The 57,671-nt window shown below is 43.1% G+C and carries 59 protein-coding genes, 2 tRNA genes and 2 rRNA genes (1 of these 63 only partly in view); 1 reads left to right on the top strand and 62 read right to left on the bottom strand.

Annotation, left to right across the window (positions count from 1 at the left end):
• The 49 genes from NYE22_RS00490 to metG all read right to left on the bottom strand — a co-directional run.
• Positions 1-838, bottom strand: a 23S ribosomal RNA gene (locus tag NYE22_RS00490) (it extends 2,090 nt beyond the left edge of the window).
• Positions 839-1,008: 170 nt separating this feature from the next.
• Positions 1,009-2,558, bottom strand: a 16S ribosomal RNA gene (locus NYE22_RS00485).
• The 16S and 23S rRNA genes sit together here, the layout of an rRNA operon.
• 374 nt (positions 2,559-2,932) lie before the next feature.
• Positions 2,933-4,432: a lysine--tRNA ligase gene (gene lysS / locus NYE22_RS00480; protein WP_003226674.1), complete on the bottom strand. Its 1,500-nt coding sequence runs from the start codon at positions 4,430-4,432 to the stop codon at positions 2,933-2,935.
• A 91-nt stretch (positions 4,433-4,523) separates the two neighbouring features.
• Positions 4,524-5,525: a tRNA dihydrouridine synthase DusB gene (gene dusB / locus NYE22_RS00475; protein WP_342412228.1), complete on the bottom strand. Its 1,002-nt coding sequence runs from the start codon at positions 5,523-5,525 to the stop codon at positions 4,524-4,526.
• 23 nt (positions 5,526-5,548) lie between these two features.
• A complete protein-coding gene (locus NYE22_RS00470; protein ID WP_003226678.1) occupies positions 5,549-5,758 on the bottom strand; it encodes a helix-turn-helix transcriptional regulator in 210 nt (69 codons plus the stop codon).
• Positions 5,710-6,213, bottom strand: coding sequence for a 2-amino-4-hydroxy-6-hydroxymethyldihydropteridine diphosphokinase (gene folK, locus NYE22_RS00465; RefSeq protein WP_003242690.1), 504 nt, complete (start codon positions 6,211-6,213; stop codon positions 5,710-5,712). Before folK ends, NYE22_RS00470 begins: the two co-directional genes overlap by 49 nt.
• Positions 6,210-6,572, bottom strand: a complete 363-nt coding sequence (gene folB, locus NYE22_RS00460) for a dihydroneopterin aldolase (protein ID WP_161619749.1) — start codon at positions 6,570-6,572, stop codon at positions 6,210-6,212. The genes folK and folB overlap by 4 nt, the downstream gene beginning before the upstream one ends.
• Entirely contained in the window at positions 6,565-7,422 is an 858-nt protein-coding gene (gene folP, locus NYE22_RS00455) for a dihydropteroate synthase (RefSeq protein ID WP_161621067.1), read from the bottom strand. Before folP ends, folB begins: the two co-directional genes overlap by 8 nt.
• Positions 7,404-8,285, bottom strand: coding sequence for an aminodeoxychorismate lyase (gene pabC, locus NYE22_RS00450; protein ID WP_342412761.1), 882 nt, complete (start codon positions 8,283-8,285; stop codon positions 7,404-7,406). Before pabC ends, folP begins: the two co-directional genes overlap by 19 nt.
• Positions 8,285-8,869 carry an aminodeoxychorismate/anthranilate synthase component II gene (pabA, locus tag NYE22_RS00445; RefSeq protein ID WP_014475585.1) on the bottom strand — a complete coding sequence of 195 codons (585 nt, stop codon included), beginning with the start codon at positions 8,867-8,869 and terminating at the stop codon, positions 8,285-8,287. Before pabA ends, pabC begins: the two co-directional genes overlap by 1 nt.
• 13 nt (positions 8,870-8,882) lie before the next feature.
• Positions 8,883-10,295 carry an anthranilate synthase component I family protein gene (locus tag NYE22_RS00440; RefSeq protein ID WP_064672095.1) on the bottom strand — a complete coding sequence of 471 codons (1,413 nt, stop codon included), beginning with the start codon at positions 10,293-10,295 and terminating at the stop codon, positions 8,883-8,885.
• A gap of 166 nt (positions 10,296-10,461) precedes the next feature.
• Positions 10,462-11,388, bottom strand: a complete 927-nt coding sequence (gene cysK / locus NYE22_RS00435; protein WP_342412227.1) for a cysteine synthase A — start codon at positions 11,386-11,388, stop codon at positions 10,462-10,464.
• A gap of 75 nt (positions 11,389-11,463) precedes the next feature.
• The gene (locus NYE22_RS00430; RefSeq protein WP_276354926.1) at positions 11,464-12,357 is read right to left on the bottom strand and encodes a peptidyl-prolyl cis-trans isomerase; all 894 of its coding nucleotides are present in this window, start codon (positions 12,355-12,357) and stop codon (positions 11,464-11,466) included.
• Positions 12,358-12,403: 46 nt separating this feature from the next.
• The gene (gene hslO / locus NYE22_RS00425) at positions 12,404-13,279 is read right to left on the bottom strand and encodes a redox-regulated molecular chaperone HslO (RefSeq protein WP_038827649.1); all 876 of its coding nucleotides are present in this window, start codon (positions 13,277-13,279) and stop codon (positions 12,404-12,406) included.
• 11 nt (positions 13,280-13,290) lie between these two features.
• Entirely contained in the window at positions 13,291-14,067 is a 777-nt protein-coding gene (locus NYE22_RS00420; protein ID WP_010886388.1) for a type III pantothenate kinase, read from the bottom strand.
• A 194-nt stretch (positions 14,068-14,261) separates the two neighbouring features.
• Positions 14,262-16,175 (bottom strand): ATP-dependent zinc metalloprotease FtsH, encoded by a 1,914-nt coding sequence (gene ftsH, locus NYE22_RS00415; protein ID WP_003243881.1) that lies wholly within the window; start codon positions 16,173-16,175, stop codon positions 14,262-14,264.
• Positions 16,176-16,272: 97 nt separating this feature from the next.
• Positions 16,273-16,815 carry a hypoxanthine phosphoribosyltransferase gene (gene hpt / locus NYE22_RS00410; RefSeq protein ID WP_003226700.1) on the bottom strand — a complete coding sequence of 181 codons (543 nt, stop codon included), beginning with the start codon at positions 16,813-16,815 and terminating at the stop codon, positions 16,273-16,275.
• Positions 16,812-18,230 carry a tRNA lysidine(34) synthetase TilS gene (tilS, locus tag NYE22_RS00405; RefSeq protein ID WP_041850250.1) on the bottom strand — a complete coding sequence of 473 codons (1,419 nt, stop codon included), beginning with the start codon at positions 18,228-18,230 and terminating at the stop codon, positions 16,812-16,814. The genes hpt and tilS overlap by 4 nt, the downstream gene beginning before the upstream one ends.
• Positions 18,231-18,333: 103 nt before the next feature.
• Complete coding sequence (prkT, locus tag NYE22_RS00400; RefSeq protein ID WP_041850251.1) at positions 18,334-19,350, bottom strand: serine/threonine protein kinase PrkT; 1,017 nt, start codon at positions 19,348-19,350, stop codon at positions 18,334-18,336.
• Complete coding sequence (locus NYE22_RS00395) at positions 19,316-20,053, bottom strand: VWA domain-containing protein (RefSeq protein ID WP_003243782.1); 738 nt, start codon at positions 20,051-20,053, stop codon at positions 19,316-19,318. The genes prkT and NYE22_RS00395 overlap by 35 nt, the downstream gene beginning before the upstream one ends.
• Positions 20,054-20,137: 84 nt before the next feature.
• The gene (gene spoIIE, locus NYE22_RS00390; protein WP_015253002.1) at positions 20,138-22,621 is read right to left on the bottom strand and encodes a stage II sporulation protein E; all 2,484 of its coding nucleotides are present in this window, start codon (positions 22,619-22,621) and stop codon (positions 20,138-20,140) included.
• 199 nt (positions 22,622-22,820) lie between these two features.
• Positions 22,821-22,892 (bottom strand) — tRNA-Glu (locus NYE22_RS00385).
• 9 nt (positions 22,893-22,901) lie between these two features.
• Positions 22,902-22,978, bottom strand: a tRNA-Met gene (locus NYE22_RS00380).
• 168 nt (positions 22,979-23,146) lie between these two features.
• Positions 23,147-23,533 carry a S1 domain-containing RNA-binding protein gene (locus tag NYE22_RS00375; RefSeq protein ID WP_003218379.1) on the bottom strand — a complete coding sequence of 129 codons (387 nt, stop codon included), beginning with the start codon at positions 23,531-23,533 and terminating at the stop codon, positions 23,147-23,149.
• 80 nt (positions 23,534-23,613) lie between these two features.
• On the bottom strand, positions 23,614-23,991 hold the full coding sequence (divIC, locus tag NYE22_RS00370; protein ID WP_003243211.1) for a cell division protein DivIC: 378 nt from the start codon (positions 23,989-23,991) through the stop codon (positions 23,614-23,616).
• Positions 23,992-24,008: 17 nt separating this feature from the next.
• Positions 24,009-24,644: a spore cortex biosynthesis protein YabQ gene (yabQ, locus tag NYE22_RS00365; RefSeq protein WP_285300234.1), complete on the bottom strand. Its 636-nt coding sequence runs from the start codon at positions 24,642-24,644 to the stop codon at positions 24,009-24,011.
• Positions 24,641-24,943 carry a sporulation protein YabP gene (gene yabP, locus NYE22_RS00360; RefSeq protein WP_003226714.1) on the bottom strand — a complete coding sequence of 101 codons (303 nt, stop codon included), beginning with the start codon at positions 24,941-24,943 and terminating at the stop codon, positions 24,641-24,643. The genes yabQ and yabP overlap by 4 nt, the downstream gene beginning before the upstream one ends.
• A gap of 78 nt (positions 24,944-25,021) precedes the next feature.
• Positions 25,022-25,282: a S4 domain-containing protein gene (locus NYE22_RS00355; RefSeq protein WP_003226716.1), complete on the bottom strand. Its 261-nt coding sequence runs from the start codon at positions 25,280-25,282 to the stop codon at positions 25,022-25,024.
• Positions 25,283-25,284: 2 nt separating this feature from the next.
• Positions 25,285-26,754: a nucleoside triphosphate pyrophosphohydrolase gene (mazG, locus tag NYE22_RS00350; protein WP_141950079.1), complete on the bottom strand. Its 1,470-nt coding sequence runs from the start codon at positions 26,752-26,754 to the stop codon at positions 25,285-25,287.
• A complete protein-coding gene (locus tag NYE22_RS00345) occupies positions 26,744-28,342 on the bottom strand; it encodes a polysaccharide biosynthesis protein (protein WP_172861400.1) in 1,599 nt (532 codons plus the stop codon). Before NYE22_RS00345 ends, mazG begins: the two co-directional genes overlap by 11 nt.
• Positions 28,343-28,523: 181 nt before the next feature.
• Complete coding sequence (spoVT, locus tag NYE22_RS00340; RefSeq protein ID WP_003218365.1) at positions 28,524-29,060, bottom strand: stage V sporulation protein T; 537 nt, start codon at positions 29,058-29,060, stop codon at positions 28,524-28,526.
• Positions 29,061-29,195: 135 nt separating this feature from the next.
• Positions 29,196-32,729: a transcription-repair coupling factor gene (mfd, locus tag NYE22_RS00335; protein ID WP_342412226.1), complete on the bottom strand. Its 3,534-nt coding sequence runs from the start codon at positions 32,727-32,729 to the stop codon at positions 29,196-29,198.
• 69 nt (positions 32,730-32,798) lie between these two features.
• On the bottom strand, positions 32,799-33,029 hold the full coding sequence (gene fin / locus NYE22_RS00330) for an anti-sigma-F factor Fin (RefSeq protein WP_003243417.1): 231 nt from the start codon (positions 33,027-33,029) through the stop codon (positions 32,799-32,801).
• A gap of 59 nt (positions 33,030-33,088) precedes the next feature.
• Complete coding sequence (gene pth / locus NYE22_RS00325; protein WP_003226727.1) at positions 33,089-33,655, bottom strand: aminoacyl-tRNA hydrolase; 567 nt, start codon at positions 33,653-33,655, stop codon at positions 33,089-33,091.
• 106 nt (positions 33,656-33,761) lie between these two features.
• Positions 33,762-34,376: a 50S ribosomal protein L25/general stress protein Ctc gene (locus NYE22_RS00320; protein ID WP_003243443.1), complete on the bottom strand. Its 615-nt coding sequence runs from the start codon at positions 34,374-34,376 to the stop codon at positions 33,762-33,764.
• Positions 34,377-34,460: 84 nt separating this feature from the next.
• Positions 34,461-35,414, bottom strand: a complete 954-nt coding sequence (locus NYE22_RS00315; RefSeq protein ID WP_003218353.1) for a ribose-phosphate diphosphokinase — start codon at positions 35,412-35,414, stop codon at positions 34,461-34,463.
• A gap of 22 nt (positions 35,415-35,436) precedes the next feature.
• Complete coding sequence (gene glmU / locus NYE22_RS00310) at positions 35,437-36,807, bottom strand: bifunctional UDP-N-acetylglucosamine diphosphorylase/glucosamine-1-phosphate N-acetyltransferase GlmU (RefSeq protein WP_032725231.1); 1,371 nt, start codon at positions 36,805-36,807, stop codon at positions 35,437-35,439.
• 192 nt (positions 36,808-36,999) lie between these two features.
• On the bottom strand, positions 37,000-37,293 hold the full coding sequence (gene spoVG, locus NYE22_RS00305; protein ID WP_003218346.1) for a septation regulator SpoVG: 294 nt from the start codon (positions 37,291-37,293) through the stop codon (positions 37,000-37,002).
• 194 nt (positions 37,294-37,487) lie between these two features.
• Positions 37,488-37,865: a 2-iminobutanoate/2-iminopropanoate deaminase gene (gene ridA, locus NYE22_RS00300; protein ID WP_003226738.1), complete on the bottom strand. Its 378-nt coding sequence runs from the start codon at positions 37,863-37,865 to the stop codon at positions 37,488-37,490.
• Positions 37,862-38,719 carry a pur operon repressor gene (gene purR / locus NYE22_RS00295; protein WP_003218342.1) on the bottom strand — a complete coding sequence of 286 codons (858 nt, stop codon included), beginning with the start codon at positions 38,717-38,719 and terminating at the stop codon, positions 37,862-37,864. Before purR ends, ridA begins: the two co-directional genes overlap by 4 nt.
• 55 nt (positions 38,720-38,774) lie before the next feature.
• Positions 38,775-39,644 (bottom strand): 4-(cytidine 5'-diphospho)-2-C-methyl-D-erythritol kinase, encoded by an 870-nt coding sequence (gene ispE / locus NYE22_RS00290; protein ID WP_003226742.1) that lies wholly within the window; start codon positions 39,642-39,644, stop codon positions 38,775-38,777.
• 147 nt (positions 39,645-39,791) lie between these two features.
• A complete protein-coding gene (locus tag NYE22_RS00285; RefSeq protein ID WP_003218333.1) occupies positions 39,792-39,977 on the bottom strand; it encodes a small, acid-soluble spore protein, alpha/beta type in 186 nt (61 codons plus the stop codon).
• 159 nt (positions 39,978-40,136) lie between these two features.
• Positions 40,137-40,397, bottom strand: a complete 261-nt coding sequence (locus NYE22_RS00280; protein WP_003218330.1) for a Veg family protein — start codon at positions 40,395-40,397, stop codon at positions 40,137-40,139.
• 210 nt (positions 40,398-40,607) lie between these two features.
• Positions 40,608-41,480: a sporulation-specific protease PrtG gene (gene prtG / locus NYE22_RS00275; RefSeq protein WP_014475574.1), complete on the bottom strand. Its 873-nt coding sequence runs from the start codon at positions 41,478-41,480 to the stop codon at positions 40,608-40,610.
• A 160-nt stretch (positions 41,481-41,640) separates the two neighbouring features.
• Complete coding sequence (rsmA, locus tag NYE22_RS00270; protein WP_015253009.1) at positions 41,641-42,519, bottom strand: 16S rRNA (adenine(1518)-N(6)/adenine(1519)-N(6))-dimethyltransferase RsmA; 879 nt, start codon at positions 42,517-42,519, stop codon at positions 41,641-41,643.
• Positions 42,512-43,072, bottom strand: a complete 561-nt coding sequence (gene rnmV / locus NYE22_RS00265) for a ribonuclease M5 (RefSeq protein ID WP_015253010.1) — start codon at positions 43,070-43,072, stop codon at positions 42,512-42,514. The genes rsmA and rnmV overlap by 8 nt, the downstream gene beginning before the upstream one ends.
• A gap of 144 nt (positions 43,073-43,216) precedes the next feature.
• A complete protein-coding gene (locus tag NYE22_RS00260) occupies positions 43,217-44,530 on the bottom strand; it encodes a ubiquitin-like domain-containing protein (RefSeq protein ID WP_021479729.1) in 1,314 nt (437 codons plus the stop codon).
• 155 nt (positions 44,531-44,685) lie between these two features.
• Positions 44,686-45,453, bottom strand: a complete 768-nt coding sequence (locus NYE22_RS00255) for a TatD family hydrolase (RefSeq protein ID WP_014478595.1) — start codon at positions 45,451-45,453, stop codon at positions 44,686-44,688.
• Between the two features lie 79 nt (positions 45,454-45,532).
• Positions 45,533-47,527, bottom strand: coding sequence for a methionine--tRNA ligase (gene metG, locus NYE22_RS00250; protein WP_015253011.1), 1,995 nt, complete (start codon positions 47,525-47,527; stop codon positions 45,533-45,535).
• Positions 47,528-48,021: 494 nt separating this feature from the next.
• On the opposite strand from metG, the gene abrB reads away from it, so the two are divergent.
• The gene (gene abrB, locus NYE22_RS00245) at positions 48,022-48,312 is read left to right on the top strand and encodes a transition state genes transcriptional regulator AbrB (protein WP_003226760.1); all 291 of its coding nucleotides are present in this window, start codon (positions 48,022-48,024) and stop codon (positions 48,310-48,312) included.
• A gap of 48 nt (positions 48,313-48,360) precedes the next feature.
• Here the strand turns inward: abrB and rsmI are convergent, their stop codons facing one another.
• The 13 genes from rsmI to csfB all read right to left on the bottom strand — a co-directional run bounded on the left by rsmI (position 48,361) and on the right by csfB (position 57,629).
• The gene (gene rsmI, locus NYE22_RS00240) at positions 48,361-49,239 is read right to left on the bottom strand and encodes a 16S rRNA (cytidine(1402)-2'-O)-methyltransferase (protein WP_019712967.1); all 879 of its coding nucleotides are present in this window, start codon (positions 49,237-49,239) and stop codon (positions 48,361-48,363) included.
• Positions 49,214-49,513: a GIY-YIG nuclease family protein gene (locus NYE22_RS00235; RefSeq protein WP_014475567.1), complete on the bottom strand. Its 300-nt coding sequence runs from the start codon at positions 49,511-49,513 to the stop codon at positions 49,214-49,216. The genes rsmI and NYE22_RS00235 overlap by 26 nt, the downstream gene beginning before the upstream one ends.
• Entirely contained in the window at positions 49,500-50,243 is a 744-nt protein-coding gene (locus NYE22_RS00230; RefSeq protein ID WP_342412225.1) for a tRNA1(Val) (adenine(37)-N6)-methyltransferase, read from the bottom strand. Before NYE22_RS00230 ends, NYE22_RS00235 begins: the two co-directional genes overlap by 14 nt.
• A gap of 58 nt (positions 50,244-50,301) precedes the next feature.
• A complete protein-coding gene (yabA, locus tag NYE22_RS00225; RefSeq protein ID WP_003218308.1) occupies positions 50,302-50,661 on the bottom strand; it encodes a replication initiation-control protein YabA in 360 nt (119 codons plus the stop codon).
• Positions 50,662-50,675: 14 nt separating this feature from the next.
• Positions 50,676-51,503 (bottom strand): competence/sporulation regulator complex protein RicT, encoded by an 828-nt coding sequence (gene ricT, locus NYE22_RS00220; protein WP_003226767.1) that lies wholly within the window; start codon positions 51,501-51,503, stop codon positions 50,676-50,678.
• A 2-nt stretch (positions 51,504-51,505) separates the two neighbouring features.
• Entirely contained in the window at positions 51,506-52,495 is a 990-nt protein-coding gene (holB, locus tag NYE22_RS00215; protein WP_003244417.1) for a DNA polymerase III subunit delta', read from the bottom strand.
• A gap of 11 nt (positions 52,496-52,506) precedes the next feature.
• Positions 52,507-52,947, bottom strand: a complete 441-nt coding sequence (locus NYE22_RS00210; protein WP_342412224.1) for a YaaR family protein — start codon at positions 52,945-52,947, stop codon at positions 52,507-52,509.
• Between the two features lie 12 nt (positions 52,948-52,959).
• The gene (gene darA / locus NYE22_RS00205; protein WP_003242755.1) at positions 52,960-53,289 is read right to left on the bottom strand and encodes a cyclic di-AMP receptor DarA; all 330 of its coding nucleotides are present in this window, start codon (positions 53,287-53,289) and stop codon (positions 52,960-52,962) included.
• A gap of 73 nt (positions 53,290-53,362) precedes the next feature.
• Positions 53,363-54,001, bottom strand: coding sequence for a dTMP kinase (gene tmk / locus NYE22_RS00200; RefSeq protein WP_161986766.1), 639 nt, complete (start codon positions 53,999-54,001; stop codon positions 53,363-53,365).
• Positions 53,998-55,440 carry an aminotransferase class I/II-fold pyridoxal phosphate-dependent enzyme gene (locus NYE22_RS00195; protein WP_342412223.1) on the bottom strand — a complete coding sequence of 481 codons (1,443 nt, stop codon included), beginning with the start codon at positions 55,438-55,440 and terminating at the stop codon, positions 53,998-54,000. The genes tmk and NYE22_RS00195 overlap by 4 nt, the downstream gene beginning before the upstream one ends.
• 81 nt (positions 55,441-55,521) lie before the next feature.
• Positions 55,522-56,682, bottom strand: coding sequence for a toxic anion resistance protein (locus NYE22_RS00190; protein ID WP_161986768.1), 1,161 nt, complete (start codon positions 56,680-56,682; stop codon positions 55,522-55,524).
• A gap of 18 nt (positions 56,683-56,700) precedes the next feature.
• Positions 56,701-57,315: a 5-bromo-4-chloroindolyl phosphate hydrolysis family protein gene (locus NYE22_RS00185; protein ID WP_015253019.1), complete on the bottom strand. Its 615-nt coding sequence runs from the start codon at positions 57,313-57,315 to the stop codon at positions 56,701-56,703.
• Positions 57,316-57,434: 119 nt separating this feature from the next.
• Positions 57,435-57,629, bottom strand: coding sequence for an anti-sigma-G factor (gene csfB / locus NYE22_RS00180; RefSeq protein WP_003243294.1), 195 nt, complete (start codon positions 57,627-57,629; stop codon positions 57,435-57,437).
• Between the last annotated feature and the right edge of the window lie 42 nt (positions 57,630-57,671).

Below are 57,671 nucleotides of genomic sequence, written 5' to 3'. Positions count from 1 at the left end.
GATTGGCATTTCACCCCTACCCACACCTCATCCCCGCACTTTTCAACGTGCGTGGGTTCGGGCCTCCATTCAGTGTTACCTGAACTTCACCCTGGACATGGGTAGATCACCTGGTTTCGGGTCTACGACCACGTACTCATGCGCCCTATTCAGACTCGCTTTCGCTGCGGCTCCGCATCTTCTGCTTAACCTTGCACGGGATCGTAACTCGCCGGTTCATTCTACAAAAGGCACGCCATCACCCGTTAACGGGCTCTGACTACTTGTAGGCACACGGTTTCAGGATCTCTTTCACTCCCCTTCCGGGGTGCTTTTCACCTTTCCCTCACGGTACTGGTTCACTATCGGTCACTAGGGAGTATTTAGCCTTGGGAGATGGTCCTCCCGGATTCCGACGGAATTTCACGTGTTCCGCCGTACTCAGGATCCACTCAGGAGAGAACGAAGTTTTGACTACAGGGCTGTTACCTCCTATGGCGGGCCTTTCCAGACCTCTTCATCTACCTCGTTCTTTTGTAACTCCGTACAGAGTGTCCTACAACCCCAAGAGGCAAGCCTCTTGGTTTGGGCTAATCCCGTTTCGCTCGCCGCTACTCAGGGAATCGCATTTGCTTTCTCTTCCTCCGGGTACTTAGATGTTTCAGTTCCCCGGGTCTGCCTTCTCATATCCTATGAATTCAGATATGGATACCACTCCATTACGAGTGGTGGGTTTCCCCATTCGGAAATCTCCGGATCAAAGCTTGCTTACAGCTCCCCGAAGCATATCGGTGTTCGTCCCGTCCTTCATCGGCTCCTAGTGCCAAGGCATCCACCGTGCGCCCTTTCTAACTTAACCGTTAAAAAGAATCACTATGTGATATCTTGTGTTACTAATTGAATGTGATGTCTACTGTTATCTAGTTTTCAAAGAACACGTTTCGAAGGAATGATCCTTCAAAACTAAACAAGACAGGGAACGTTCTGTTTATAAGACCCAAGGTCTTATATTCCGTATAATATCCTTAGAAAGGAGGTGATCCAGCCGCACCTTCCGATACGGCTACCTTGTTACGACTTCACCCCAATCATCTGTCCCACCTTCGGCGGCTGGCTCCTAAAAGGTTACCTCACCGACTTCGGGTGTTACAAACTCTCGTGGTGTGACGGGCGGTGTGTACAAGGCCCGGGAACGTATTCACCGCGGCATGCTGATCCGCGATTACTAGCGATTCCAGCTTCACGCAGTCGAGTTGCAGACTGCGATCCGAACTGAGAACAGATTTGTGGGATTGGCTTAACCTCGCGGTTTCGCTGCCCTTTGTTCTGTCCATTGTAGCACGTGTGTAGCCCAGGTCATAAGGGGCATGATGATTTGACGTCATCCCCACCTTCCTCCGGTTTGTCACCGGCAGTCACCTTAGAGTGCCCAACTGAATGCTGGCAACTAAGATCAAGGGTTGCGCTCGTTGCGGGACTTAACCCAACATCTCACGACACGAGCTGACGACAACCATGCACCACCTGTCACTCTGCCCCCGAAGGGGACGTCCTATCTCTAGGATTGTCAGAGGATGTCAAGACCTGGTAAGGTTCTTCGCGTTGCTTCGAATTAAACCACATGCTCCACCGCTTGTGCGGGCCCCCGTCAATTCCTTTGAGTTTCAGTCTTGCGACCGTACTCCCCAGGCGGAGTGCTTAATGCGTTAGCTGCAGCACTAAGGGGCGGAAACCCCCTAACACTTAGCACTCATCGTTTACGGCGTGGACTACCAGGGTATCTAATCCTGTTCGCTCCCCACGCTTTCGCTCCTCAGCGTCAGTTACAGACCAGAGAGTCGCCTTCGCCACTGGTGTTCCTCCACATCTCTACGCATTTCACCGCTACACGTGGAATTCCACTCTCCTCTTCTGCACTCAAGTTCCCCAGTTTCCAATGACCCTCCCCGGTTGAGCCGGGGGCTTTCACATCAGACTTAAGAAACCGCCTGCGAGCCCTTTACGCCCAATAATTCCGGACAACGCTTGCCACCTACGTATTACCGCGGCTGCTGGCACGTAGTTAGCCGTGGCTTTCTGGTTAGGTACCGTCAAGGTACCGCCCTATTCGAACGGTACTTGTTCTTCCCTAACAACAGAGCTTTACGATCCGAAAACCTTCATCACTCACGCGGCGTTGCTCCGTCAGACTTTCGTCCATTGCGGAAGATTCCCTACTGCTGCCTCCCGTAGGAGTCTGGGCCGTGTCTCAGTCCCAGTGTGGCCGATCACCCTCTCAGGTCGGCTACGCATCGTCGCCTTGGTGAGCCGTTACCTCACCAACTAGCTAATGCGCCGCGGGTCCATCTGTAAGTGGTAGCCGAAGCCACCTTTTATGTTTGAACCATGCGGTTCAAACAACCATCCGGTATTAGCCCCGGTTTCCCGGAGTTATCCCAGTCTTACAGGCAGGTTACCCACGTGTTACTCACCCGTCCGCCGCTAACATCAGGGAGCAAGCTCCCATCTGTCCGCTCGACTTGCATGTATTAGGCACGCCGCCAGCGTTCGTCCTGAGCCAGGATCAAACTCTCCGATAAATGGATCACAGGTTAAGTTCACCGCATCCTGCGGCGACACCTGTGTGACCTGCATCGTGCAGGCCCTAGTTTGACTGACTACGCACATCGCTGTGCGATTTTTAAAAACTGAATTAACAGGTACGTTTTGTCTTGTTTAGTTTTCAAAGATCATTTTGTTCACTTCGTTCAAGCGACTTTATTATTATAACTCGTTGACTCAGTGAAGTCAATAACTTTTTTTGAAGTTCTTTTTTTCGTTATCGCCTTGTTTAGCGGCAACGAATAATAATATACCACCTAGTAAATAATAGTGCAATAGTTTTTTTGAAGAAATACTAAGGAATTTAAAAAGAGCGGCATCCTTTCTCTATGGAGGATACCGCTCTTCTTTATTAGCGTTGTCTCATTTGCGGGAATAACAGCACATCGCGAATAGAAGGGGCATTCGTCAGCAGCATAACCAGACGGTCGATACCGATGCCTAAACCTCCTGTTGGCGGCATACCGTATTCCAGAGCTTCAACAAAGTCTTCATCCATTAGATGAGCTTCATCATTACCGGCTTCACGCTCTTTTAATTGCGCTTCAAAGCGTTCTCTTTGATCAATAGGATCATTCAGCTCTGTAAACGCGTTGGCATGTTCACGGCCAACGATAAACAGCTCAAAACGGTCTGTAAAACGCGGGTCCTCAGGGTTTTTCTTAGCAAGAGGAGAAATTTCTACAGGATGCCCGTAAATAAACGTTGGCTGAATAAGCGTTTCTTCAATTTTTTGTTCGAAGAATTCGTTGATGATATGGCCTACTGTCATAGAGTCTTTAATTTCTACTCCATGTTCTTTTGCATATTCACGCGCCTGTTCAACAGTAACCTCTTCCCAGAAATCAACGCCGGTCGCTTCTTTGACTGCGTCAACCATATGGATTCTTTTCCACTCCGGTTTAAGGTCGATTTGCTCTTCCCCGTATTGAATCGTAGTTGTGCCAAGCACTTCTTGGGCGATATGAGCGACAAGGTTTTCAGTTAAGCTCATGATATCTTTATAGTCCGCATATGCTTCATATAACTCAATCATTGTAAATTCAGGGTTATGTCGTGTAGAGACACCTTCGTTACGGAAAACACGGCCGATTTCATATACTTTTTCTAAACCGCCGACAATTAGACGTTTTAGGTGCAGTTCGATAGCAATACGCATATAGAGTGGAATGTCTAACGCGTTGTGGTGAGTGATAAACGGACGTGCAGAAGCTCCCCCAGGAATGCTGTGCATTGTAGGTGTTTCTACTTCTAAGTATCCATGATCATCAAGGTATCTTCTCATAGCTTGAATGATCTTGCTTCGTGTAATAAACGTATGTTTGCTGTCTGGGTTTACGATAAGATCCAGGTAGCGCTGACGGTAGCGCTGCTCAACGTCTTTTAAACCATGGTATTTGTCAGGAAGCGGACGAAGCGCTTTTGTCAGCAATTCAAAGGAAGTTGCTTTAACAGACAATTCGCCTACATTTGTTTTGAAGACTTTTCCGGTTACGCCGATAAGATCACCGAGGTCAGAAGACTTGAAGATTTCATATTGGTCGTCACCGACACTGTCTTTTCTTACGTAGATTTGGATTTGGCCTTCTAAATCCTGAAGATGGGCAAAGCCGGCTTTTCCTTTGCCGCGTTTTGTCATCATGCGGCCTGCGATTGTAACTTCAATCGCTTTTTCTTCCAACTCTTCTTTGGTTAGATCTTGATATGCCGAAATAACTTCTTGAGACTGATGAGTTCTTTCAAAACGTGCGCCGAATGGATCGATGCCGTTATCTCTCAGCTGATTCATTTTATCGCGTCTGACTTGCAGCTGATCATTCAATTCTTCATGGTTATGCTCTTCTTGACTCATTGTTATCACTCCATTACAGATATTGTTTCATGAAAAAAGCAGAAAAACTGCCAGCGTAAAACTAGCAGTGAGCAGCAAATAGAGGTGAGTATTATCCTACTTTTGCATTTTGAAGCTCTTTTGCCTCAACTTCAACCGTAAATGCATCTAAAAGCTGTACAAACTCTTCTCTCGTCTCGCAATGATTGATTTCATTACGAACGTTCGCATTGCCTTTCACGCCTTTCAGATACCATGCAGCATGCTTTCTCATTTCTCTTACCGCTACGGTTTCACCTTTTAAGTCAATCAGGCGGTCAAGATGCAGTTTGCATACGGCCATTTTTTCGCGTACTTGCGGCTCTTCTTTTAATTCACCTGTTTCAAGATACTGAACCGTACGGTAAATCATCCACGGGTTGCCCAATGCAGCGCGTCCGATCATGACCCCGTCTACTCCTGTCTCATCGAGCATACGCTTAGCATCCTGCGGTGTCTTAACATCGCCGTTTCCGATAACCGGAATCGATACTGATTGTTTTACTTCTTTGATGATATCCCAGTTTGCCGTTCCTTCGTACATCTGCACTCTCGTACGGCCGTGAAGCGCAACTGCTTTACCGCCCGCACGTTCTACAGCCTGTGCATTTTTCACTGCGAAAATGTGGTCTTCATCCCAGCCCATTCTCATTTTCACTGTAACTGGTTTATTAACAGCATCCACTACTGCAGAAACCATTTCGTAAATCTTATCAGGATCGAGAAGCCATTTGGCTCCCGCATCGCATTTTGTAATCTTCGGCACGGGACATCCCATGTTAATATCAATGATATCAGCAGTTGTGTTTTGGTCTACAAACTTCGCCGCTTCCACAAGGGTTTCCTTTTTTCCTCCGAAAATTTGAAGGCTCAGTGGTTTCTCACGTTCATCAATATAAAGCATACCCATTGTTCTTGCATTGTTGTAAAGGATCGCTTTGTCACTGACCATTTCAGCGCATACCAATCCGGCTCCGAATTCCTTTACAGTCAATCTGAACGCAGAGTTGCAGACACCAGCCATAGGTGCGAGCACAACCCGGTTTTTCAATTGAATATCTCCGATTTTGAACAATTTTTCTCCTCCTTTCATTTGTTCTATTTTTCTGGCGGCGCCAATTCGTCCGCACTTATATTTAAAACATCTGCTGCATCTTGAATGATGGCAGCTGACGGCAATCGGTTTCCGCGTTCAATTTCGCCGAGAATAGAAACTGATATACCTAATGCTTTTGCAAATCCTTCTTGAGTATAACCTTTCAGCTTTCTGAATGCACGAATTCGTCTACCCCAGATTTCTGCTTCCATACTCTTACACCTTCTTGGTCTGTTTCGGCGCTTGTAGCCTCTTTTTCAACCTGCTGGCAAATTTCCGCAAGCGGCGCAAGGACAAACAAACGCTCATACATTCTCGGATGCGGAACAATTAGTTGCTCTGTTTCAATATTTTCACGATTAAATAACAAAATGTCAAGGTCTGCCGTCCGCGGCCCCCATCTTACTTCCCTTGTTCTGCCTAATTCATTTTCTATCTGCTGCGTCAGTTCAAGGAGTTCAAAAGGGTTCAGTGATGTCTTGATTTCAACAGCCATATTCAAAAATTGAGCTTGATCTTCGTATCCGACCGGGTCAGTTTCGTAAATAGACGACACTTTAGTGACTGTCACCGCAGCATGCTGATGCAGTAAAGCCACTGCTTGCCTTAAATACGTTTCTCTATCTCCAATATTAGATCCAAGTGCAATATAAGCTATGTTGTTCATGACTTTTTTCTCGTAATTTCAATTGCTACTGATTTATAGTGTCCGGGAATTGGCGGGTCTGGCTTAATCACTTTCACCGTACATTGCTGAACAGGCTGAAATTTTTCGAGAACAATGCCAGCAATACGTTCCGCCAGCGTTTCTACCAATTTTACAGGCTCCCCTTCCACGATATCTTTACATACGTGATAGAGCTCAGCATAGTTGATCGTTTGCTCAAGGTCGTCTGTTTGTCCGGCTTTGCTTAAATCCAGCTCAGCGGTTAAATCGACTTTAAACCGCTGGCCAAGTTTGTTTTCCTCTTTGAACACACCGTGATATCCGTAAAACTCCATACCTTCTACATAAACTTTATCCATGGTGCACCCCTCCCTTATTCAGCATCGCGTCCATCATTTTCGCCATTCTGGCAATTTGCTTTACATCATGGACCCTGACAATGTCACAGCCTTTTTGAATGCCGAGACACACAGTCGCGCCTGTGCCCTCAGCCCGCTCCTCAGGCGGAAGATCCAGAACACGTCCGATGAATCTTTTTCGGGAGGTTGCCAGAAGAACCGGATATCCCAATCCGCTGAAAATCTCTAGTTTGTTCATCACTGCCAAGTTATCGTGATAGGTTTTCGCGAAACCGATACCGGGATCAAGAATAATGTTCTTCTCGTCTACTCCGGCCTCAACAGCAATTTTTACACTCTCCATTAAGTCCGACAGCATATCCGGCAATAAGTCATTGTAGTTTCTTTCAGGGCGGTTATGCATGAGAACAATTGGAACATTATGATCAGCTGCAACGGAAGCCATCTTCGGATCATGTTTGGCTCCCCAAATATCATTGATAATGGATGCACCGGCTTTCACTGCTTCATCTGCGACAGAAGCCTTGTACGTGTCTACAGAAATAGGAACACCAAGCTCTTTCGTAATCCGCTCAATCACCGGAATGACTCTGGACATCTCCTCATCCTCAGATACGCACTCAGCGCCAGGCCTTGTCGATTCCCCTCCGATATCAATGATATGGGCACCATCATCGATCATCTCTTCCGCGTGCAGCAGCGCCTTGTCCAAGCTGTCATATTTTCCGCCGTCCGAGAAAGAGTCAGGCGTTACGTTTAAAATTCCCATCACCAGCGTCTTCTCTTTATATGATAAAGCGCTGGGCTTAGTGTGGATTACTTGTGTTTGATCTATTGTGTGCTGCGCCATGCTCTTCCTCCCTTTTCATACATCATGTTCTTTATTTCTTTTTTGTATAACAATTGAAGAGCGGAGGTTGCTTCTCCGCTTTGGCTTCCATAGTTTACTTCTTCTATTTTAGTAAACGGGATGATTTCAAGAACCGAGTTCGTCATCCACGCTTCGTCAGCTGTCAAGAGAGCTTCTAGCTCATATCGGCCCGTTTTGAGCTCCAGGCCGATATTCTTTGCATTTTCTATGATAAAACGTCTCGTGACGCCGTCCAGAATACCGGTATCAAGCGATGGCGTATAGATACAGCGACCTTTTCTCCAGAAGACATTAGATATGATACCCTCTGCAACAACTCCATCCTCCGTTAAGAAAATTCCCTCGACACGCGGATCATTTCCAATTTCCCGTTTCGCATACATATTATTTAGATAATGATGAGATTTTAACCGGAACGATCCCTCAGGAGTGTTTCTCCGTATCGATAAAACCTTCCCTTCTTTTTGCAAAGGAAGGTTTTCTGGTTTCAGCTGATTCACAAAGCATAAAATGGTCGGCTTATCGTACGTCTGGGCGACAAAGCCTTTATCGCTGATCCCCGCTGATATGTTCAGTCTGACGCGGGCATTGCCATCCTTGATATTATTTAGCTTAAGCAGCTTGTCCAGCATCTCAAGGATCTCATGCTTTGAAACAGTATATTCGATTTGCAGGTCCTTAAGCGCTCGTTCAAGCCTTTCTATATGCCAATCAAGCAAAAACGGACAGCCTTCGTAGAGCCTGAAGGTTTCGAAAACACCGATCCCATATAAAAACCCATGGTCAAAAGGAGAAAGAACTGCATCTTTCTCCTCCATATACCGGCCGTTCACATATATCATCACGCAATAACTTCCTTGCGATATGTCTCAATAAAATTTCTGAGCATTTCTTTCCCAAAGGAGGTCATAATAGACTCTGGGTGAAATTGCACGCCCTCTATCGGGAGGTCATTGTGGCGAATAGCCATGATTTCTCCTTCTTTCGTTTGTGCTGTTACTGTAAAACAGCTTGGCAGCGTCTCAGGTTTTACGATCAGCGAGTGGTATCGCGTCGCAACAAGGGGGTTTTTCAACCCTTCAAAAATGGTCTTGCCGTCATGCTCGATATCCGAGGTTTTCCCGTGCATAAGCCGTTCTGCCCTAACAACATCACCGCCGAACACTTGTGCGATGGACTGATGTCCGAGACATACACCGAAAATAGGAATTTTCCCTGCGAAATGTTTAATTGCTTCGAGACTGATTCCCGCCTCATCAGGGCTGCACGGTCCGGGAGATATCATCAGAAAGTCCGGAGACAGTTCTTCAATTTCTTCGATTGTGATGCTGTCATTGCGTTTCACAACCAGCTCTTCCCCAAGCTCGCCCAAATACTGTACCAAGTTGTACGTGAATGAATCGTAGTTATCAATCATTAAAATCATTTCTCCGCTCACCTCATCTAATTTTTGTCTCTTCTTTGCTCAGCTCTAATGCTCTTTGCATCGCAAAAGCTTTTTTGAATGATTCCTTGTATTCGTGCTTCGGAACAGAATCAATCACAACTCCTGCGCCGGACTGCATAAATGCCTGCCCTCCGGTTGCATAAATGGTTCGAATGACGATATTAAACTGCAGATCGTGATTATATCCAAACCATCCTATAGATCCAGTATAAAGCCCTCGGCGTGTCGGCTCAAGTTCTTCTATAATTTCCATCGTTCTTACTTTCGGTGCACCAGTAATGGTTCCTCCGGGAAACACAGCATGAATAATATCTACAGCGTCATACCCATCCTGCAGTTCACCTTGGACATTAGACACAATGTGCATCACATGCGAGTATTTTTCAATTGCCATGAATTCATTTACGCGCACAGACCCGTAACGTGATACTCTTCCCAGATCATTTCGCTCAAGATCAACCAGCATGACATGTTCCGCGCGTTCTTTTTCATTGTGTATCAATTCGTTTGCAAGCGCCTCGTCTTCTTCATTTGTTTTCCCTCTGGAACGGGTGCCCGCAATCGGTCTCGTCTCTAATAGCTTGCCCTTTTTGCTGACAAGCAGTTCAGGCGATCCGCAAATGATCTGAAAATCAGGTGTTTCTAAATACGCCATATAAGGAGAAGGATTTACTTCTCTCAAGGTTTTGTAAATTTGATATGGGTGGACAGACAGTGACTGTGACTGCCTTATTGATAGATTGACTTGAAACACATCTCCGCTGGCAATGTATTGTTTGATTTTCTCTACAGCTTGTGAGAACCCATCCTCGGTAAATGGCGCCGCGAAAGAACCATCTGTTTCAGGGTTCATCTCTCGCGAAGAGACAGCGGGAAGCTCAGTCAGCCACATCTGCTCTAACTCAGATAGCTTCACATCCGCTGTTTCATGATCAGAACCATTAACATGAGTAATCAGCCATAGAGACTCTTCTTGATGGTCATAAACTGCTATATCATCAAAAACAAGAAAATAAATATCTGGTGTTTCTAGATCATCTAATGAGAGCATTTTAAAATTTTCAATGTACCGTGCGTAATCATAGCTGAGAAACCCGATTGCCCCGCCTTGAAAGTCAGGGAACTCATGATTCGTTTCTGTTTCCAGCGTTTTAAACCAGCTGTGGAAGGCCCGTAATGGATCACCTTCTTTAAACAGCATCTCATCACCATGCTTAATTGTAGTTATTCCGTCTTTTCCTTTCACAGTCGCAATTGGATCAAGACCGGCTATACTATATCTGCCGCCTCTTGCACTTTCGAGAAGTACATGATGTTTCCGGGATTGCGCAAGTTTCTCAAATTGTTGTAAGAATGAGTCTTTTTGAAAAGGTACTTTTTTGCCTGCCGGTCTGCGTTGTGCCATTTGTATCATTCCTCTATTTTCTTTTTTACTTGTTTTTAATTGTAAAGCAATGTTGTTAGTGAAAAAAGTGAATTTCTCTTCCAAGAATAACATTCGTCGCAGACATGGCATATTTGATGCACGAAATATAAAAAAACTCCCGGCGGACCGGGAGTTTTGGCTTTTTTTAATCGAATTGATACAGCGGCGTGCTTAAATAACGTTCGCCGTTACTTGGAATGATGGCCAATACTTTTTTGCCTTTTCCGAGTTTTTTTGCTACTTGAAGAGCAGCATAAATTGCCGCACCTGATGAGATGCCTCCGAGAATTCCTTCTTCACGTGCAGCTCTGCGGGCATATTCGAATGCTTCTTCATTCTTCACAGGGAAGATTTCATCATATACTTCAGTGTTTAAGATGTCCGGCACGAATCCAGCTCCGATTCCCTGAATTTTGTGGGGGCCTGGTTTTCCTCCTGAAAGCACTGGGGAATCTGACGGTTCAACAGCGTAAATCTTGATGGAAGGGTATGCTTCCTTCAGCACTTCACCCGCTCCCGTAATCGTTCCGCCCGTTCCGATTCCGGCTACAAATGCGTCAAGCTGGTCATCACCGAATTGCTCAACGATTTCTTTACCAGTTGTTTGGCGGTGAATTTCTGGGTTAGAAGGGTTGTTAAACTGCTGCGGCACAAAGTATCCGTGCTTTTCAGCAAGCTCTTCAGCTTTCTTAATGGCGCCTTTCATGCCTTCCGCACCAGGAGTCAGCACAAGTTCAGCACCGTATGCGCGAAGAAGGTTGCGGCGCTCCATGCTCATTGTATCAGGCATAACCAAAATGGCTTTTAATCCTTTAGCAGCAGCAACCATTGCAAGCCCGATTCCAGTATTTCCGCTTGTCGGTTCAATGATTGTATCACCGGCTTTTAATTTTCCTTCTTTTTCAGCAGCTTCAATCATGGCCAAACCGATACGATCTTTTACACTGCTTCCAGGGTTCATGTATTCAAGTTTTAGATATACATCCGCACTGTTTTCATCTGCAAGGCGATTTAATTTAACGATTGGCGTATTCCCAATTAATTCAATAATGGAGTTTGCTACACGTACCATTCTCGACACCTCAATTTCCGACTATTTGTATTGGTATTATGTATATAATCTATCAATTTCAAAATTTTTTGTCAATCACTTAGTACTTTTTTCCCCATAAAACCAAGATACATCGGCTTCTTTCCAAAGTGTCTTAACTGTCGCTTTATCACCTAGCTGATCCATTGCGATTTGCCGTCTGATCTGGCCCTTTACTTCATCAAATGAGAACGTTCTTGCCTTTAGTTTTTCTTTCAGCTGGATAATGGCATATCCGTTGCTGATCTTTATTGGTTCCTGAGACCATTCATCCTCTTTGAGTGTTTTCGCCTCTTCAATGTATGCTGATGGAATGTTGTCTGATGCCTCTGTGACAAAACCTAAATCTCCGCCGTATGGTGATGTATATCTGTCAGTGGATCTTTCGGCAGCGACTGCTTCAAAGCTTGATCCGCCTTTCAGTTCTTTCAGGACTTCTCTCGCTTCTTCTTCATCTTTTACAACAATGTGCCGAATTCGATACGAATCATCAAACTGATATAGTTCCTTATTTTTATTATAGAATGATTCCAATTCTTTGTTTGAGATATCGATATCCCTTGTTAACAATTCCTCAAGGAGGATATTATAACGAATTTGGTCTTTCCACTCTTTCTCCGTCGTATGTTCATCTTCGTAAAAGGAATTATTGACCGCTTTAATCAGCAAAAACTCACGATCAACTTCGCTTTTGGATATTTTAAGGTTGTTCTTTTTAGCCAGCTGCTCAACAACTCGGACATTGATCATATCTTCAAGCGTTGACTTACCATACTGATCTTCCATTTCTTTTAGCCATTCTTCTCTTGTCACACTCTTGCCCCCGATAGTCGCAATAGACTCACCGGATGACGATGCGCCGGCTTGGGATTTCGTCAGCGTATATGCAACAGCAATACAGCAAACCAACAGCGCCCCTAAAATAATGGTCCAGATTGTTCTTGATTTCAAACCTGCTTTCAGCCCCTTTTCTCAAATTAAAAACCCGCTAAAGAGCTTAGCGGGTAGTTTGGTCACGAAGCCCTTCCAGCTCTTCTTTTGTAAATAAGTACTTTTCATTACAAAAATGGCATACTGCTTCGGCTTGTCCATCTTCTTCTATCATATCTTGAATTTCTTTTTTGCCTAGTCCTAAAATGGCTGTTTCGAACCGTTCTTTTGAACAAGCGCAATGGAATCTGACAGGCATCGTTTCCAAAATCTCAGGTTTCTCGCCTAGGACTTCTTCTAAAATTTCTTCTGGTGTCAGCCCTTTTTGGATGAGCTTAGAAATCGGCTCTACTTGAGATAGACGCTGTTCAATTTTTGTGATTGTTTCATCATCTGTTCCCGGCATCAGCTGAATAATAAAGCCCCCTGCCGCAAGAATGGTATTGTCAGGATTCACGAGCACACCTACGCCCACTGATGAAGGAACCTGCTCAGATGATACAAGATAGTAAGTGAAATCATCGCCTAATTCTCCTGAAACGATTTCTACTTGTCCTGTGAAGAACTCGCGCAAACCTAAATCTTTTACGACACTTAACGTTCCGTTTGTTCCAACCGCACGTCTGACATCAAGCTTGCCTTGTTCATTTAAATCAAAATGAACTTGCGGGTTAGAGACATAGGCTCTGACTTCTCCTTTGGCATTGGCATCAGCTACAATAGCTCCGATCGGACCTCCGCCCTCGATTTTCACGGTCAGCTTATCATCGCCCTTCAGCATAGCGCCGAGCATAAGTGAAGCTGTCATTGTGCGGCCCAATGCAGCGGACGCTGTCGGCCACGTACCATGGCGTCTCTGCCCCTCATTTACCATATCAGTCGTTCTCGCTGCATAAGCCCGAACTTTTCCGTCATACGCAAGTGCTTTTACTAAATAATCCATTACTAAACCTCCTATACACTTCCTACGCGGTTTCTTTCATAAATCAATTCCAGCCCTTTTAGGGTTAAGAATGGATCAACGATGTCTATACAATCTGATTCGTTCGCAATAAGCGGCGCCAGGCCTCCTGTCGCAATGACCTTTGGTTCCTGTTTTGCCTGCCATTTCATTCGCTTAACGATTCCTTCCACTTGGCCGACATAGCCAAATAAAATCCCAGATTGCATCGCGCTAACAGTGTTTTTTCCGATAATATTGTCGGGCCGGGTGATTTCGATACGCGGAAGCTTTGCTGCACGCGAGTAAAGCGCCTCTGTCGAAATTGTAATCCCAGGGGCAATCGCCCCGCCCATGTATTGTTTGTTTTCATCAATATAGCAGTACGTTGTGGCGGTTCCGAAATCGACAACAATTAATGGATTGCCGTACAAGTGTATCGCAGCGACAGCATTTACGATTCTGTCTGCCCCCACTTCTTTCGGATTATCATATTTTATATTTAAACCGGTTTTCATACCTGGACCAACAATTTGCGGCTCGATATGAAAGTATTTTGTGCACATTCTTTCTAACGCAAACATGATTGGCGGCACTACTGACGAAATAATAATGCCATCTATCTGTTCAAACATAAGCCCGGAGTGATCAAATAAGGAGCGCAAAATCATCCCAAACTCATCTTCTGTTTTATGCCTGCTTGTTTCTATACGCCAGTGATATTCTAATTTTCCATCATGATATACACCAAGTACAGTATTGGTGTTCCCCACATCGATAACCAGTAACAACCTCTATCACCACTTTTGAATAGTTTCTCTACTTTACTTTTTACAAACATTCTACAATACCATACACGATCAGCGGCTCATTTGTAAACAAATCGATACCAGAATTGGATGATTGTAAAAGCCGCACCTGAGCACATCATTTACATAAAAAAACTGCCAGCGTCAGCCGGCAGTTTTTTTAGAAAGAAAGCGAATTACTCTTTCGTATCGTCTTTCTTTTCTTCTGTTTTTGTCAGAATGTTTACTTTCACATCATCGTTCTTTTCATCATCTGAGAAATTACGCTCAGGTAATGTTCCATGATCGATAAGGTGTTTGATTTGTTCAGCGTCAAGCGTTTCAACTTTCAGAAGCGTTTGGGCAATCAATTCAAGCTTGTCACGATTTTCAGTCAGGATTTGTTTCGCACGCTCATAACATTCTTTGATGATGCGCTGAATTTCCTGATCAATTTCGTAAGCGATTTGATCACTGTAGTTCTGTTCGTTGTTGAAATCACGGCCTAAGAATACCTGACCGCCCTGAGACTGTCCAAATTGCAACGGTCCCAGTTTTTCTGACATACCGAATTCCGTAACCATTCGTCTTGCAATATTCGTCGCACGCTGGAAGTCATTGTGCGCCCCTGTGCTGACTTCACCGAAGATAATCTCTTCAGCAACACGTCCGCCCAAGAGGCCGACAATTTTATCAAGCAGCTCCGGCTTTGTTTGGAAATAACGGTCTTCTCTTGGCAGCATAACAGCATAACCGCCAGCCTGGCCCCGAGGAACAATCGTTACTTTATGAACCATATCTGCCTCATCTAAAACGAGACCGATAACGGTGTGTCCGCCTTCGTGATAAGCCACGATATTGCGTTCTTTCTTGGAGATAACGCGGCTCTTCTTAGCGGGTCCGGCAATTACACGGTCCGTCGCTTCGTCAATATCACGCGCATCGATTTTTTTCTTGTTTTGACGAGCCGCTACAAGCGCAGCTTCATTCAAGAGGTTTTCTAAGTCAGCGCCCGAGAAGCCTGGTGTTCTCATGGCAATTGATTTTAGGTTAACCGTTTCATCCAGCGGTTTGTTTCTCGCATGGACTTTCAATACAGCTTCACGGCCAATGACATCTGGACGGTCCACTGTAATTTGACGGTCAAAACGTCCCGGACGAAGTAAGGCTGGGTCCAAGATGTCCGCACGGTTCGTCGCAGCAATGATGATAATTCCTTCATTAGCGCTGAATCCGTCCATTTCAACAAGCAATTGGTTTAGCGTCTGTTCACGTTCATCGTGTCCACCGCCGAGACCAGCGCCACGCTGGCGTCCGACTGCGTCAATTTCATCAATGAAGATCAAACAAGGCGCATTCTTTTTCGCATTTTCAAACAAGTCACGCACACGGGAAGCACCGACCCCTACAAACATTTCAACGAAATCAGATCCGCTGATGCTGAAGAAAGGTACGCCGGCTTCTCCTGCACAAGCCTTGGCAAGCAATGTTTTACCGGTACCCGGAGGTCCGACTAAAAGCACGCCTTTCGGTATTCTGGCGCCGAGCTCGGCAAACTTGCGGGGATCTTTCAGAAACTCAACAACTTCAACAAGTTCTTGCTTTTCTTCGTCAGCCCCTGCAACGTCTTTAAATTTGACGCGTTTCTTTTCCTCTGTATACAGCTTCGCTTTACTCTTGCCAAAGTTCATGACACGGCTGCCGCCGCCTTGAGCCTGATTGAGCAGGAAGAAAAACAGAATAAAGATAATGACAAATGGGATGATGGTCGTCAGGAACGTCACCCATCCGCTTGTTTCTTGCGCGGGCTCAACCTTTACGTCTGTCTTTTTCAAAGCGTTAAATATCTGGTCTGCTCCCTTTCCTTCAGGAACATGAGTCAAAAAGTATTGATCTTTGTCGTAGTTTTTCAGCTGCCCTTTTACCTCATAAACACCTCTGACAGGCTGAACCGATACGCTATCAACTTTCCCGTCATCCAGGTTTTTGATGAACGTACTGTACGACATATTTTCTGTTTTCGGATTTGAGGTCTGGAAGTAGCTCACAACCCCGATTACTACTAATAAAATAAGTAAATAAAAAATGGTATTACGGAAGACCCGATTCATTCCTTACCTCCTCCCACAGTAAGCACAACTATGTTCAATAGTACCATAGAAAATCATTCCAATACAAACAATAACCATCTCGGAAGCAGGCTGCCGATCAGCTTTCATAAACTGCCGGTTTTAACACTCCGATATAAGGCAGATTGCGATAGCGCTCAGCATAATCAAGTCCGTAACCCACTACAAACGCGTCAGGAACTTCAAAACCGACAAAGTCTGCTTTGATGTCCGCTTTTCTTCCGCTCGGTTTATCCAAAAGGGTAACAATCTTAATTGATTTTGCTTTACGGTATCGGAAGAGCTCTACGAGATAACTTAAGGTTAACCCACTGTCGATGATATCTTCAATAATTAAGATGTCCCGGCCCTCTACAGATGTATCCAAATCTTTAATGATTTTTACTTCTCCAGAAGAAACCGTAGAATTTCCGTAGCTTGATACATCCATGAAATCCATTTCCAAATATGTATCAATATGCTTGATAAGATCCGCCATAAAAGGAAGTGCTCCTTTTAACACACCGATTGCCAACGGAAATGTATCTTGATACTCGCTCGTTAATTCTGCACCTAACTCTTTTACTTTCTTTTGTATCTCTTCCTCTGAGATCAGTACTTTCTCGATATCATGTTTCATCATGATTTTGCTTGCCCCCTACACTTTTCATGCTGTCTATATTGTAATACAATGCGGTCGCTGTTTGGAATCACAAGATCTTCAAAAATTGATTTTTTCAAGCCAGGTATCCAGATAATTTCACCGCTTGCGTCCGTCACAATCGGCCAGTTGTCTCTTTCTTGGAGAGGCAGTTTCTTATCAATAAATATATCCTTTACCTTTTTTGAGCCGTTCATCCCTTTTAGTTTGATCCGGTCTCCAGCTTTTCTCGTCCGGATTGTTAAGGGAAACCGCACCTTTTTTTCACTTGTGATAAAAACAGCATTCCCATGTTCTTCAGGCGAGTCCGCATAATGCTTTGCCTCTATCAGATATCCATTAGGGAGTACTGCCGTTTCATCAGCAGCTCCGCTAATTTGGTATTCAAAGGGAACATTTTTGCACTGCCATTGTTCAAATGTAAACAAACATGTCTGATATGATTTGACCACCTTCAGTCCTTTCGGAAAGTCCAGTACTCCTGAAGGACTGCCATTTTCCGCCCAATCGAGAAACTGCTGAATGTGATGGGCTGAAAAGGATGATGGAACGTTTTCATAAAGATAGTTTAATATTAGTTGAACTCCTCTTCTTTGTAAAGGCATCGGGAGGGCAAGCAATTGAGAGGAATTGATTTCAACTGATGTATTAGACTGGCTTGTGATTACTTTATTCATTTCATCTTTCGTTAATGACTGTAAGAATTGCTCATCTTCCGTCAGTGCTTCACTCACTTTCTGAAACCTTTTATGCACATCCGGAGATTCCTGCTTCAAAAACGGGAGCACTGTTTTTCTGAATCTGTTTCTTGTGTAGTCATCTTTGGCGTTGCTTTCATCCGTCCGGTAGCTCAAGCCGTTTTCACGGCAATAGTGAAGGATCTCTTCCTTTGTAATGGGTAAGAACGGCCTGATGATCCGCCCCGTCCCAAAACGTCTAACCGGCTGCATTCCCGCAAGTCCCGTTCCAAGCGTACCCTTAGCCAGTTTCATAAGCATTGTTTCAACCTGGTCATCACCATGATGCGCAAGAGCCAGATAGTCCGCTTGGTGCTTCGACATGATTTCCTCAAAAAACTGGTAGCGGCAATCGCGTGCTGCAGCCTGCTTATTGAGTCCTTTTTCCTGTGCATATGCGGTTACATTGATTTGAGCCGTTTCGCACACGAGCTGTTCAGCTTTACAATAAGCTTGGACAAAACGCATGTCCTCCTCGGATTCCGCACCTCTGAACCGATGGTCAACGTGAGCTGCAATAACATTCGCTGAACGGCCGCATAACGTATGCAACACGTGAAGAAGAGCCATTGAGTCCGGACCGCCGGAAACGCCTACAATGATTGTCGCCCCTTTTAACGTAAGATTGTGTTTGTTTAAAAAATCTTTGACACTTTTCACAATGTCCTCCTCACAATGAGCAGGTATTTTAAAGATATTCATATCCTAACACTTTCAACCCCTCCAAGCAAAGAAGAAGCATAGGCTCTGCAGTTTGCGCCATTCAGATTAAGAAAAAGATAATATAGGCGAAATAAAGCGCTAAAACACTGATCACGATAAGCGTTGTTTCAAATAACCCCCCCGACTTAGCCGGTTTCTGTTTTGGGGTATATCGCGTCTTCGTTATTTTTCCTTGGCGCGGTATTTGCTGTCTTTGTCGTGTGGCAGGCTGCGGTGATGCTTTTATAGGCTGTTTTTTTTGTGATGCTTTTTGCCCCGCGTCTAGCATATCCTTTTTCATTTCATCTGCGGATTGATAATCTCCGTTCAAGGCTGAAAAAAGCGCTTTTTTATACTTTTGAAGCAGCGGGTTTCCTTCGATGAGAGACCTAAGCTGTTCTTTGGGCTGGTTCGTTTTCTTAAATTCTTTTTTATGCACACTGTTGATCATAATCATGGCAACTGCGAACAGATCATAGGATGGCTCTGCCTTTCTTGTTCCATACCCCCAATAGCCTCTGTCATAAAACTCCGTATACTCTTTTATCGCCCGGCCTTCCTTTGTCGTGCCGCCCACATCAATGCAGCGGATCCTTGCGGGCGGACCAGTTACGATCAGATTATCAGGTTTAAGATCGCCGAATATCCATCCTTGCTGGTGAAGCACCGATAAGCTGGATAACAGCTGAATCATTAATACAGGTATCCACTCTGCTCCTTTATCACTGACATACTTCAAAAGCAGCGGCCCTTTTATGTATTCCATTGCATAAAATGAAACTTTCGTATTGGCACTGGGAATATAGGCATCATCCGTATCAAAAAAAGAAGGCCCCATCGTAACGGACTGGGCCTTTGAGAAAGATTTCAAGACATTCACTTCAGAAGTAATAGACAGGCTGTCATCACTCACCTTTAAGGCAACATGTCCATCTGATGCTTCTGCCAAATACACAATTCCATTGGCCCCTTTACCAAGCTGTTTACGCAATGTATAAGTGTTTCCATTCCACTTGCCTTTGATTGTCGTACCCGGCTTGAGGCTACATGCCAAACTCGTCAAAGCGTCGTTCATCATCTGCCAGCATGCCCCTTCTTGAGCGTATTTTTTCAAACTGCAGTGTCGCTTCACGAATCGCCGGACCTGTCGGCGTGATGCCGCCTGTCGAAAGCTTTGCAAAGAGTGTGGAAAGAGATTGCAGCTTCGGTGTCCAGTTCAGCACAAGCTCGACCTCTTGTTTTTTCCCGGGAAATATACACATCGCAAATTCGTTATTCCCAATTCGGGAATTGAGGCTTACAGACAAATCAATCAGCGCCTCTTTTACTGTTGGAAGCTTTGGCGCCATACTTGCACTTGTATCAACAAGAACCAAAACCTGAAGATGCACCGTTTCTCCAAGCTCGTCTACCACTTCCATGACTTCTCCGCGTTTTTCCGGAGAAAGCTCTTCCATTTCCACATTCTTTCCGAGAATCTGTTTCAGTTCTTGATTGACTACACCTTGTAAGGTTTGCGTCATCGCTTTTTTTGTTACCATTTGAACAGTTTGTGAAAGCTGAGATGCATAAACGACTTGATGCACGCCTCCTCCGGCAAGTGCAATCCCTTCGACTTCCTTCATTGCCTCAGGGTCAATTTGATTTTCTTCCATTATACCAATGACATTTACCGTAATCCCCTGCTCTTTAGCAAAAGCAGCCATTGCAAGCGGGTCTTCCCCATGGTTTGAGCAGCCATCCGTTATCAGCAAAATTTGATTTAAATGTCCGTTGTTCACATTCATTCCTCCTGGAGAATACGAGGATTCTCAGATTCATATATTCCCATCTTCGCCAGAAGAAATTTGATTTATACGGAAGCGTTATGAAATTTCTTGTTTGTTTTGAAAGATTGCCGGAACAGGAATGGATGCCCACTTCGGTGTATTGTGATCAATCCGGACGACAACAACAGTCATATCGTCCTCAATTTGGCCGGATCTTGTGCGGATGACTTCTTCCATAAGCAAATCGGCAATCTCCTGCGGGTCATTTGTTTTCAACCCTTTCATTTTACGCTTCATCCATAAGTCGTGATTTTCCACATGCTTAGGCCCCTCAAAAATGCCATCACTCATCATAATTAAGAGGTCACCCGCTTTCAATTGTTCACTCACAACCTCCACATCGAATTCATTAATAATACCGATTGGCAGATTGCTCGCTTGAACTTTCATGACCTGGTCACCCCGTTTGATAAAGCTAGGCGTCGATCCAACCTTCAAAAATTTACAACTGGCATCTTGAAGATCGATAATAGATAGGTCAAGCGTGGAATATATTTCGTCAGTTGTCCTTAGAGACAGTATGCTGTTGATCGTTTTAATTGCTATTTTTTCATCAATTCCCGATTCAAGGATTTTTTCAAGAAGCTTGATCGTTTCATTGCTTTCAAAGTGCGCTCTTGCGCCATTGCCCATTCCGTCACTGATTGCTGCAGCATATTTTCTGGCTCCAAGCTCCATCATGCTGTAGCTGTCGCCGGAGACAAGGCCGCCGCCCTTCGCAGCGTGAGCAGCTCCCGTGGACACCCTGTATGATTTTGTTGATCCAAAGGCGACATGGCTGTATCCATTCGGATGCGGAGAGTGCTGTTCGGCTTTCACAAGAATTTGTTCTTCCAGAATGTCAGAAAGCATAGGAGCAATGATTTTTTCACTTTCTCCATGTCCGCTGAACGGAATGGTCATTTCAATATCGATATTTCCTTGTTCAAGACTATAGATCTCGACATGCTGAATCTCAATTCCGAAATGCTGAAGCGCTTCTATGATTTGCTCTTCCTGCAGAAAGTGCTGTTCTCGCTCTCTTTTTATTTCCCGAGAAAAGTCGGCCATAACCTCAGAAACGCCTAAAAGCTGTTCAGCAACAAGGCGCCTGCTGTCTTGGACTTTTTTCTTGAGTGTCAAATGGGCATGATGATGTGCGAGCTCATCCTCAATCAGCTCTTCAACCTGCTTGGATTTAGAACAATACTGTTGAAACTCTTTTTTCAGCCTTCGGTTTGATGCATATTCTTTTTCCTCTGTTTCAAGCATAACTTGTTTCATTAAATCATATGTTTTATCAAAGTTCTGTACCCAGCACCTGTTTTTCTTGTAGCACGTCTGACAGGAATGCTCCGTGATTTTGCTTAAGAACAGATCAACTTCGCTGTCATCTGTCTGTTCGTCTGACGCTTGGTAAAAGGTTGCAAAGCTTTCAGACAGCGCGTGAAATACATTGGAGAACTGGTCTACCTTCTGAGCAGTGACATCACGGATTTTTCTAGCGTATTGCTGTTGCTCTTGAAGATGCTCGACAGTTCCCGGAATATATCTCGCCACTTTCCTTGTAATAGATTGAGGTGTGAGCAAAAACAGGCCGACTGCGATTAATGACTCATAGAGCGTTGTCATCAGACCGGCAGAGCCTTCACCATATAAAGATATAAGAAGTGAACCAACGATAAGACCGATTGCTGCACCCGCTTTTTTTCCTTCCTTCAGTAAACCGCCCAATAAACCGGAAAAAGCAAGCAGACTCATTTGATATAGGTTTCCGATATTCGCCAAGCCAAGAATCAGGCCGGTCACAACACCAACCGTACAGCCGATGCTTGCTCCGCCAATAAAGGAAAAACTCAATACAACATAACGAGCCAATATATGTTCTGCCTGCATCCCTTGGTAGGACAAGCCGGCCAGCCCCGTTAAAACAGAGGCAATAAGAATCATAAAGCAAATGATTTCCTCTATTTTTAATGATTGTTTCACTTTTTTCACAGTAAAAATCGGAAGGCTCTGAAGGAAAATCAGTGTTAAGATAAACGACAGTCCAGCCTCAACGATAGCCATTACATAATCATAGGTTGTAAATACGCCATTTTGGGCATAAACAAACCCGGCTCTTGCGGCAGCCATGGAGAAGAACACGACAATCGGGAGTGCTTTTACACGATCGTCGGTAATGAAGGCAGCCACTTTAGAAAATACGAAGAATGCCAGCAATGCCGCCAGTATGAGCAATGAGTGCTTTGGAGATATGGTCAGCGCACCTGCAAGCACAGCCAAAACCGCATAAAACGCTTTGTCTCTTCTGATGAGAAGCATCGCTCCAAAGAAAGGAAGTGCGAAAGGAAGCACTTCGGATAATATGAAAGCCCGTCCAAGCAAAAATCCGATAACAACATAAATGAATCCTTTATAGAAAAACAGTGAATGCAAATGATGAGTCACCAGCTTCGTGCCCCTGTTAAAAAACGATTGGAGTTTTTCCAAAGCTTGTCCCGCCATTGGCCCGTTCACTCTTCTTTCTGCTTTTTCCATTCCTCTCATCTCCCACCTGTTATATTCGTTGCCTGTCATTATAGCGAAAGCACAGATAGGATTTTGTCAAAAGAAGGTAACAATACCAAAGAAATCTTCGACGGTTTCTGCCTTGATATTCGTTTATGAAAAGAATTTCCGGAATGTTGTCTAAAAATGAAAAAAATCGGCTTCTGCAAGAGAAACCGATTTTTTAGGATGACCCGTACGGGATTCGAACCCGTGTTACCGCCGTGAAAGGGCGGTGTCTTAACCGCTTGACCAACGGGCCAAACAAATATGGTAGCGGCGGAGGGGATCGAACCCCCGACCTCACGGGTATGAACCGTACGCTCTAGCCAGCTGAGCTACACCGCCATATTGTTTTGTGCTTCTAAGCACAAGTTATATAATACAAAGGTTTGTCTCTTTCGTCAACAGAAACTTTAATGTTTTAATTTTCTGACTCTTAAAGAGGATGAGGATAATAAAAAAGCATCCGTCGGGATGAACGGATGCTTCATTTATTTTATAGAAAGCAGCAAGTTATCCTCTTCTTGCTCCGCGCCCTCCACGTTTTGATTCCGTATTGCGTTTTAAAGATGACAAGCGATCTTCGCTGTCTTTTAAAAACTTATTCATTTTCTGTTCAAAAGATTCTTTCGGACGGAAATCATTTCTAGGTCTGGCTTGCGGACGGTCTTTAGCTTTTTTAATAGATAAACCAATTTTCCCGTCTTTTTCAACGTTGATGACTTTCACTTCAACTTGGTCGCCGACTTTTAAGTGGTCGTTAATGTCTTTGACATAATTATCAGCTACCTCACTAATGTGAACGAGACCGGTTGAGCCTCCAGGCAATTCAACAAATGCTCCAAAATTTGTAATACCTGTAATTTTCCCTTGCAACTTGCTGCCAACTTCAATCGACATAAAAAAAGTGCTCCTCCTTAGGCTTATAAAAAGATCGTTTGCTTAATTATACCTAAATAAAAATTTAAGTGTCAACAAGGCTACTTGCTCTTCTTCTCCACATTGAAGATAATTTCTCCGTCTCCAGACATGAATAAGTCCCTTCTGGCAAGCTCTGTGACGTAATCCTCATCTTTCAATTTGGATATTTCTTCTTTTAAATCCGTTTGTTTTGTCTTTAAACTTTTGAGTTCTTTTTCAAGCTGTTCTTTCTTTTCTTCTTTTGCACTAAGGGAAGATGTTTGAGACCAGACAGAGCTTGCCAGCACAATTGCCGTCAGGAATACTAGGGCGCCGAATACAGTTAACCGTCTGTACAGCCCTTTGCGTCTTCGTTTCTTCAGCTGATTTTGCCGTTCTACTTGTTCTTTATAGTCGTTTTGTATTTCAGTTATCGTTCGTTCCCTGGAAAAATTCAAACCAGACGGTCCTCCTTTCATTTCTTCAAAAACCGTGTAATGGTCGTTCTTATGGTTATCAATAGTTTCTTCTTCTTTTTGAGAAATCCTGCACCTTTTTCAAAATAACGTCTAAAAGTTAGACGCATTTTCACAGGAAGAAGTTTCAAACATTGTTTCGCGATAAAACGGATCGGAAAACACAGAACCATGACTATTTTATATAGACACAGCAGGAGAAAACCTATCAGGCTGTATGTTTTCTTGAATAAAAATGCCGCCAGCCAGATGATCGCTCCGCATGTCCATACAATAGGACGAAATAACACGTGCTGAACGAGTTTTTTGAAGAATTGATAAACAGAAACAACAAGGTAAATGAAGAATTTAAGTATTTTTATATAGATTCGTTTGCAAAGGCTCTGATACGTCGCAACGCCCAGCAGAACCGCTAAAAAGATGTAAATCCTGAATTCTCCCTCATTTACATGAAGCAAGACATAAAAGAAAAGCAGCCCTTGCACAATCCAGAAAAGAATATCATGAATAAATAATAGCCATCTGGCTGTTTTGGCACGAATGACAAAGAGCCGGTATGTATCAAGCGAAGCACCAAGCCAGAGACCCATACCGGACATCGCCAGCATTGTATAGAATTGTGTCGTCAGCGTCATTTAAACAACTTGCTAAAAAACCCTTTAGCTTTATCCCCTTGTTGTTCGTCTAAGTACACTAAATCAAATACCCTGCCTTTAATCGAAACAATCCCTTTTTCCACATCAAGATTTTTCATCTGCAGGTTTTGGCCTCTGACGGAGAGCATTCCCATCACCGTTTCCAGCAGGAATTCTTCGTTATCAAAACTCTCCACATGCTTAACCCCAGAAATATCTAAATGCTTCCGGCCTTTCATTGTCACATCATGTTGTTCCGGAACAGACGAAGAACCTTTTTGATCATAATATGAATTCATCTATTCAGCCCCCATATCCTCGATACTTTTAGCATTATTACTGCATTGTATGAGGTGGGGGATTTTTTTAGAACAAGCCTATTCGCCGAGTTTTTCTTCTTTTAGAATCGTGTACATGTTTGCAGCTTCTTCTTTTTTCGTCGTGTCTTTCAATTCATTAACTTGAACCGTTACAAGCTTTTGGCCGAAGCGGACCGTTAGTTCATCTCCCGGTTTTACGTCAGAGCTTGCTTTAGCTTGGTTTCCGTTAATAGAGATTCGTCCTTGGTCAGCTACTTCCTTCGCTAGTGTACGCCGTTTGATCAGCCGTGATACTTTCAAAAATTTATCTAGTCTCATATCTATGATCTCCTCTCAGTTTCTTTTGCTTCATTCCACAGTTTGTCCATGTCCTCAAGGGACATATTAGCCAACTCGACTCCCTTTTCCTTCGCTGTTTCCTCAATGTACGAGAAGCGTCTCCGGAATTTGTCATTAGTCATGGTCAGCGCTTCCTCTGGCTCTATTTTGTAGAAGCGGGCTACATTCACCAGCGCGAACAAAATGTCGCCAAACTCAGCTTTAAGATTGTGGTCGTGAGGAGCTTCAGAAACCTCAGAAGAAAATTCCTTCATTTCCTCACTTACCTTTTCCCAAATATCGCTGACGTCTTCCCAGTCAAAACCGACCTTCGCTGCTTTTTTCTGCAATTTAGCAGCTTTCGAAAGAGCTGGAAGGGTTTTCGGTACGCTGTCTAGTAACGATGATTCAGATGTATTTTTTTCGGCCTTTTTTATATCTTCCCAATTGGCCAAAACATCGTTTTCATCCTGAACCTTAACATCTTTAAACACATGGGGATGTCTTCGGACCATTTTTTCACTGATTCCTTTTATGACATCATCAATTGTGAAATAACCTTCATCTTCACCAATTTGCGCGTGAAGCAAGACCTGAAGCAAAACGTCGCCAAGCTCTTCGATCATATGGTCTGTGTCTTCTTCGTCAATAGCTTCGAGAAGCTCATAACATTCTTCAATCATGTACTGTTTTAATGACTGATGCGTCTGCTTTTTATCCCACGGACATCCATTAGGTCCGCGAAGCTCTCTGATGATGCTTCGGAACGTGGAGAATTCGTGATAAAGCAGCTTCTCTTCTTTAATCGGCGGAATATACACACTTGTTAAGTTGTTCAAGGCGACATTGCGGTCCAGCTCAAATAATGGCACTGTCTTGATCTCCTCGCCACGGCTGCCTGCTGCAGTCACAATGACGACCTCATAATCATCAGGCAGCTTCTCCATCAATGTCAGCTTGACTTCAGAAGCCGTCATTTGGTCGTAAACCTGACATATGATCAGATGATGTCTGAGCTCAAGCTCATCCGCAGACAATGTGCCGGCATCCACAAATTGAAAACCTTCAATCGGGTCAATTTGCAAGGCATTGAATGTGGCATCAAGGAAACTTTGTCCACCCGCGACTTTCACTTGAACGTTTTCCTTTTCCTGCCGCTCCGTCAGCAGCTGAACTGTTTTTTCTGCGACAAAAGGGTGTCCCGGCACAGCATAAACCACGTCCTCACGCCGCGCCGCTTCAAAGAGGATATCAGCAATTTCTTCATATACCGCCTCGAACTGATCATGTTTCTCATATATATCATCAAAGAAACGGATGTTCTTCGTTTCTTTTTCAAGCTCCTCAATTAAAGGATGATCCTTGGTTCTGACATACAGCGTATCTGCCTTCGTCAGCAGCTTGTGTATACCAATTGTCAACTGGTCCATGTCTCCGGCACCAAGTCCCACGACTGTAATTTTACCCGCCATTTTGTTCTCTCCTTCTCATGAATTTGCTTAACTTGCTGCCGAATGGCACACTGTTCAGCTCTTCATCTGTAAATATTCCCAATCTCATCATACAATAAATAAACACCGCGCCACCAATTGCAACAGCAGAAAGACTCTCAATCACAGCAACTCCTCTTCCTGTTGCAGGAAACAAGAAAGTCCATAGACGCGTATACGCAAGCAAAACAGCTGACATCAAAAGAGCAGATCCAATAATCGGAATCAAAACGCCTCTAAGCTTATCGAGCCATTCCTTTTGCCGAAGCTGATACAAGTTAAGGCCGGCGACAGCCGCAAAGGAAGCCGCTGTCGCAAGCGATGCGCCTTCAATCCCATAGCGCGGAACCAAAAGTGTGTTTAACACCCATTTCACTGCAACACCCGCGCCCACCGCTATCGCCGGAAAAACTGTGTATCCCGCTCCCTGTAAGACTGCCGCTGCCGTTACCGCCAAGGATGCAAATAAAATGGAGCAGCTAAATACTTGTAACGCACCTGTCCCTTCTCCATTTTGAAACAGCATGATATTTACCGGCTTTAGAATGCAAATCAACCCAGCCGATGCGCCTGTACCGAGCACAAGGCATAGTTTCAAAGATGACGTGATTTTTTCTTTCATGATCTTCAGCTCTTTGTTTTTTACAGCCATAGAAATATAGGGAACGAGTGACGTCGCAATGCTTACGGCAAAAACTGAGCCGAGCTGCAACAAGGGTTGTCCCCGATCATAGATCCCCTTTAGGCGTTTTGCTTCTTCGCTTGCCTCACCACCCGAAAGCAATGCATATAAATTCAAAGCATCAACAAGCTGGATAAACAAAAGCAGCAAACTGCTTACACAAATTGTAACCGAATATAAAAGCAGTTTTTTCGTCAATTCTTTTGTTGTGATGACATTCTCATTTCGCCTATCCGTTTGGTTGTCTCTTTTCGTTTTGAACCAAAAAAACCCCAGTATTATCAATGCAACCAAACTTCCGGCAAGAGAGCCTGAAGCGGCTGCCGCTCCCGCAGTATAAAGCGAGGCTCCCTTTTTCACGAGCCAAAATGATAAACCCAAGAGCACCGCAACACGCAGAAACTGCTCTGTCATCTGTGATAAGGCTGAAGGGAGCATTTCGTGCCGCCCCTGAAAACCGCCTCTAAGCAACGCGACAAATGGGAAAAGCAGAAACGCGCATGAGGCCACTTGAATTAACATGGCTAGATGCGAATCCCCCATAAAGAGTGCAATAGGAACAGCACCCAGATATAAACAAAGAAATAATAAAATACCGATTAAAGACAAAAATAACGCTGATATTTTTAATATGGTGTGATGATTTTTTTCACTATAATCATTCATCAGCTTTGAAATAATGACTGGAAATCCTGATGTGGACAGCATGACCGCAATACCAAGAAAGGGATATACCTGCTGATATATATAAAATCCAACATCGCCGACAATGTTTTGAAACGGAACTCTGTAAACAGCGCTTAAAATTTTTGTGATGACGCCTGCCAGAATTAAAACAAAAGCCCCCTGCCAAATCCAATGCCGTTTAACGCCTATTGAATCGTCCATCCAAAAGCTCCTTCCCAACGTCAGGGGCAATACGGTTCACGTATTACCGCGGCACAAATAAAAACGAGGTTATTATACCACATCCCAACCCTTGGATTCCTTTTTCCGCACGCATGAAAAAGAACAGCGTCCCAAGGAGAGCTGTTCTTTACATACCTATTTTCGAAGAAAGGAATAAGACCTACTGTTCCATTTGACGAGCCAAAAATCCAGCTGCTGTTTCAACGGCTTTATGCTCTACTTCGCCCATTGTCTGATCTTTTGAAAAGATTACCACAGCACCTATCGGATCACCGTTCGCCACAATTGGGCCGACAGTATAAGAATTCATGTCCTCATCAATTCCATTCACAAGCTGTACTGATTTCGCATCACTCTCAAGCACGGAGCTGCGCTGATCCATTGTTCTTTCCAGCATTTCGCTGATTGACTTGTTTAAGTAATCTTTTTTGGAGCTGCCGGACACGGCAATATATACATCACGATCACAAATCAGCACTGAATGGCCGAGGCTGTCGTAAAGCGCGTCTGCATACTCCTTTGCAAAGTCTCCAAGCTCACTGATCGGAGAATACTTTTTCAAAATCACTTCTCCGTCACGATCTACAAAAATCTCAAGCGGATCGCCTTCCCTGATTCTCAGAGTTCTTCGAATTTCTTTAGGAATCACGACCCGACCTAAGTCATCAATACGACGTACGATACCGGTTGCTTTCATCTCTGGTGCCTCTCTTTCATTTGATGGTATATACATGTGGGAAAGACCTAAAGCAGTTACTTTATGTACCTTCCGCCTCGCTTGAAATTAGTATCCGTCACATCAAATGTAATATACACCAGAGAGTAACAAAATTTACGTTGATGAAATGGTTTGCTTTTTCACATCTTTTAAGCCCTTCAGCATGCCCAGCACGGTGTCGAGCCATTCATCAGCACTACGGCCTTTCGTCTGTATGGAGATTTTGAGTTTTTTCCCTTCCATTCCCAGTCCGATTTGTCTGCCATATTGATTGCCAAGCTCAAACAGCTTCTGCCCGTCAATTTCAGCACTTGCTTCTTCAGAAATCGTCAATCTGACAGCATCTTTATCCTGCTTAATCAGCTCGACACGTTCCTGTCTCGCATAGACTTTCATTTCTGCAACAGTAAACAAGTATTCGACTTCTTTTGGATAGTTTCCAAAGCGGTCGATCATTTCATCTTGAAGCTCATTCTTCTCTTCGATTGTCGCCACAGACCTGAAGCGTTTATACATATCAATTTTCTGTTTGCCGTCTTGAATATAAGTTTCCGGAATATACGCATCAAGCTCGACATCAATTTCTGTTTCAAACTGCTCTGTCTTCGCTGTGTCTCCTTTACGCTCCTCAATGGCCTCCTTCAGCATTTGTGAATAGAGGTCAAATCCGACCGAATCGATGAAGCCATGCTGCTGGGCACCAAGAAGATTCCCGGCTCCGCGAATCGTTAAGTCACGCATTGCGATTTTAAAACCGGAACCTAGCTCTGTGAATTCTTTAATAGCCTGCAGCCTTTTTTCAGCCACTTCTGTCAGCACTTTATCCCGGCGATACGTGAAGTACGCATACGCCACACGGTTAGAACGGCCGACACGCCCCCGCAACTGGTAAAGCTGAGAAAGTCCCATCTTGTCGGCGTCAAATACGATCAGCGTATTGACGTTCGGGATGTCCACGCCAGTTTCGATAATGGTTGTGCTGACGAGAACGTCTGATTCTCCTTCAAGGAAACTTAGCATAACGGTTTCTAATTCATTTTCTGTCATTTTCCCATGCGCATATGCTACCTTCGCGTCAGGGACTAGCATTGAAATTTCATCCGCTTTCCGCTCAATGTCCTCTACCCGGTTGTACAAGAAATAGACCTGGCCTCCGCGTGCAAGCTCACGTTCAATCGCCTCTCTGACAAGAGCGCCGTTATATTCCACAACATACGTCTGTACAGGGAAGCGATTTTCCGGCGGAGTCTCGATGACTGAAAGGTCCCTTACGCCAAGCATAGACATATGCAGCGTACGCGGAATCGGCGTTGCTGTTAACGTTAATACATCAACATTGGCTTTTATTTGCTTGATCTTTTCTTTATGGGTTACACCGAAACGCTGCTCTTCATCAATGATGAGGAGCCCTAAATCTTTATACACGACATCCTTTGATAGCAGCCGATGCGTCCCGATGACGATATCAACTGTTCCGTTTTTCAGCCCTTTGATTGTTTCGTTTGCTTCTTTTCGCGTTCTGAACCTGCTGAGAAGGCCGATATTAATCGGATAGTCCTGGAAGCGCTCTTTTATGGTTTCATAGTGCTGCTGTGCCAAAATTGTTGTCGGAACGAGCAGAGCTACCTGCTTTCCGTCACCGATCGCCTTAAACGCGGCACGTATGGCAACCTCTGTTTTACCGTAGCCCACATCTCCGCACAGCAAGCGGTCCATCGGACGTTCTCTTTCCATGTCTTTTTTGATTTCGTGAATCGAACGGAGCTGATCATCAGTCTCTTGATAAGGGAAAGCCGATTCGAATTCACGCTGCATCTCATGGTCAGGAGAAAACGCATAGCCCTTGCTCGCTTCTCTTTCGGCATACAGCTTAATTAAGTCGTCAGCAATATCCTGAACGGATGTCTCTACTTTTTTCTTGACCCGCTTCCATTCACTTCCGCCTAATTTATACAGCTTTGGCTCTTTTCCTTCGGAGCCGACATATTTTTGGACCTGATCAATTTGTTCTACAGGAACGTAAAGCTTGTCACTGCCCTGATAATGTATATTTAAATAGTCTTTATGAATGCCGTTGATTTCAAGAGTTTCAATCCCCAGGTATTTTCCGATCCCGTGATTAATATGAACGACATAATCTCCAATTTGAAGCTCAGAATAGCTTTTGATGCGCTCTGCATTGGTAAGCTTCTGTTTTCGCGGCTTCTTCTTTACACGGTTTTTGAACAGTTCTTCTTCCGTGATAACTGCAAGCTTCATTAACGGCAGCTCAAATCCCGATTGGAGCTCGCCTTCCATGATATAGACCTGTCCCTGAACAAGCGCTTTTTTGCTGTCTGTCATGGCGGCCTCGATATCATAATCAGCCAAAACAGATGACAATTTCTGTGTACGTTCCTTGTTTGCTCCTAAGAACACAACAGTGAAACTTGATTTTTTAAAACGCTCCATTTCGCCCGCAAGCACGTTCATTTGGCCATGGAAACTCTGCATTTGCCGGCCTGACACATTGACAATATTTTGCGGGCTCGTATGGTGTACATGCCGCAAAAATAAAGAGTAGTACAGCAGAGGCCGTTTTTGCTCAGCCACTATTTTCTGGAAGCTGAATGACAAACGAATGTCATGCAAAATCTTCCCTTCCTCAAGAAGATTTGTGATAAACTCCGCTTCTTCTTTTTGAAGCTGTTCTTCCATCTCATGAATCCGACTGACTTCATCCAAAATCAGAAGTGTATTATCAGGTGTATAATCTAGTAAACTAGCAGGCTTTTCATAGAAATATGAGAGATACTTCACGAGCTCCTGATCTGTCTGGCCTTCAGACAAGCGTTCTTTATCGTAAGAAATATTCGCATGAAGTATTTCTTTTTGTTTGTCAGCCTTTAATTTTTTCAAGCTCGCGGCAAGACCACTATCGATTTTCTCCATCGCCCGCGCTTTTTCTTCCGGTCTGATAATTAATTCCTTCGCGGGACCGATATTGATCGAGGTAAGGGTCTCAATTGACCGCTGATCATCTGAATTAAAGCTGCGGATTGAATCCACCTCGGTGTCAAAAAGTTCAATTCTCACCGGATTCTCTGAAGTCAACGGATAAATGTCAATGATTCCCCCGCGAATACTGAATTCCCCGGGCGCAGAAACCATATCAGACCGCTCATACCCTACCTCTATCAGCCGTGAGGCAAGCTGGTCAGGTTCGATATCACGGCCTACTTGAATGAGCATCTGGCTGCTTTTCCACACCTCAACAGGCGGCAGCATTCTTCTGATTGCCGCTACCGGAGCAACGACAATTGGCGCTTCTCCATTCGTTAGTCTATTAATGACATCTAATCGCTGCGCCCGCAATTCAGGGCTTGCAACTGCGATTTCTGATGAAATGAGTTCATTGACGGGGTACAAAAGGACAGACCGATCCTCTAGAAGTGAAGTCAGATCATCTGTTACTTTCTGGGCTTGATATAAGTTATGGGTGATGAGAAAGATAGGCTTATTCGTTTCATTAGCCAGAGCAGAAGTAAAAACAGAACGCGCGGAACCCGACAGACCCGCGAGCAGCTGTTCCTTCAGGCCCTCGTGTAAACCGTTGATGATGGATTTAAAGTCATCGCTTTCTTTTATAAAGGTTTGAATGTTGTCCATATGGCCCCTCCTCTCTGTTTCCTGCGAGAACAGAAAAACGCTTTGGTCTAGTGTCTACACCAAAGCTTTTTATTGAATAAATGTGTGATATTCGTGGTAATGCGGATTTCGGTCAAGCGCCTCTTGGCAATCTTCACATATCGTCAAAACATGGACATCTCCATTTTCTTTATAAGAAATCATATCGTTTCTTTCCTCATTTGTTAAGTGCTGAAATCCAAGTGAGTCTGTCGATACCATTGAAGATTCGAGACTGCCTACTTTCACTCCGCAATGACGACAATAATAATGCAAAGCCATACAAGGGACCTCCTGATGAAAAAGTCATTTTGGTGTAGTATGGACTTTGTTGTTACATTTTATACCTTTGCGTTAAATTCGTTCATGACTTCTAAAAACGGTTTACTCAAAGAAGCCTCACAAGCCTTCACAGATTTATCAACCGCTTCTTCGATCTCAGGTGCCTCCTCCTTGGTAAAGGAGCCTAACACATAATCAACGACCTTCATGCCGTTTACAGGCCGGCCGATTCCGATGCGGATACGGTCAAACTCGGATGTTCCAAGATGCTGGATCAGTGATTTGATGCCATTGTGCCCTCCGGCGCTTCCTTTCGTTCTTAAACGGATCTTGCCAGTCGGAAGGTCAAGGTCGTCGTAAATGACTGTCAAATCTTCGTTATCGACATCATAGTAGTCCATTAAAGGCCGCAAACATTCTCCTGATAAATTCATATATGTAAGCGGTTTAACAAGTAGAACCTTTTTGCCGGAAACAAATCCGGTTCCGTATAATCCGTTAAATTTATTTTGATTCAGCTCTATATTCCATTCCTTTGCAAGCTGATCTATCACCATAAATCCGACATTATGCCGTGTATTTTCATAGTTCTTCCCCGGGTTTCCGAGACCGGCAATCACAAGCATGGCGAATCCTCCCTTAGTCACATAACTCCCGTCTTCATAAACGGGCTATAATTCTTCTCATTCTAGCACAAAAGACGTAACCGCGGGAGGGTTACGCCTTAAGCTATTATTGTTCGTTTTCACCTTCAGGCTGAGCATCGGCAGATTCCTCTTCATCGACCTCAGCTGCTTCCTGCTGCTGCGGAGGAAGGATTGAAGCCACAACCTCATCTGATTCATGATTAAAGGAGTAGTCACCGCCAGCAGGCAAATCCGCAATCGTCAGTACTTCATTTACATCGAGGCTTGAAATATCAGCCTCAATCGTTTGTGGAATGGCTTTTGGCTTGGCCTTTACAGTAAGTGCATATAACGGCTGCTGCAGTACGCCTCCGTTTTTCACTCCAATGGCTTCTCCGGTCAGATGAATCGGAACTTCCACTTCAATGTCCTCACTCATATTAACTACTTGAAAATCAGCATGAGTGATTTCATTTTTCAGCGGGTCCGTCTGCAGGTCTGTTACCATGACTGAGTGTTTTTCTCCGCTGACCTCAAGCGTAATGACTGCATTTTTGCCTTCGTCCCTCAGCGTTTTGATGAGCTCCACACTGTCTAATGACACAGGTTTGTTACCCGTATCCTTCCCATATATGATACCTGGAACATGTCCTGAAGTACGGATATTCCGAAGAGACGAACGAGTAAAGTCCGTTCTTTCTTTTGCCGTTAAAGTTGCCATATTCAGCACCATCCTATTGTCGTTTTAGTTGTCCTATTACAAACAATACCCATAACGATAAGGATTTAAACCTCGAAAAATGGTTTAGCTGAACAGATAGCTGACTGATTGCTGCTCATGAACGCGAATAATTGCTTCTGCCAGAAGCGGTCCGACTGAAAGCTGCTTAAAGCGTTCAATTTTCTTTTCTTCAGGAAGCTTGATGCTGTTTGTCACAACAAGCTCTTTAATTGTTGAATTATTAATCCGTTCTACCGCAGGGCCTGATAGTACAGGGTGTGTACAGCATGCATATACTTCTTTCGCTCCGTTTTCAACGAGCGCATTAGCAGCAAGTGTAATCGTACCTGCAGTATCAATAATGTCATCGATGAGGATAGCAGTCTTCCCTTCGATGTTACCTACAATATTCATGACTTCCGCCACGTTTGGACGCGGACGGCGTTTATCGATAATCGCAATTGGCGCTTTTAGTCGGTCAGCCAGTTTGCGGGCACGTGTCACACCGCCATGGTCTGGTGAAACAATGACGATATCTTCAAGATTTTTGCCTTCAAAATATTCTCCTAAAATCGGAACACCCATTAAGTGGTCAATCGGTATATCAAAGAATCCTTGAATTTGCGGCGCATGCAGGTCAAGTGCAATCACACGAGTCGCACCGGCTGTTTCAAGCAGGTTAGCGAAAAGTTTAGCTGTGATTGGCTCACGGGATCTTGCTTTTCTGTCTTGACGCGCATAACCGTAATAAGGAATAACAATGTTAATCGTTTTTGCAGAAGCGCGTTTTAACGCATCTACCATAATCAGCAGTTCCATAATATGCTCGTTAACGGGGTCACTTGTAGACTGGATGATGTAACAATCACATCCGCGAATACTTTCTTCGATATTAATTTGGACTTCCCCGTCACTAAATCTTGTGACAGAACATTTCCCTAATTGAACTCCAACTATATCTGCGATTTCTTTTGCAAGCTCTGGATTCGAATTCAAAGAAAAAATCTTTAAATTCTTATCTCCGTATTGATTAGACATGGATAAACCTCCGAATTTAGGATTATTTTTTATGAATATTTTTCACATAATCGTCTTTATTTACTTGTCTCGCTCTGGCAATAGCAAGTGCTTTTCCAGGTACATCTTCCGTAACAGTTGAACCTGCCGCCACATAAGCGCCTTCTCCGACTGTGACAGGGGCAACCAAGTTGGAATTGCAGCCGATAAACGCGCCATCTTCAATTTTTGTCAAATACTTATTCTTTCCATCATAATTGACAGTAATTGAACCGCAGCCCAGGTTTACATCAGTGCCTACCTCAGCATCGCCGACATAGCTTAGATGAGATGCCTTGCTTCGGTCTCCGAATTGAGCCTTTTTAATTTCTACAAAATTCCCGATCTTCACTTCATTCCCGATGACAGAATCAGGTCTGATGTGAGCAAAAGGTCCTATGTTTACATCATTCCCCACTTTACTGTGATTGACTACCGATTGTTTAATAACCGTACGGCTGCCAATGGCACTATTCATAATCTCCGTATGAGGGCCAATAATCGTATCTTCTCCGATTTGCACCTCACCTTTAATCACAGTTCCAGGGTAAATCACAGTATCGCTTCCGATAACAGCGTCAGGAGAAATATACGTATTCATCGGGTCGATCAACGTCACGCCATTTTGCATATGCCGTTTATTAATGCGCTCTTTCATAAATTGTTCTGCCTGAGAAAGAGCAACTCTATCATTAACTCCGAGCGTTTCTTGGAAATTACCAGTCTGGTAAGCGGCAACAGTTTCGCCTTCATTTTTAAGAATCTCTATGACATCCGGCAAATAATACTCGCCTTGGGCATTATCATTAGACACCTGATCAATAGCCCGAAATAGCGCTTCATTGTCAAAACAATACGTACCGGTGTTGATCTCAGTTACAAGACGTTCTTCTTCAGAGGCGTCCTTATGCTCAACGATTTTTTGAACCGCTCCGTTTTCGCTGCGAATAATACGGCCGTATCCAGTTGGATCTTCTGCAACCGCAGTTAAAATCGTAGCTTTCGCTTCTCTTTGTGTATGTTCTTTCAGCATCTGTTCCATCGTCTCTGCTGTCAAAAGCGGCGTATCTCCGCAAATGACAATCGTGACGCCTTTTTCGTCAGCAAGAAATGGCTGTGCCTGTTTTACAGCATGAGCAGTGCCAAGCTGTTCTGCTTGAAGCGCGTACTCGCTTTTATCACCAAGCTGCTTTTTCACTTCTTCCGCACCATGTCCGACAATCGTGACAAGCTTCGATAAAGATAATTTTAAGGCTTCGTCCACGACGTGCTCTACCATAGGCTTACCGCAAACTGGATGAAGGACTTTATAAAGCTTCGATTTCATTCTCGTTCCTTGTCCAGCCGCTAAAACAACTGCAAACCGCTTATCCATTTATTGGCCTCCAATATCCCTTTTATCCATAGAAAAATATATCCTAAATATCTTCTGATTTCAAGGAGACTTCATGAAGTGCAAGAATTTTCTATTGAGTGCAACTAAGTTTGAAAAATCAGAATTAAAAAAGGACCGCCGGCAAAAGGCTTATGTCAGCCCTTTCAGCAGTCCTTGCTTTTTGGTTATTTTTTAAGAAGCTCCAGCTTCTTCGAATTCTAATGCTTCAGTGTCACCCAGACGATGATACTCATTTAACACGGCATCTTGAATCTTTCCTCGCGTGCTTGAATTAATAGGATGAGCAATATCGCGGAACTCTCCATCAGGGGTGCGTTTACTCGGCATCGCAACGAAAAGACCATTGTTTCCATCAATCACACGAATATCATGTACAACAAATTCGTGATCCAGCGTGATGGATGCAATCGCTCTCATGCGACCATCGGTATTCACGCGGCGTAATCTTACGTCAGTAACTTCCACAGTAGTTCACCACCTTTTCCCTATATAAAAGCATTAGTGTATCAATTCCACGATTTTTTCTGAAATCCTGCTCGTTTTTAAAATATTTTTTGAAAAAATAGGATATAGTTACACAATTAGGTCATAAAGCTTTCATTTCGGGCATAAGGTAAATAAAAAAGTGATCCCGGGCTCTCCCAGAATCACTTTTCTTATTATTTCACCAGTGCAATAACTTCAATCTCGACTAACGCATCCTTCGGGAGTCTCGCGACTTCAACACAAGATCTCGCCGGTTTGTGAGTGTCAAAGTATTGTCCGTACACTTCGTTTACTTCCGCAAACTGTTCCATATCCGCGATAAATACAGTTGCTTTTACAACTGTTTCAAAAGAAGCACCCGCTTCTTCCAGAACCGCCTTTAAATTGCTGAATACTTGATGAGTCTGCTCCTTAATATCGCCGTTCACCATTTCGCCTGAAGGAGTCAAAGGGATTTGACCTGAGCTGTAAAACATATTGTTGACGATAATCCCTTGTGAATAAGGCCCAATTGCCGCTGGGGCATGTTTTGTGTGGACTGCTTTTGTCATGATTCTGTCTCTCCATTCTTTAAAAGATTGTCTTTAAAAAAACGCAGAAAATTGCCATTCTGAATTTCAATGGACTTCTCTTTCATGTTGATGGTTGAAAGAGTAAGAAGTGACATATATTCGTCAACAAGACGTTCATCTACTCCTTCGGCTTCAACTAAGACGCCGATTCCCGCCACATTTGCGTTAAACTCATCCAACAGGTTAATCATACCATTAATGGTGCCGCCTGCTTTCATAAAGTCATCAATAATGAGTACGTTTGAACCCGTTTTCATGCTTCTTTTCGCAAGTGACATTGTTTGAATGCGGTTTGAGGAGCCTGAAACGTAATTAATGCTGACTGTGGAGCCCTCTGTTACCTTATTGTCTTTACGAACGATCACAACAGGCACATTCAAATAGCTTGCAGCTGCATACGCAAGAGGGATGCCTTTCGTGGCAACGGTCATGACAACATCAATTTCGCGTTCTGCAAACACGGAAGCAAACAGCTTCCCTACCTTGGAGAGTACAGATGGCTTTCCTAAGATATCCGTTAAATATACATAACCGCCCGGAAGGATACGCTCAGGATTTGCCAGCGACTGTCCAAGTGTCTGCACAAACTCTTCAGCTTCAGCCTGCTTCATTTTCGGAATATATTTAACGCCTCCGGCAGCTCCGGGAACAGTAAGCAAAGTACCAATCCCCTGCTGTTCAAAGGTTTGTTTAATAATTGTTAAATCTTCACTGATCGATGATTTTGCAGATTCATACCGCTCAGAGAAAAAGGTTAGCGGTATTAACTCGTGCGGATGGGTTAACAAATAATTTGTTAAGTCCACCAATCTGCCGCTGCGACGAAACTTCATGAACTTACCCCCAAAATCCGAATATTTTAAGATCAATATAACTTAACATACGGATTTAATCAAGAGCGTTCTGTTCGCCGATCATTCTCACCGCATAAACTTGATCGCAGAAGCCTCTTAACCCGTTATAAATTCTCTGCACCTTCGACTCATACTGAACCAGTCCAAATACTGTCGGGCCGCTCCCGCTCATTAACACGGCATCTGCACCAAAGCGTTTCATCTGGTTTTTAATCATCGCAACTTCAGGATGCATGTCGAGTGTAACAGATTCAAGCACATTGCCTAAACGGCTGCACATCTTCTGAAAACTCTTCTCTTCTATCGCCTCGATCATGCCTTGTACATCGGGATGCTCTATACCATCCAGTTTCAGCGCTCTGTACACTTCAGCAGTTGAAACACCGATTGTCGGCTTCGCTAAAATGACCCAGCAGTGCGGAGGCGTGCTTATATGTTTAATTTTCTCGCCGCGCCCTGTTGCTAATGCAGTTCCGCCATAGACACAAAATGAAACGTCAGAGCCAATTTCCGCTCCAAGCTCAGCAAGCGTTTCCGCGGACAGATTTAAATTCCACAGTCTGTTCAGCCCTCTGAGTGTCGCCGCCGCATCACTGCTTCCGCCGGCAAGACCGGCAGCCACCGGAATTACCTTCGTAATCATGATGGAAACTCCCTTTTTCACGTTGTATCTGTCCTTGATCAGCTTGGCAGCCTGATAAGCTAAGTTTCTTTGGTCATCAGGCACAAATCGGTTGTGGGAGGAAACCCTCACTTCATCCTCTGCAAGCTCCGTCAATTCAATTCGATCAGCTAAATCAATTGTCGTCATGATCATTTCGACTTCATGATAGCCATCCGGGCGTTTTCGGGTGACGTCAAGTGACAGATTGATCTTAGCTGGCGCTTTTTCTAAAATACGCATAGCTTTCACCTACTTCTCCATCTAAACATAAGTATGAACATTGTATCACATTTGAAGTACAGGATGAACATATCCATATTCAGCCCATTATGTATTTATATCCAAAATAAAAAAACCAGGGAACAGCACGTCCCCCGGGTCACATCCTTATCGGTTATTCTGATTCTGAGCCATTTGCTGTTCGGCGATTTCTATAGCGCGCTTTACCATGTTACCGGCATCGCGAGCCCGAATTTCGCCCCAGCCGCCATTTTTTACTGTGTCATAAAAACCAAGGTCTTTAGCAAGCTCATATTTAAACTCATCTGACATAACTCCACGACGTCTGCCCAAACGAAACAACCCCTTTTTTAGAAGTGATAGCCATTCGTGCACGTCACGATAATATGTGACTGTTTTATCTTTTGTTAAATCAGATGGAACTTTCGTTAAAATTACTGGAAACCAAAAAAGGGCAAAACAAAAAGCAGTAAACAAAAGGTTCACTGCCCGTTAAAATGCCACTGAGCTTGCGGCGTCATCATTAAATGTCAGCTCAACAGTCTCAGTCAAAATATCAGCATAACTGTATGAAACTCTTTCAAACGAGTTCTCGTCTTGATCTAGTTGTATCACAAAAACAGAAGGGTACGTCTCAGCTAAAATGCCCGAACGCTCAATCGTTTTTCGGCGGCCACCGTTTGCTTTTAACGTCAGCCTTTTACCTAAATTCCCATCAAGCGATCTTTTAATATCGGACAACGTCTTCGCCATTGCATCCACCTCACTACATTTATTGTACAACACGAGCCCATTTTTGTCAAATAAAATTTAAATTATATCAACGTTAATAAGACGTTGTCAATAAAATTATTTTGACAAAATTCTATGATTCCTCAATTATGTTCCGCAAGTTTCGGTAAATTATGTATCATTATGTAAAATAAAAAACCCGCATAGCTCTCCTATGCAGGTTTTCAACTGTTAATTGGACTTATAAGGCATACCAATTCTCAGAACTCCTCTTGTTTCAATACCTCCAAGCCCTTTCTCTCTTGTCAGCGTATTACGGAGCACTTCCCATACATTAATCCGTTCCATAAACGGCGTAAAGCTGATCTTCGCGACGATATATACCGGATCAAGCGCATGAATATTGACTCTTGACGGTGAACTTGCAAAATTCGCACCCGCTCTGATGAGTGATTCAAAATGGGATTGGCAGGCCCCCGCAAAAATAACAAGCTGATCTAAGTGAGGGATCTTTTTTCGGGCTGTTTGAACAGTTTCAACAAAGTGCTTAGAATGTCTGTACGCATTCAAATCATCAATGCCGCCCTTTTGCTTCGAATACGCATCATGCCCTGTGATCACCAGGATATCAGGTCGATATTTGTCGAGCAATTCTTCAATAGAAGCAGACATTTTCTTTTCATGGCAATGGATCCCATAGACCGGCACTCCAATTTTTTTATAGACATTCAGGCATTTTTTCAGATATGCTTCGTCACCATCCAGATGAAGCACTTTGCCCGGCATATGGAAATAATGCTCCTGATGCTGATATTGGCTTGTCGCATAGTACTCCTGCTTTTCTCTGAGCAGCTTATAATCTTGGCGGAGTAATTCGAGCGACTCATTCATTCTGCTCTCATCTTTCTTTTTCCGCATCATCTGCTCATCCTTTTTCACTGCCACCAGATCAGAAAAATCCGAATCAGCAATCAGCCTGACTTCATCTCCATGCAAAATGGCAATTGAATTTCCTTTGCTTGTTTGCTCTATTCCTATAATTCGAAACAAAACATCCATCTGATAGGATTTTCTGGCTACCATATCCCCTATTTGAAATTGCACGTTCCTCACTCCACACATAGACTAAGCCTCATCATGAAAGAAAGAGCCTTGAGAAAGCGCCTTTTTTCGCTGAGTCCAAGTTTTTCTTATCATTGAATGAAAGGTCCTTCTCTAGCCTATGTAGCGGCAGTCCATGTGGTGCGCAAAACAAAAAGCCCTTTTAGAAAAGGGCTTTATACAATCCGTTAGACAGCGCTGCGAACTCCTCAATAGACAGGGATTCACCTCGGCGCTTACCGTCAATATTTGTTTCTTCGAGCACTTGTTCAATCGTTGATTTTTGCGCCTTTCCTTCAGGCAGATTGTTAACTAAGTTATTGAGCAGCGTTTTACGGCGCTGTGCAAAGCTTGCCTTGATTAGCTGAAAGAAAAAGGATTCGTTTTCCACGTCCACTGCCGGGCCGTCTCGGAGAATCAGACGGATGACTGCGGAATCGACATTAGGCTGAGGAACAAATACGGTTTTCGGGACGATCATCACCGTTTTGGCTTCTGTATAAAACTGCACCGCGATTGAGAGCGAGCCGTATTCCTTAGATGAAGGATCAGCCGCCATGCGCTCAGCCACTTCTTTTTGCAGCATAACCACAATCCCTTTCAGCGGAAGATGTTCTTCAAGCAGTTTCATGATAATCGGTGTTGTTACGTAATAAGGAAGGTTGGCAACTACCATGATCTCATCGCAATCTTGAAATTGTTCTTCAATGACCGATTTGACATCAGCCTTTAACACATCATGATGAATAACAGTGACATTGTCGTAAGGTGACAGTGTATCCTTCAGAATCGGCAATAATCGCTGATCAATCTCAAATGCCACGACCTTTTTCGCCCGCTTGGCAAGCTGTTCGGTTAAAGCCCCGATTCCCGGGCCGATTTCAATGACACCTGTTTTCTCAGTCACTTCCGCGTGATCAACAATTCTGTTTAAAATGTTCGTATCAATTAAGAAATTCTGTCCTAAGCTCTTTTTAAAAGAAAAACCGTATTTCTTCAGTATCTCTTTCGTTCTAATCGGTGTCGCAATATCTTTATTCATTCTGTTCCTCCCGCATAACGGTATCGAGCGCACTCATAAAATCACTTTTTTTAATTTGAAACATTTGCAGCCGTTTTTGAAGCTGTTTGCCATTTGTATAGCCGATTTTCAACAGATCACCCAGTCGTTCCCGGCGGCGTTTGGCCGCAGGTCCGCCTATTAGTCCGGCATGAATCAAATCCTCAGCTGAAATGTCACTCGGCTGCGCTTCCATCTCCTCATGCACATTTTCTAAACATGCCCTAATGCTTTCAACCGATGCATGCTCCACACCAATTCCCCGCTTGTTTTTAGGTTTGGCAAGATGTTTTGGCAAAAATGCATGCTTACAGCCGGGTACAGCCTCTGAGATGGTTTTGCGAATCTTCTCTCCCGGAAAGTCCGGATCCGTTAAAATAATGACGCCTCTGGTCTTCTGGGCCAAACGGATTTGGTCAATCACATGATCATCGATGGCTGAACCATTTGTTTCAATTGTGTCTGCATCAACAGCCAATTTGATGCGGGCCGTATCGTCACGCCCCTCGACCACAATGATCTCTTTAATTTTCATTATTTCCTCCAAGACAAAATAAAAATTTTTGTATATTCATGAAACTTTTTCTTATATCGAGCGTCTAATAAGCAGAAAATGCACTTTGTCTATTATAACGAAAAAAACAGAGGGCGCAAAACCCTCTGAATACATAAGTATATACTAATTTAAGATTTTAATTTTGACTGTTTTATTTCCCCATCGGTACGCCGATGATTTCTCTGGAAAAAAGACGTCTATCTTGTTCCCTTTAATCGCTGAACCGGTATCTGCAGCAATGGCATATCCATAGCCTTCCACGTGGACTTTGGAGCCTAGCGGAATGACATTTGGATCCACAGCGATGACTTTGGCATTCGGATTATTTTTTAAATTGACGCCTGTCGCTGTATGTCCTGAACAACCGCTGCAGCTTGCCGTATAAGCCGTAGATGATACAGTCATGACTTTGCCTGTTGATTCATTGCTGCGGGACACAACTGTTTTTGAATCACCTGAAGCACTGACCGTTTCAACTTTTGGACTGCTTTGCTTTGTGCCGACAGCAATCACTTTATCTTTGCTTTGTTCAGCTTTTTCTTCTTTTACAAGCTCTCTGGACACTTCTTTACCGTTTTCTTTAACGACTTCGAAATGTTTTTTTAGCTTGCCTTCTTTTCCTTTTTGGACGACCTTTTCTTTCCCTTTTTCAAGAGAAGCGTCTTCTTGCTTTTTCACATCGAACGCAATCTTCTCTTCAACTACATCGGTGACCTTTTCGATACGAGTAATTGTAATATCAGCCTTTCCTTTCGTCAGCTTTGCATCTAACGCAGGCTTGATTTTATCTTCGTCTTTTATGTTCATCTTTTGCTGTTTTAAAAAGTCAGCGACCGTAGTCGAAGTCGTCCAGATCTTCTTTTGTTTCCCTGCATCATTCACAGTAACCTGAAATGCGGGCTCTATGTTAATCTTCATGTCTTTCGAAATATCTGTATCTATTGCGGGATCAATTTGATCTTGTTCTTTAACATCAACATCTTGTTCGTCCAGTAATGCACCGACCGTTTTTGCTGTTGACCATAATGTCTTTTCTTCCCCGTTTATTGTAAGCTTCACAGGTTTTGCAGCCTCATACACAACGTCCATGTCTGCTGTTATCTTTGTCTGTTTAGCAGGTGTGATCTTGTCTTCGTCTCTTGTCTTTATATCAAGCGTCTCCAAAAGATCACCGACTGTATTTGCATGTGTGCGTATATGTTTCTTTTTGCCATTGATAGAAACTGAGACTGATTGTTTCGTCAGCTCATGAGCCGCGTACGCAGTCCCGCTTCCTGCCAAAAGCAAACAAGCAGCAACCAGAATGACTTTGCTTTTGCTAAGCTTTACGGAAAACAGCTTTTTCATTTTTTGTGTGATGAAAAACGCCTCCTTCTCCTCGGAGAGATTATATAGAGTATCTAAAAGGCTGTCAACCCTCCCTTCTCTTTCTCCCAAAAGCTCAGTGTCTTCTTCATTATCCTGAAATACACTGAGAAACGGAAGAAAGACTTGTCGACAAACCTATCCTATGAGGAGAAGAAAGCATGTAGAACTTTTATAGAAAAACGCTGTAAGGGACAAGCTCTTACAAAACCCGCTAGCGTTTTTTGTCAGTTTATACGGAAAAGTCTTTTCGCATTTTCAGTCGTGATTGACGCAATCTCTTCAAAGGTCATTTCTTTTAATTCGGCGATTTGTTCTGCCACATATTTCACATAGCTTGGCTCATTTCTTTTCCCGCGGAAAGGGTGCGGTGTGAGAAACGGGCAGTCCGTTTCAATCAGCAGCCGGTCATTGGGAATTTCCTTCACTACTTCCTTCGGTTTCTTCGCATTTTTAAATGTCACCGGTCCCCCAAATGATAAATAAAAATTCATTTTCATGCATTCTCTTGCCACTTCCGCACTTCCTGTAAAGCAGTGCATGATTCCGCCCACAGCTTCTGCGCCTTCCTCTTTCAAAATGGTCACGACATCCTCCGTTGCATCACGGTTATGAATGATAATAGGCAAATTGACCTCTTTCGCTAAGGCGATTTGTTTTCTAAACACCTCTTTTTGAATATCTTTAGGTGATTTATCCCAATGATAATCCAGTCCCATTTCCCCTATTGCTACCACTTTCTCATGAGCAGAAAGCTCTTTAATCCACGCTAAGTCTTCCTCTGTCATGTCAATAGCGTCAACAGGGTGCCAGCCAATGGCTGCATAAATAAAATCATATTCCTCAATCATTTCCATCGCACGGGTAATCGTCGGACGGTCAAAACCAACTACGACAATTCGTTCAACTTTTTCAGCTTTTGCCCGTTCAATAACCTCATCCAGATCAGTATCATATTGTTCTGCATTTAAATGCGCGTGTGTGTCAAACAACATAAGTGAAAAACTCCTTTCTTGTCGAAACACAAAAGGTGTTCGACGAATTGTTACACGTGAAACACCTTTTGTTTTATCATTATTTAATTCTTGTGCCTTTTGGTAACGACTGATCGATAGACACGACCTTTAAAACGCCGTCTGCTTCTCCTGCAAGGATCATACCTTGAGAAAGCTCTCCTCTGAGTTTAACCGGTTTTAGATTTGTTACACAAACGAGTTTTTTTCCAACAAGCTCTTCAGGCGTATAATGCTTCGCAATGCCGGATACCACTTGGCGCTTTTCAAAACCAAGATCAAGCTGCAGCTTCAATAAACGGTCTGCTTTTTTCACTGGCTCTGCCTCAATGACCTCAGCTACGCGAAGCTCTACATCCATGAATTGATCAATCGTAATTTCAGGTAAACGATCGACCTCTTGCGGCTCTTCTTCTTTTGTTTCTTCTTTCGCTGGTGCCGAACCTTGCATTTTCCCTTTGATGTAAGCAATTTCTTCTTCTGCCTCTAAACGAGGGAACAATGGATCACCTTTTTGTACTTTTGTATCTTTCAGCTGGCCGAAAGCTGTAATGCTGTCCCAAGCTTTTAAAGATTCATCAGTAATACCTAGCTGCTCGAACATTTTTTCAGGTGTTTTTGTTAAGAATGGCTGAAGCAGTACCGCTGAAATACGCAATGATTCAGCGAGGTGATACATAACTGATCGCAATTCTTCTTCTTTTGCCGGATCTTTCGCAAGCACCCATGGAGCTGTCTCATCAATGTATTTGTTTGTGCGGCTGATGAGCTGCCATAAAGTCGAAAGTGCTACCGAGAACTCCATATTTTCCATTGCTTTCTCATAAGCTTTCACTGTTTCTTCAGCAACAGAAGTGAGCGTTTGATCAAATTCCGTAACAGCACCTTTGTAAGAGCCGATTTGACCGTCAAAATACTTATTAATCATCGCAACAGTACGATTCAATAGATTTCCTAAATCATTCGCTAAATCATAGTTAATCCGCTCAACAAATCCTTCCGGCGTGAATACACCGTCAGATCCGAACGGCACTTCGCGAAGCAGGTAATAGCGAAGCTCGTCTAAACCATAGCGCTCAATTAATGTAACCGGATCTACAACGTTTCCTTTTGATTTCGACATTTTTCCGTCTTTCATCAAAAGCCAGCCATGCGCGAATACTTGCTTTGGCAGCGGAAGATCCAGCGCCATCAGCATAATTGGCCAGTAAATAGTATGGAATCGTACAATCTCCTTACCGACTAAATGAACATCGGCAGGCCAATATTTTTGATAAAGCTCATCATTTTCTGTATCATAACCGAGTGCCGTTAAATAGTTAAATAGTGCGTCAATCCAAACATATACAACATGCTTTGGATTTTCCGGCACCTTCACGCCCCAATCAAAAGTGGTACGTGATACTGCCAAATCCTCAAGTCCAGGTTTGATAAAGTTATTAATCATTTCGTTTTTGCGTGATTCTGGCTGAATGAATGTCGGGTTTTCTTCATAGTATTTCAGAAGACGATCCGCGTATTTCCCCATGCGGAAGAAATAAGATTCCTCTTTGATCAATTCAACTGGGTGACCGCTGTCAGGGCTTTTTCCGCCGATGACCTCTCCCTTTTCATTCCGCTCAATATCAACGAGCTGAGTTTCCGTGTAGAACGTTTCATCAGGGATGCTGTACCAGCCTTCATACTCATCAAGATAGATGTCCCCGTTATCAAGAAGCTTTTGAAACACCTTTTCAATGACAACTTTATGCCGTTTTTCTGTCGTGCGGATAAAGTCGTCGTTTGAGATTTCAAGCTGCTTCCACAGTTTTTGAATATCTGCCGCTGCGCGATCCACATACTCCTGAGGTGTAATGTTTTCCTGTTCAGCTTTTTGCTGGATCTTTTGTCCATGCTCGTCCGTTCCCGTTAAATAGCGAACATCGAACCCTTTTAATCTTTTGTAACGTGCCATTGCATCTCCCGCGACTGTCGTATATGCATGGCCGATATGTAATTTTCCGCTCGGATAATAAATCGGTGTTGTAATGTAAAATGTATTGTTTTCTTGCGGCATCTTGAAACCTCCTAATCAGAATGTCAAAAAGCTCCCGCCCAAAGGACGAGAGCGGCGATAAGTGCAAATCATATATGAATATTATTTATATTTATCCTTTATCTATGATACCATCTTAGCCTTTAAGATCAAGAATATATACATACGCCCTGAAAAAGAATAATTAAAATTAAAAATCTTTAATGAAAATAAAAAAAGTCTGTTCGTGTCGAATTTTGTCGTATATAATCAAATGAAATAAAAAACTTTGGTTCGAAAGTCTTGATTTAAAAGGATTTTTAGTAGGATAATAGCTTTATTAAATATTTATAAAATGCTGTTATTTCGGTAGTTTCTAAGACATTACTGACTATAAGAACTAATTCTTACAATCAATAGTAAACAAAATGATTGACGATTATTGGAAACCTTGTTATGCTATGAAGGTAAGGATTTTGTCGAATAATGACGAAGAAAAATATAATTTAAACAAATAAGTATCTCTTGGGAGGAGAATGTTTATGAAATCTACTGGTATTGTACGTAAAGTTGATGAATTAGGACGTGTAGTTATTCCTATCGAACTGCGTCGTACTCTTGGAATCGCAGAAAAAGATGCTCTTGAAATCTATGTTGATGATGAAAAAATCATCCTTAAAAAATATAAACCAAACATGACTTGCCAAGTAACTGGTGAAGTTTCTGATGATAACCTTAAACTTGCAGGCGGTAAATTGGTTCTTAGTAAAGAAGGCGCTGAGCAAATCATCAGCGAAATCCAAAACCAGCTTCAAAACCTTAAATAATCATTTCTTGTACAAAAAACGTTCTTGTTATGACACAAGAACGTTTTTTTATTGCTTAATATGGTAAGCATCGTACACTTCACGCTTTGGTACATTGCGATCGACTGCTGCTTTTTTAATGGCTTCTTTAGACGTAGCGCCTTTCGAGATGTAATGCTCGACATGTTCTTTCGCAGTGAGGGTTTCCCACCATTGTTCTTCCTCATCTACCTCTTCATTATTACTTCCTTCTACGACAAGACAAAACTCGCCGCGTATCTGATCCTCGTTTGCCCATCCAATGACCTCAGATATGGTTCCTCGGATAAACTCTTCATATTTCTTAGTGAGTTCACGTGTTACAGCGATTTCCCGATCTCCTAATATCTCTGCCATCGCTGACAAGGTTTCCTTCAATCTGTGAGGCGCTTCATAAAAAATGATCGTTTCCCGCCGTTTTTTAAGGGCTTCAAGCTCCTTCTTCTTTTCTTTTTTCTGTCTGTTGAGAAAACCGTAAAAGAAAAAAGGCTGCGGTACAATACCTGAAGCAATAAGAGCTGTTAATGCAGCATTTGCTCCCGGCAACGGAACAACATAACCGCCTATATCCGTAAAATCCTTTACAATTTCCGCTCCGGGATCAGAAATCGTCGGCAGACCGGCATCACTGACAAGAGCAATGTTTTTTCCCGATTTCAGCCATTCAATAATTTTGTGCCCACTGCTTTCTTTATTGTGTTCGTGATAGCTGACGAGCGGTGTTTCAATTTCATATACATGACAAAGCTTTTTCGTTTGCCTCGTATCTTCCGCAGCAATCGCATCCACTGATTTCAGCGTGTCGATCGCCCGGAATGTCATGTCCTCTAGATTTCCGATTGGGGTTGGGACCAAGTAAAGAATTCCCATGTCCGACTTTCCATTAAAGCTCATTTGGCGCCTTAACATATACAGCCTCCTTGGTGTTCCGCTTTTCTTCTATATAAAGCTCTTTTTTCTTTCGAGTTAGTTTTTTGAAATAATATTCCGCCTGCATAGCTTCCCGCTTTGTTGAAAAGCTCTCGGCAAAAATTAATTCAACCGGACGTCTTACTTTAGTGTACTTTGCGCCCTTTCCATCATTGTGTGTTTTCACTCGTTTATGCAGATCGTTGGTATACCCGGCATACCAGCTATTGTCCTTACATTTCACGACGTAGAAGAAATGGTTATTTGTCTCCATATAAAATGGTCCAGATTTCTTTTGTATATTCATTTTGTTCATCATAAACGAATAAAGGAGCAAGAATTTTTAAATCCGGGCGCCCGCCTTTGATACCTTCAACCAAAATGGTATTGGCTTCTTTCCCTTGCTTCGGATAGACAAATTGTACACGTTTTGGCTCGATTTGATAAGCCTTCATCAGTTCAAAAATCTCTAGAAGCCTTCCCGGCCGGTGAACAAGAGCTGCTTTTCCCCCTTGCTTGAGCAGCTTGCTGCTGACTGAAATGACATCCTCCAGCGTGCAGTGGATTTCATGTCTTGCGATTCGGAGATGCTCGTTCATATTTTGTTCAGTTTGTTTCGGCGTTTTAAAATACGGCGGATTGCAGGTGACAACATCATATCGATTATGTCCAAGTTTCTCCGGCATGTTTTTCAGGTCATCATGTATGATCTGAATCTGATCCTGCAGCTTATTATACTCCACGCTGCGAACAGCCATATCATGCAGCCTTTCTTGTATTTCGACTCCCAGAATGTCTGCTTTTGATCTTGTACTGAGCAGCAGCGGCACAATACCATTGCCGGTGCATAAATCAACGATTTTCCCTTTTTGAATCGGAACGTACGCAAATTTGGACAGAAGCACAGCGTCCAACGAAAAAGCAAACACTGTTGGGCTTTGTATGATTTTCATGTCCTCTGCCAGCAAATAGTCTAATCTTTCATCATCATGTAATGAAACCATCTTCTTATCCTTTCAGTACCTTTGAAAAAGGCTCCCGTCTTATGCGGAAGCCTTTTCCCTATTTTTTATTTAAGAATGACAGACAGAAAAGACAATCCTCTTTTCGAACACTTCCATAGTGGACATTGCAGATATGAAATCCTTCTTGATACAGACGTGCCAGATTATCATATCCTTCCCCTATATCAGTTTGCTCTGTCTTCTGTGTTTTTGATTCTTTTTTATCAGCTTTGAACTTTTCAATCTGCTGCGTCGTATCGTCCAGCCGTTTGCGCAAATGCTTGTTTTCAAGCTGTAAATGATGATTTTCCTCAATCATCTCACCGATATGCTGCTTCAAATCCCCCAGCTGCCGGTACAGTGAACCAATTTGTTCTTCTAAGTTAATGACTGTATCAAATAACTCTTTTTTATCCAAGGTTCCACACCTCGTTAATCTGTGGTTTGTGCGGATACGACGCCCTCTTCCAAGAGCTCTTCCCAAGTATATTCTATCACTTTTTCACGGTTTATCAGTTCCACCTGAAGCACCCGTTCCAGAATATTTAGTCCGACGACCTTCGCGGGACCGTTTGCTGTCGTAATCATTTCTCCTATATCCGGAAGCTGTTCTTTTGCCGTCTCATACTCATCGTTCTCATATTTTAGACAGCACATCAATCGTCCGCAAAGACCCGAAATCTTCGTAGGATTTAAAGACAAGTTCTGATCCTTGGCCATTTTAATGGAAACGGGTTCAAAATCTCCAAGAAACGTTGAACAGCAAAGCATTCTTCCGCAAGGACCGATTCCTCCGAGCATTTTTGCCTCATCCCTCACTCCGATTTGGCGCAGCTCAATTCTTGTCTTAAAGATAGAAGCCAAATCCTTTACAAGCTCTCTAAAGTCGACTCGGCCGTCAGCAGTGAAGTAAAATATGACTTTATTGCGATCAAACGTGAATTCAACATCGACCAGCTTCATATCCAAGCCATGCTCAATCACTTTCTTTTGGCAGATATCAAATGCTGATAGTGCTTCCTGTTTATTTTCTTCTACAATGAGAAGATCGCGCTCGTCAGCCACACGTATCACTTTTCGAAGGGGAAGCACCACATCATGCTCATCCACCTGTTTATTTGCAATTACGACCTGGCCGTACTCAACGCCTCTGACAGTTTCTACAATTACGCAGCTGTCATGTTCTATATGAAATCCATTCGGATCAAAATAATATATTTTACCCGCTTTCTTAAAGCGGACACCAATTACATTGTACAAGCTTATCCCTCCTGCAACATTAACACCAAGTGCTCCATTAATCCTTGTACATTCACATTGGAATGAAGCCGTTTCTTTGCTTCTAAAACAGCAAGTATCTGATTCGTAACGCTTTGTTGTGTTGATTGTAGCGCATGCTGTTTTATTGATTGGAATAAGTCTTGATAAATCAATTTATCTTCATTTCCTATTTGGATGGACAACACATCACGATATATCAATAAGAGCATATCAAGACCCATTTCTTGATGGGTTTTTTCTTTGAAAAAGGGCATCCATTGATCTTGAATAAAGAAAAAAGCATGTCCTTTCCGCTGGTGTAGGACTTCATACAATTTTATCACTTTCGCTCTAGACTCTGCAAACTCATCATTTCGACTTAATTCGACTGCTTCTGCTACATTATTAGTCATGTTGGCCAGAAGCCTTGCCATATGAGGCGAGACGTCCTGTTCGATCAGTCTGTCTTCAATTGCTTTCGGCTGCAAAGGCTGAAAAGGAAGGGTTTGGCATCTTGAAATGATGGTATCCAATAACCTTTGGGGCTGCTCAGTGATGAGGACGGCCATTGTGTCTTTGTTCGGTTCTTCTAAAAATTTCAGCAGGCTGTTCGCCGCATTTGCTGTCATTTGATCTGCGTGCGAAATAATATACAGCTTTTTATGCGATTCAAGTCCTGTCTTAGAAAACTCTTCTTGGAGCGCTTGAATTTGCGCCTTTTTGATTGATAAGCCATCAGGCTGAACAAGATGGAGATCAGGATGGTTCCCTGACTCTATCCGTTTACAGTTTCGACAGCTCTCACAAGGCTCCGCGCCACCCTCCAGACAAAAGAAGCTTTTTGCAAGAAGCAGCGCGGCATCAAGCTTGCCTGTTCCTTTTTTCCCCTCAAACAAATAAGCGTGTGATAGTCTGTCCTTCTCAATACTATTATATAAAAGCTTCATCACTCTGGGCTGAAGCTCGTTCATTTCCTTCCAGGATATTGCCATTGTATCACTCTCTATGTGTAAAGGTTAATTAATAAACCTTTTATTTCGCCAATACGCTCCAGCAAATCTATTGCCGGTTTTTCCTGATCCATCATCTCTTCCGTAAGCTGTATCAATTTGTCATCTATTTCTTTCACAAGTCCCAGCGTTCTGCTGTTCCCATAAAGGTCAAAGCTTTTCGATGTTTCATGTGAAAGACCGCTGTCCACAGCTTCTTTGACAAAACGTTTCACAAGTCCTTTAAATCTCGCTAAGTCTTTAAAATTCCGAGATTTCGTTAGCCTTTTTCCGAATGCTTCTATATCAGATAACAGCCTGGTAAGCTGATCAAGCTTCATTTTGCTGCTTTGGTTTTCCATTAATGTTTTAAACGATGCCGTGATCTCAGATGTTTTCACAGAGGGAATCTGCTTATTATCTATAAATGTACGTATATCTTTATTAATTTTCACAGTTTCAGATCCTTAAAATTGATGAAATTCATCGACTGGAAGGACAAATACTGTCGCTCCGCCAACTTCAACTTCGACTGGATAAGGGACATAGGAATCAGCATTTCCGCCCATTGGAGATACAGGGGCAATCATCTGATCACGTTTCTGCCCGTTTTCTTTAATGAGACTCAACGCTTTATTGACGCGTATATCCTCGACACCGATCATAAACGTTGTATTGCCTGATTTAAGAAATCCTCCTGTCGTCGCAAGCTTTGTAACTCTGAAGTTGTGATCCGTTAAGGTTTTCAAAAGTCTGTTGCTGTCCTGATCTTGTACAACTGCCACTATCAATTTCATCTGTGAAGGCCTCCTTTAGATTGGAAACAACGTGATCTCGTTTACATTATTATATCAACTATTGGGAAACAGGTCACAATTGAATTTTTTTCAACGCTTCATCGATCACCTTTAGAACATCCTGAACGACGAGGTCTTTGGATTGCCCGGCATCAACTGAATGAAATCTTTCCGGAAATCGCTTCATCAGCTCTTGATAACCTTCTTGTACTTTTGTATGAAAGTCCAGTTTCTCTAAATCGAGCCTGTTTTTCTCCCGTGAGCCGTTTGCGTAAATACGCTTCAGTCCTTCTTCCGGATCAATTGAAAAATAAACCGTTACATGGGGCAACATATCTCCAATGGCAAATTCATTAATGGACAGAACCTCATCAATTCCAAGCCCTCTTGCATATCCTTGATACGCAAGAGAACTGTCTATGAATCTGTCGCAAAGAACGATAAACCCCTGTTCTAAAGCAGGTTTTACTTTTTCAACTAAATGCTGGCGTCTTGCAGCCGCATATAAGAGAGCTTCTGTTTTTGGGTCCATTAATGTATTGTTCTCATTCAGAATAACCTCTCGAATTTGTTCTGCAATATCTATTCCGCCTGGCTCTCGAGTTGCCATAACCTGAAGGCCTTCTGCTGTCAGTATGTTTTTGATTTCCTGCAGAACAGTCGTTTTTCCTGCACCTTCAGGACCTTCGAATGTAATAAATAAACCGCTCATGATTTCTCCTCTTCTATATAAACAAGTAGTTGTTTCTCTTTGATTTTCATATTCCCTTGAACATGCGTTTTCATGCTGATCAAGCGGCTGAGCTTTTGCACACTTTCTTTTGTTATTCTTTCTCCCGCCATAATCATCGGGATACCCGGAGGATAAGGGATGATATCTTCTGCATTCAGCCGGCCAGCTGCTTCCTCAAAGTCCACATATTCTTTCTTAAACGAATGTAAGACCTTTTTTGGATAAGGCAAGACAGTAACAGGCTGCACTCCCCATTCTGCAGAAACAAACGCCTGATCCGGAGGCGTTTTCTCAATCTCTTCATCAATGCTTCTAATGGTTTCAGCATTTATTCTCCGTTTCCCCCCCAATGGGAGAACGAGCAGAACTTGATTTTCATCAGCAAGCTCAGTGAATATGTTGGCACGCTCTAATATGCTTTGCAGCGTATAGCCAGAATGCCCGCGTTTTGAACGAATTGTGAGCTTCAGCGGATCCGTGATGATCAGTGGATTAGCAGGGTTAACAGCTTCTGCATTTGTAAGTGAATCAAACGTTTGTTTAAGTGTTTCTATCCGCTGCAGAATGTCAGAAAGCTTTTGTTCTTCTATAATATGCTGTACATAAGCGCGTGCAATATCTAACGAAGCCATTATCGGATAAGACGGGCTGCTGCTTTGTAATCGGTTTAAATACTCTGCCACCCGATCCCTGTTAATCCTGCAGCTGCTGTTGAGATGCAAATAAGAACCCATCGTCATGGCAGGCAACGTTTTGTGGGCCGACTGAACAACAATATCTGCCCCCATTTTTAAAGCTGAGACCGGAAAAGGCTCACCTAAAATAAAATGTGCGCCATGCGCTTCATCGACCAAAACAGGAATCCCGTAATGATGGGCTTCAGTAATGATCTCAGTCAAATCAGCACTATGTCCGTAATATGTCGGATTGGTCAGTACCAAGCCTTTCGCATCTGGATATGCTGCCAGGGCCTCTTTAATTGTTCCAAGCGGAACGTGCGTAGGCACATGCATCGCTGAATCAATGTCAGGTGCAAGATAAACCGGCTCAGCACCGGCCAAATCAACAGCATGAAATACAGATTTATGACAGTTTCTTTGAACCAGAATTGTATCACCAGGCTCACAAACAGATAAAATCATCGCTAAGTTTCCGACAGTCGTACCATTTACCAGAAAAAAACTTTCCGCCGATCCATATAATTGACTGACAAGCTCTTGAGCTTCTTTAATCACCCCGGAAGGATGATGGAGATCATCCAGCCCTGCCAGTTCAGTTACATCAATGGTGAGAAGCGGATCGAATATTGACTTAGCGTCATCAAAAAAGACATCTCCATTGTGATGTCCCGGAACATGAAATGAATGAGAATTTCTTCTCGCATGTTGAATTAATGCTTTATATAAAGGTGTGTTCATGAAAACAATCCTTTGAATGTGTCTTCTTACACTTTATTATATCGTGCCTCTGACAGAACTTAAAGCCAGACTTACTGGTAACTATCTTTCCTTTATTGTAAGCAGCTTTTGCTTCAGATCGCCTTCCATCATCATGAGCTCTTCTTCTGCCTGACGGCGTTTGATTCGTCCTTCTTCTTGTATAGTCAGTGTTTCTTCAAGCGTGCTTATTAAGCTTTCCTGCACCTTCTTCAAGGTATCTATATCAACAAGGCCTCGTTCATTTGCCCGTGCAGTTTCAATTGTATTGGTTTTTAAAAGCTCCGCATTTTTCAGCAAAAGCTCATTGGTTGTATCAGATACTTTCTGCTGTGCATCCACTGCATTGCGCTGCCTTAAAAGCGTCAGTGCAATGGCAACTTGATTTTTCCATAGCGGAATTGCTGTCACAATGGATGACTGAATCTTTTCAGCTAACGCTTGGTTTGTATTTTGAATCAGCCTGATTTGCGGTGCACTTTGGATTGTAATTTGCCTGCTCAGCAGCAAATCATGAACCCTTTTATCTAACCGGTCAGCAAATTGAATTAAATCATTCACCTCTTGAACGGCCATTTGGTTATGATCACTCGATTCAGCCTGTTGCTTCAGTTCAGGAATTGTTTTAGTTTTTAATTCCTCCAGCTTCAGTTCTCCTGCAGCAATATAAACATTCAGCGCGGCAAAATATTCTTTATTTTTTTCATATAACTGCTCTAACAGCTTGTTGTCACTGATTAAAGCATTTTTAGAGTGCTCCAGCTTTAAGCTGATTCTGTCTATCTGCACACTGGTCTTTTGGTATTTAGACAGCACCTCTTGAAGAGAACTTGATACTCTTCCAAATATGCGTGCCAAAAAACCCTTTTTCTTAGATTGGAGATCATCAGGATTTACTTGCTCCAGCTTTTTCATCAGCTCTCCAAGTATTTCGCCAATCTCCCCGACATCCTTCTTTTGAACATGATTAATCATATCATGAGAAAAGTTCAGCAGTTTAGATTGAGCTTGTGAACCGTATAAGACAATGCTTTGCATATTTTTATGATCAATCTGTCCAGCAAGCTGAATTGCTTTTTCCTTGTTTTCCTCAGGAAGAACATCAACAAGCCGTACTTGCTCTTTCTCTGCTTTTACAGCCTCCGAACCTGGTATCTCTATGTTACCACCAAAAGGATCTGCCAATAATTCATCTATATGAAGGTCGCTTTGGTCTCGGTTCATCGCTCTTACCCTCTTCCCTTATTTCTTTAATGAATGTTTTGCTGCGTCTAATTCAAACTGCAACTCGTCAATTTCATCACCCATTGCTTGAGTTAAATCTTCCTCTAAACGCTTGGTCAATTCAGTAAGAGTGATGCGTGTCTCACTTAACGACATCGACAGTTCTTTGCTTTTTTTTGGGTGAGATGATAGAAAAGCATACTTCTCTGTCAATTCAACAACCGAATCGAGAGTTTGATAAAAAAATCGTTCTGCCTGATAAAACCGCTTTGGCTCTTTTTTGGTGAGGAGATAAATCCTTCTCACAATCCTTAGCATTTCTGCATTTTGCTTAAACATTTGAATGCTTTTAGCCTGAAACAAGGCTTTCCTAAGACGGATCATTTTCTGCCTTGCTTCCTCTAAGTTTTTCTTAATGTAAGCATACTCTCTTCCTGTCAATTCATGCTTTTTAAGAAATAACCGTCTTGCATTCCAGATGCCAGCTATATATACGGCTGCTCCAGAAGCAAGCCCATAAACAATAGATAAAAAAAGCGACTGGTTTAAACCAAAAAAGCTCAATATTCCAATGAAAACAAAAGTCGCACTGCTAGTTAAACTCCACATCAAAAAGTGAAAAAATCTCTGCATGAGATAATCGACTCCTGTGTCTATACTCAGTTTTAATATTATTATCTACTACGTTCAATCCTTAAACAAGTTTCATCTTCTTTTTATTATTAAGAGTACAAAAAAAGACCTTTTCAGGTCTATGAATATAATGGCGGTGTATGAATGCTCTTTAGTTTTTTTACGTAAAACGCATAGTCAGGATCAGAAGTTGATGTAGAAATTACTTTTCTCTCACAATCTAAGCATATGAATTTCGTATAAAGATGAATGCCTCTATTCTTCTCTTGATCACAAATCACACATGTATGATTAAGTTTAACTGTTTCGTCCATCTTCTCCACCTCCGTACAGTTAGCCTCCCCTTAAAACGGATA

The sequence above is a fragment of the Bacillus sp. FSL K6-1560 genome, from assembly GCF_038592935.1.
GTDB classification, from domain to species: domain Bacteria; phylum Bacillota; class Bacilli; order Bacillales; family Bacillaceae; genus Bacillus; species Bacillus subtilis.
This window is presented reverse-complemented; position numbering and strand designations above follow the sequence as displayed.

What these genes read in the sequence shown, in the direction of transcription:
- rnmV (WP_015253010.1), bottom strand. Translation starts at nt 43,072, where the DNA reads ATGAAAATTAAAGAGATCATTGTGGTCGAGGGGCGTGACGATACGGCC.
- folB (WP_161619749.1), bottom strand. Translation starts at nt 6,572, where the DNA reads ATGGATAAAGTTTATGTAGAAGGTATGGAGTTTTACGGATATCACGGT.
- metG (WP_015253011.1), bottom strand. Translation starts at nt 47,527, where the DNA reads ATGCCGCAAGAAAACAATACATTTTACATTACAACACCGATTTATTAT.
- folP (WP_161621067.1), bottom strand. Translation starts at nt 7,422, where the DNA reads ATGGCGCAGCACACAATAGATCAAACACAAGTAATCCACACTAAGCCC.
- csfB (WP_003243294.1), bottom strand. Translation starts at nt 57,629, where the DNA reads ATGGACGAAACAGTTAAACTTAATCATACATGTGTGATTTGTGATCAA.
- NYE22_RS00375 (WP_003218379.1), bottom strand. Translation starts at nt 23,533, where the DNA reads ATGTCGATTGAAGTTGGCAGCAAGTTGCAAGGGAAAATTACAGGTATT.
- NYE22_RS00230 (WP_342412225.1), bottom strand. Translation starts at nt 50,243, where the DNA reads ATGGTTTCATTACATGATGATGAAAGATTAGACTATTTGCTGGCAGAG.
- hslO (WP_038827649.1), bottom strand. Translation starts at nt 13,279, where the DNA reads ATGGATTATTTAGTAAAAGCACTTGCGTATGACGGAAAAGTTCGGGCT.
- fin (WP_003243417.1), bottom strand. Translation starts at nt 33,029, where the DNA reads ATGGCTTTGCATTATTATTGTCGTCATTGCGGAGTGAAAGTAGGCAGT.
- tmk (WP_161986766.1), bottom strand. Translation starts at nt 54,001, where the DNA reads ATGAGCGGTTTATTTATTACATTCGAAGGTCCTGAAGGTGCAGGAAAA.
- ftsH (WP_003243881.1), bottom strand. Translation starts at nt 16,175, where the DNA reads ATGAATCGGGTCTTCCGTAATACCATTTTTTATTTACTTATTTTATTA.
- rsmA (WP_015253009.1), bottom strand. Translation starts at nt 42,519, where the DNA reads ATGAATAAAGATATTGCGACACCGATTAGAACGAAAGAGATACTGAAG.
- NYE22_RS00320 (WP_003243443.1), bottom strand. Translation starts at nt 34,376, where the DNA reads ATGGCAACTTTAACGGCAAAAGAAAGAACGGACTTTACTCGTTCGTCT.
- cysK (WP_342412227.1), bottom strand. Translation starts at nt 11,388, where the DNA reads ATGGTACGTGTAGCAAACTCCATTATTGAATTAATTGGGAATACGCCA.
- darA (WP_003242755.1), bottom strand. Translation starts at nt 53,289, where the DNA reads ATGAAATTGATAGTGGCAGTTGTACAAGATCAGGACAGCAACAGACTT.
- NYE22_RS00280 (WP_003218330.1), bottom strand. Translation starts at nt 40,397, where the DNA reads ATGGCGAAGACGTTGTCCGATATTAAAAGATCGCTTGATGGGAATTTA.
- yabP (WP_003226714.1), bottom strand. Translation starts at nt 24,943, where the DNA reads ATGAATTCATATTATGATCAAAAAGGTTCTTCGTCTGTTCCGGAACAA.
- mfd (WP_342412226.1), bottom strand. Translation starts at nt 32,729, where the DNA reads ATGGACAACATTCAAACCTTTATAAAAGAAAGCGATGACTTTAAATCC.
- NYE22_RS00355 (WP_003226716.1), bottom strand. Translation starts at nt 25,282, where the DNA reads ATGAGACTAGATAAATTTTTGAAAGTATCACGGCTGATCAAACGGCGT.
- NYE22_RS00185 (WP_015253019.1), bottom strand. Translation starts at nt 57,315, where the DNA reads ATGCAGAGATTTTTTCACTTTTTGATGTGGAGTTTAACTAGCAGTGCG.
- prkT (WP_041850251.1), bottom strand. Translation starts at nt 19,350, where the DNA reads ATGATGAACGACGCTTTGACGAGTTTGGCATGTAGCCTCAAGCCGGGT.
- NYE22_RS00255 (WP_014478595.1), bottom strand. Translation starts at nt 45,453, where the DNA reads ATGTTGTTTGACACACACGCGCATTTAAATGCAGAACAATATGATACT.
- NYE22_RS00190 (WP_161986768.1), bottom strand. Translation starts at nt 56,682, where the DNA reads ATGAACCGAGACCAAAGCGACCTTCATATAGATGAATTATTGGCAGAT.
- abrB (WP_003226760.1), top strand. Translation starts at nt 48,022, where the DNA reads ATGTTTATGAAATCTACTGGTATTGTACGTAAAGTTGATGAATTAGGA.
- holB (WP_003244417.1), bottom strand. Translation starts at nt 52,495, where the DNA reads ATGGCAATATCCTGGAAGGAAATGAACGAGCTTCAGCCCAGAGTGATG.
- lysS (WP_003226674.1), bottom strand. Translation starts at nt 4,432, where the DNA reads ATGAGTCAAGAAGAGCATAACCATGAAGAATTGAATGATCAGCTGCAA.
- mazG (WP_141950079.1), bottom strand. Translation starts at nt 26,754, where the DNA reads ATGGCGGGTAAAATTACAGTCGTGGGACTTGGTGCCGGAGACATGGAC.
- NYE22_RS00315 (WP_003218353.1), bottom strand. Translation starts at nt 35,414, where the DNA reads ATGTCTAATCAATACGGAGATAAGAATTTAAAGATTTTTTCTTTGAAT.
- purR (WP_003218342.1), bottom strand. Translation starts at nt 38,719, where the DNA reads ATGAAGTTTCGTCGCAGCGGCAGATTGGTGGACTTAACAAATTATTTG.
- ridA (WP_003226738.1), bottom strand. Translation starts at nt 37,865, where the DNA reads ATGACAAAAGCAGTCCACACAAAACATGCCCCAGCGGCAATTGGGCCT.
- spoIIE (WP_015253002.1), bottom strand. Translation starts at nt 22,621, where the DNA reads ATGGAAAAAGCAGAAAGAAGAGTGAACGGGCCAATGGCGGGACAAGCT.
- glmU (WP_032725231.1), bottom strand. Translation starts at nt 36,807, where the DNA reads ATGGATAAGCGGTTTGCAGTTGTTTTAGCGGCTGGACAAGGAACGAGA.
- pth (WP_003226727.1), bottom strand. Translation starts at nt 33,655, where the DNA reads ATGCTTGTGATTGCCGGTCTCGGAAACCCGGGGAAGAACTATGAAAAT.
- yabQ (WP_285300234.1), bottom strand. Translation starts at nt 24,644, where the DNA reads ATGACGCTGACGACACAATTCTATACAATGCTGGCGATGTCCGGTATG.
- hpt (WP_003226700.1), bottom strand. Translation starts at nt 16,815, where the DNA reads ATGATGAAACATGATATCGAGAAAGTACTGATCTCAGAGGAAGAGATA.
- ispE (WP_003226742.1), bottom strand. Translation starts at nt 39,644, where the DNA reads ATGCGTATTTTAGAAAAAGCGCCAGCTAAGATCAATCTGTCACTTGAC.
- pabA (WP_014475585.1), bottom strand. Translation starts at nt 8,869, where the DNA reads ATGATTTTAATGATTGATAACTACGATTCATTCACGTACAACTTGGTA.
- folK (WP_003242690.1), bottom strand. Translation starts at nt 6,213, where the DNA reads ATGAACAACATAGCTTATATTGCACTTGGATCTAATATTGGAGATAGA.
- NYE22_RS00195 (WP_342412223.1), bottom strand. Translation starts at nt 55,440, where the DNA reads ATGAACACACCTTTATATAAAGCATTAATTCAACATGCGAGAAGAAAT.
- NYE22_RS00470 (WP_003226678.1), bottom strand. Translation starts at nt 5,758, where the DNA reads ATGGAAGCAGAAATCTGGGGTAGACGAATTCGTGCATTCAGAAAGCTG.
- NYE22_RS00345 (WP_172861400.1), bottom strand. Translation starts at nt 28,342, where the DNA reads ATGGACGATTCAATAGGCGTTAAACGGCATTGGATTTGGCAGGGGGCT.
- pabC (WP_342412761.1), bottom strand. Translation starts at nt 8,285, where the DNA reads ATGATATATGTGAACGGCCGGTATATGGAGGAGAAAGATGCAGTTCTT.
- NYE22_RS00235 (WP_014475567.1), bottom strand. Translation starts at nt 49,513, where the DNA reads ATGGAGACAAATAACCATTTCTTCTACGTCGTGAAATGTAAGGACAAT.
- rsmI (WP_019712967.1), bottom strand. Translation starts at nt 49,239, where the DNA reads ATGTTAAGGCGCCAAATGAGCTTTAATGGAAAGTCGGACATGGGAATT.
- NYE22_RS00440 (WP_064672095.1), bottom strand. Translation starts at nt 10,295, where the DNA reads ATGGCACAACGCAGACCGGCAGGCAAAAAAGTACCTTTTCAAAAAGAC.
- spoVT (WP_003218365.1), bottom strand. Translation starts at nt 29,060, where the DNA reads ATGAAAGCAACCGGTATCGTACGTCGTATTGATGACTTAGGTCGGGTC.